Source organism: Kitasatospora griseola (assembly GCF_044999035.1).
GTDB classification, from domain to species: domain Bacteria; phylum Actinomycetota; class Actinomycetes; order Streptomycetales; family Streptomycetaceae; genus Kitasatospora; species Kitasatospora griseola.
The window spans coordinates 6080256-6137302 of sequence record NZ_CP173360.1; the positions used below are offsets into that span (position 1 = coordinate 6080256).

The window sequence follows — 57047 nt, forward strand, 5'->3', positions numbered from 1 at the left end:
CCTCGGTCAGCGGACCGGCCGCGGCGACCGTGCGGCCCTCGTTGCGGAAGAAGCCGTAGCCGCCGGCCGCCGGGCCGCCCGACTCGAAGGTCCAGCCGAACACCGCGCCGTAGAACAGCTCGGACTCGGCGAGGTCGGGGCTGCCGAGGTCGATCCAGTTCGGCGATCCGGTCCGGAAATCGGTGCTGACCATGGGCGCTCCAAGGAGGACGGGGTGGGCGGGCCACCGCCAGGCTGGCAGCTTCGGCCCGGCGGGGCGGGCCGACGCGCCGTCAGTCCTCGGGCAGCGGCAGCACCTCGGCCAGCTCGGCGACCGCCGCCGGCTCGCCCTGCACCGTCACCGCGGCCTTCGCGCCGCGTCCGAACAGGAACAGCACCAGCTCGCCGGGCTCGCCGGTCACCGTCACCACCGGCCGGTCGTGCCGACGGACCGTCACCTCCCGGCCGTCCGGGCGCACCAGCCGCAGTGACACCGGCGGGCGGGTCTCGCCGAACCGGGCCGCCATCGGCACCCGCCGCCACAGCGTCTCCGCCAGCTCGGGCGCCACCGGCTCCGGCTCGAACGGGACCGCCCGGCGGACGTCCTCCGCGTGCACGAAGTACTCCAGCAGGTTCGCCGCCTCGTCCACGCCGGGCAGGTTGAACGGCGACAGCGCGGGCGGGCCCGAGCGGAAGGACTTCACCAGCCGGTCGTACGGGCGCTGGGCGGTGCGGTCCTGCACCCGCCGGGTCCACCCGGCGAGCGGCCGGATCCTGATCCCGGCGGCCGCGTCCGGCCGGCCCTCCCGCACCACGAGGTGCGCCACCAGGTCCCTGGTCAGCCACCCCGCACACAAGGTCGGCCGGTCCGGGCCGGCCGCCGACAACAATCCGGAAAGACGGGCACGCTCGGCCCGCGCAAGGCTCGACATGCCGCACAGCCTACGCAGCGGTCAGGCCTTGAAGGTCAGGGCACAGGTGATGCCGCGCATGCCCTGCTGGTAGAACTCCACCGGCAGGCCGACCGAAGTGCCGTGCCGCGGGCCGCCGGTGGTGCGCGCCAGGGCCTGCCTGGTCGGCTCCTTGCACAGCTCGGTCATGCTGCGGAAGATCGCCGGCAGGTCGGCCAGCCCGTCCGGCAGGTCCGCGTTGGCGATCGACTCGGCGTCGTGCGGCTGGTCGCAGGGAACGGCCGTGGGCTGCTGCACGTTGCTCAGTCGCGGCACCTGGAAGCACGTCCCCGGGGTGAAGTACGGGTACGGAATCTCCTTGGACGGACTCGGTGAAGGTGCCGGGGACGGGCTGTGCGCGGGCGGCGGGGCGGCGACCGGGGGGTGCGGGTCGGGCCACAGCAGTACGGCGGCCACCGCCGCGAGAACGACCGCCACCACCGCGGTCAGGACGGTCTTCTGACGCCCGCTCATGCCAACCCCCTGTTTCCCCCCGCCATTGTGCTGGTCCGCAGGTGGCCGCGTCAGTCCTTTTCGGACATCTGTTTGCGAAGCCTTTGCCCACGGATCAGTAGGATGACCGGCTTGTTGCATAGGTCGCCGAGAGAGGGCAACTGCCATGGGGGACAGCGGGTTTCGGGTGGAACAGGGAGCACTTGACCGATATGTGTCACTGCTCGTGGAACAGTCCGAACAGCTGAGCAGGATCGCGTCGGCCACCGCCGCGATCACCATCTCGTCCGATGCTTTCGGACACCTGCCGAACGCCCAGCACCTGGCGTCGGCGTACCAGGAGCACGCGAGCGCGAACCGGGAGAACATCGGCGCCCTCGGCAGCGCCGTCAGCGGCACCTCCGAGGGGCTGGCGGGCGTCTCGCAGAACTACCAGGACCACGAGCAGTACGTGGTGCGCGTGATGGGCGGTGGCCAGTAATGCGGGGCGGGCGCAGCGGGGGCGGCGGAGGCCGGACCTCCACGGGCGGTTCGAGCAGCCACGGCGGCAGCACCGGCAACCACGGCGGCCAGACCGGCAGCACCGGCAACCACGGCGGCCAGACCGGCAGCACCGGCAACCACGGCGGACAGTCCGGCCCGCCGTCGCAGCCGCACGTGCCGCACCAGCAACAGCCGCACGTCCCGGCACAGCAGCCGCAGCCGCACGTCCCGGCACAGCCGCAGCAGCCCCCGCACAACGGCCAGCAGCAGCCGCCCCACAACGGCCAGCAGCCGCCGCAGCACCCGACCGACGACGGCGGGGACGGCGCGGACGGCGTCGGCCCGATCGACCCGCGGGAGAACTGGTTCAAGGGCAAGCTCAAGGACAGCGCCGGCACCGTCATCGACAGCGTGAGCCAGCGCGCCGGTGACTGGGCGGCCGACAAGCTGTTCGGCCCGAAGGACCCGGAGAACCCCGAGCCGGGCGGCGGCGCCGCGCCGTCGACCGAGCTGGACGGCGCCGGTGAGGGCGGCGGGGACGTCGCGGGTCCCGGCGGCATGCTCGGCCGGGTCGCCGGTCAGGTCGGCGCCGAGGCGGCGGGCGGCGGCTGGGGCGACACCGGCACCGGCCGGATCATGATCGGCCGGGGCTCGCTGCCGCCCGGCCTGTCCCTGGACGGCCCCAGCGACGCCTACGCCTGGGCGCACGCCCGGGTCGAGCAGGCGATGGCGAACCTCGACCCGGCGCAGCACCCCGACCGGGGCGGTCTGGGCGGGATGCTCGACGAGGCGGTCGAGTGGGCGCTGGAGCAGTCCGGCCTGCTGGGGATGCTGGAGAAGGTCACCGGCAACCTGGCCGAGCTGAACGCCGCCGCCGAGGAGTGGCAGGCGCAGGCGCACGCCGTCCAGTCGGTGGCGTCCGAGCTGCGCGGCGGCGCGGTGCCGCTCTCCCAGGGGTGGGCGGGCAGCGCCAGCGACGCGTTCGGCGGCCACATGGGCGAGGTCGCGGACGCGCTCGACCAGACCGCGAAGGGCATGGAGCAGACCGCCCAAATCATCAACTCGGCCGCGCAGGAGTGCGCGATGGCCGAGGGCATGATCATCGAGATCATCAGCGAGGCGATCGAGTCGCTGATCGAGTCGCTGGCCGCCGAGGCGGTGATCGCGGTGGTCACCATGGGCGTCGGCCTGATCGCGGACGCGCTGATCACCGAGGCGCAGATCGCCCGCTTCGTGGCGAAGGTCGCCAAGGTCTCCACCGAGCTGGCGCGCAAGCTGGAGGAGCTGCTGAAGGCGCTCAAGGAGCTGGGCAGCGCCGTGAAGGCCGTCCGCAACCTGGAGGGCATCAGCAAGGCACTGACCAAGGTCAAGGACGTGAAGACGGCGTTCAACGGCCTCCGCGAGCTGGAACAGGGCGAGGGGAAGATCGCCCAGGCCGCCCAGAAGCTCGACGCCAAGGCGAGCGAGTGGGCGGAGGGCAAGCTCCGGGAGGGGCTGGGGATCGAGGACGGCGACCCGGCGCAGCGCGGCGACGGCACGCTCAAGGGCAGCCTGAAGGCGGCCGGGCAGTCCTCCTGGGCGGTCGCCAAGGAGGGCCTGACAAGCGACGTCAACAAAGAGGCGGTCAAGCAGGAGCTCCTGCACGACGCCGGCCTCGCGCACGACCCGGCGCCGTACCGGGTGGACGAGTCGCGGATCGCGACCGCCTTCGGCTGACCGGCCCCGCCGGGGTGGCGGCGGGGCCGACCGGTACGGTCAGCGCCCCGCCGTCGCCGCGCGGAACGCCTCCCGCTCGTCCGAGTCCTGGAAGTCCAGGGCGATCCAGGAGCCGTCCGCGAACAGCAGGTCCTGGCGGGCGGCCCAGACGTCGTTCGGAGTGTCCGGGCGCAGCCACCAGCTGCCGAAGGGCAGTTCGTACAGCGGGACGGCCCGGTAGTGCTGGTTGTGCTGCAGGCTGGTCCAGCGGCTGAGGACCAGCAGCCGGCGGTCCGTCAGCAGCACCGTGAACCAGTCGTGGTCGGCGCGCAGCTTCTCGCCGGGCGTGGTGCGCACGGCCCGCCAGAACTGCCGTGCCGTCGAGCCGTCGCCGCCGCTCAGCGAGCCGCCGTGCAGCGGCCGGCGCAGCGCGCGGTACGCGCGCCGGGTCAGCGACAGGCCGTACGGGCGGCGCAGGTGCAGGTTCGGCACGAAGATCTCGACGAACCAGCGCGGCAGGAAGTACGTCCAGAATCCGCGCCAGAGCGCGGCGAAGAAGTTGTGGATCCAGGCCAGCGGGGCGTAGCTCGCCGCGCGGACGGTGTCCCGGTCCCACCAGAGCGGCGCCAGACGGTCCAGTTTCATCGCCCAGGCGCCGATCATCGGCTCGCCGGGGTGGAGGTGCTCGCCCGCCGTCCGCTGGAGCCGGTAGTCACCGAACGCGGCGGCGGGCAGTGGTTGCGACTGGTACTGGCTCACCTGGCAAATCCCCCAACATGCACAGCAGCTCTGCTTTTTGTCGGGGCTCAAACTACCGGGTCGGGCCACCCGCCCGGGCCGACCCGGGCGCCCTGCGAGAATGGGGGAATGTCGACCAACCCCGCCGCCCCCGGCAGCACCGCCCTGGACCCGGCGATCGCCGCCCGCCTCAAGCGCACCGCGGACGGCCTGCTGCCCGCCGTCGCCCAGCAGTACGACACCGGTGAGGTGCTGATGCTCGGCTGGATGGACGACGAGGCGCTGCACCGCACCCTGACCACCGGCCGCTGCACGTACTGGAGCCGCAGCCGCAACGAGTACTGGGTGAAGGGCGACACCTCGGGCCACTTCCAGCACGTCAAGCACGTCGCACTGGACTGCGACGGCGACACCCTGCTGGTCAAGGTCGACCAGGTCGGCGCGGCCTGCCACACCGGCGACCGGACCTGCTTCGACGCCGACGTGCTGCCGCTGTCCCGCTAGCCTGTCCCTGCTTCGACCGCCCACCTGCCCCTCTCATCCGATCGGTGCCCCATGGAACTTGAGGCTTTCCGCACGCTCGCCGCAGACACCCGGGTCATTCCCGTCACCCGCCGGCTCCTCGCGGACGGCCTCACCCCGATCGGCGTGTACCGCAGCCTGGCGGCCGAACGGCCCGGCACCTTCCTGCTGGAGTCCGCCGAGCAGGGCAGCTGGGCGCGGTACTCGTTCGTCGGGGTGCGCTCCGGCGCCGTCCTGACGGTCGGTCAGGACGGCGGCGCGCGCTGGCTGGGCGAGCCCCCGGTCGGCATCCCGACCACCGGCGACCCGCTGGAGGTGCTGCGCGCCACGCTGGCCGCCCTGCACACCCCCCGGCGCCCCGACGACGGCCTGCCGCCGCTCACCGGCGGCCTGGTCGGCTACCTCGGCTACGACGTGGTCCGCCGCCTGGAGAACCTGCCCGACCTCACCCCGGACGACCTGCAACTCCCCGAGCTGACCCTGCTGCTGGCCACCGACCTGGCGGTGCTCGACCACGCCGACGGCACCGTGCTGCTGATCGCCAACGCCGTCAACCACAACGACCTGGCCACCGGCGTGGACGAGGCGTACGCCGACGCGGTGGCCCGGCTGGACGCGATGGAGGCCGACCTGCGCCGCCCCGTCGACCCGGGCCTCGCCACCTGGACGCCGACCGAGGTGGCGGCGCACTCGCCGTTCGGCGGCGAGCCCTACCGCAAGGCGGTGGAGGTGGTGAAGGAGCGGATCCGGGCCGGCGAGGCGTTCCAGGTGGTGCCCTCGCAGCGCTTCGAGTCCCCGTGCGAGGCGTCCGCGCTGGACGTCTACCGGGTGCTGCGGACCACCAACCCCAGCCCGTACATGTACCTGTTCCGCTTCCCCGGCCCGGACGGCGGCGCGGAGGGCGGTTTCGACGTGGTCGGCTCCAGCCCGGAGGCGCTGGTCAAGGTCGCCGAGGGCGAGGCGATGGTGCACCCGATCGCCGGCACCCGGCACCGCGGCGCCACCGCGCTGGAGGACGCCGAGCTGGCCGCCGAGCTGCTCGCCGACCCGAAGGAGCGGGCCGAGCACCTGATGCTGGTCGACCTGGGCCGCAACGACCTGGGCCGGGTCTGCGCGCCGGGCTCGGTCGAGGTGGTGGAGTTCATGACGATCGAGCGCTACAGCCACGTCATGCACATCGTCTCGACCGTCACCGGCAAGGTCGCCGAGGACCGCAGCGCGCTCGACGTGCTCACCGCCTGCTTCCCGGCCGGCACGCTGTCCGGCGCGCCCAAGCCCCGCGCCATGCAGATCATCGAGGAGCTGGAGCCGACCCGCCGCGGCCTGTACGGCGGCTGCGTCGGCTACCTGGACTTCGCCGGCGACTCGGACACCGCGATCGCGATCCGCACCGCGGTGATCCGCGGCGGCACCGCGTACGTCCAGGCCGGGGCGGGCGTGGTCGCCGACTCCGACCCGCACGCCGAGGACACCGAGTGCCGCAACAAGGCCACCGCGGTGTTGCGGGCGGTCGCCGCCGCCAACACCCTGCGCTGACCGAACCCGCGGCGGGGCGCCGGCGTGCGGTCGCGGGCTGTGTCAGTTGGTGGTGGCCGGGCGGTGGTGAGGGGCGGTGGCGAGCTGCGGCGTGCGGTCGGGGACACTGGACGGGTGAGTGAGACCCCCGCTGCCCCCAAGTCCCGAGGCACCCTCGCGCTGATGCTGCTGCTGACCGCGCTCGGCGCCACGCTGGTGCTGACCGCCGTCGGCCGCACCTGGGCGGAGGGGGTGGCGCCCGGCACGGCCGGCGGCCGGATCGAGATCGCCGCCTCGGGCAGCAAGCTGACCGGCCTGCCGACCGGCATGGCGCTGGTGGCGATGGCCGCCGCCGTCGCGGTGTTCGCGGTGCGCGGCCGGGCCCGGATGCTGGTCGGCCTGCTGACGGTGCTGGCGGGCGTCGGCGCGGTCGCCGGGGCGGTCATCGGCCGCACCGACACCGCGGGCCTGCACGACCTGGCCGCCGCGCAGCTCGGACTGACCAGCGCGCACGCCGAGGGGATCACCCGCACCGGCTGGCCGTGGGTGGCGCTGGCGGGCGGGCTGCTGCTGCTCCTGGCCGGCGCCGTGACGGTCCGCTTCGGCCGGAACTGGCCCGCCATGGGCTCCCGTTACGAGGCGCCGACCGCCCGGCGGGCGCCCCGCCCGGCCGGGGACAGCCCCGCTGACCTGTGGAAGGCCCTGGACCGCGGCGAGGACCCCACCGGCTGAGTGTGCTCGGCACCACTGCGGCCCCCGCTTGGGGACGCCGTGTTCGGCCCGGCACAATGGGGGTGTCAACCCGTCGAGCGCCGCCCAGGATCGCCCGACCGGGGCCCCGGATAACAAGGAGCAGCATCAAGATGGCTTCAGCAGCGCACGGCCACACTCCCGCCGCGTGGACCGGCGTGGTCATTTCCTTCGTCGGTTTCTGCGTGGCCGGCGTGGCCATGATCATGCCGAACGTCGTGCTGACCATTGCGGGCCTCGCCGTGGTCCTGATCGGCGGTGTCGTCGGCAAGGCGATGTCGATGGCGGGCATGGGCAAGCAGCCCAGCAAGAACTACGCGCCGGCGTCCGCCGAGGAGCGCAGCGCGGTCACCGCGGCCTGACCGCGGGACACGGTACGAACGGCGGGCCGCGCGCCCGCCGTTCGGCGTTTTCCGGGGAGTTTTCCGTACCGGCCCGGGCACAATCGTGCCCGTGAACGCTCCCCCCGCCCCCGTCGCCGGCTCGGCCCCGCGCCGCCTGGTCCGCCCGCTGGCCGCGCTGGTCTCGGTGGCGATGCCCACCGCGTTCGTCGCCGCGGTCGACCCGAACACGCCCGGCCACTACCCGGTGTGCCCGGTGCTGCAGGCGACCGGCTGGTGGTGCCCCGGCTGCGGCGGCCTGCGCTGCGTGCACGCGCTGACCAGGGGCGACCTGCTGACCGCCGGCCACGACAACCTGCTGGTGACGCTGCTGGCGCTGACCGCCCTGGTGCTGTGGGTGCGCTGGACGGTGCGGGCGGTGCGCGGCCGCCCCGCCGGCTTCCGACTGACCGGCCGGCAGGCGGTGCTGCTGATGCTGGTCCTGGCGCTGTTCGCGGTGGTGCGCAACCTGCCGATCGGCGCCGGACTCGCGCCCCCGGCGGTCTAGAACCCCATCGACTCGCGCCCCCGGCGGTCCGGAACAGGCCTCGGGACGGGCCCTGAACGCGCGCCCGGCGGTCCGCCGATCGAGACGCGCGCCGGACGGATGCGGAGTGCGCCCCCCGGGCCCGATACCATCGAAAGGCCGGGGCCGTGCACCTGTGTCCCCGGCCACACCAGCGAAACATGATGGGGGCGCACGCGTGACTGTGCTCGACGAGATCATCGACGGGGTCCGGCAGGACCTCGCCGAGCGACAGGCCCGGACCTCCCTGGACGAGCTCAAGGAGCTCGCCGCGAAGGCGCCCGAGGCGAAGGACGGCGTGGCCGCGCTGCGCGGCGACGGCGTCCGGGTGATCTGCGAGGTCAAGCGCTCCAGCCCGTCCAAGGGCGCACTCGCGGCGATCGCCGACCCGGCCGCGCTGGCGGTCGACTACGCGGCCGGCGGGGCCGCCGCGATCAGCGTGCTCACCGAGCAGCGCCGCTTCGGCGGCTCGCTGGCCGACCTGGACGCGGTGCGCGCCGCGGTCGAGACCCCGATCCTGCGCAAGGACTTCATCGTCACCGCCTACCAGCTGTGGGAGGCCCGCGCGCACGGCGCGGACCTGGCGCTGCTGATCGTCGCCGCGCTGGAGCAGCCGGCACTGGTCTCGCTGATCGAGCGGGCCGAGTCGATCGGGCTGACCCCGCTGGTCGAGGTGCACGACGAGGAGGAGATCGCCCGCGCGGTGGACGCCGGCGCGAAGATCATCGGCGTCAACGCCCGCAACCTGAAGACCCTCCAGGTCGACCGGAACACCTTCGGCAACGTGGTGGACGCCATCCCGGCGCACATCGTCAAGGTCGCCGAGTCCGGGGTGCGCGGCCCGCACGACCTGATCACCTACGCCAACCAGGGCGCCGACGCGGTGCTGGTCGGCGAGTCCCTGGTGACCGGCCGCGACCCGCGCACCGCGGTCGCCGACCTGGTCGCCGCCGGCGCCCACCCGGCGCTGCGCAACAACGGGCGGGGCTGACCCACCGCCATGTCGATCGCAACCCGTCTCGCCCCCGGCTGCCGCCCGCGCGGCTGCCGCGCGCCCGCACGCCGGGTGCTGGGGCGGCGGGTGCGCTACGTGATCGGCTGCGAGCCCGGGCAGGTCCCCGGACGTCGATGGCGCGGAACCCGCGGCTGACCCTTCGCCGCCCGTTCCACTTTTCACGCCGTCACTTCCACTTCGAGGACGAGTCATGTCCGAGCTCAACCTTCCGGGTACCCAGGTCCCGGACAGCCGCGGTTACTTCGGCGCCTACGGCGGCCGCTTCATCCCGGAGGCGCTGGTCGCCGCCGTCGAGCAGGTCGCGGAGGAGTACGAGAAGGCCAAGGCCGACCCGGCGTTCGCCGCCGAACTCGACGCCCTGCTGAAGGACTACACCGGCCGGCCCAGCCCGCTGACCGACGTCCACCGGTTCTCCGCCGAGGCCGGCGGGGCGCGGGTCCTGCTCAAGCGCGAGGACCTGAACCACACCGGCTCGCACAAGATCAACAACGTGCTGGGCCAGGCGCTGCTGACCCGCCGGATGGGCAAGACCCGGATCATCGCCGAGACCGGCGCCGGCCAGCACGGCGTGGCCACCGCCACCGCCTGCGCGCTGTTCGGCTTCGACTGCACCATCTACATGGGCGAGGTCGACACCCAGCGGCAGGCCCTGAACGTCGCCCGGATGCGGATGCTGGGCGCCGAGGTGATCCCGGTGAAGTCCGGCAGCCGCACCCTGAAGGACGCCATCAACGAGGCGTTCCGCGACTGGGTCGCCAACGTCGACTCCACCCACTACCTGTTCGGCACCGTCGCCGGCCCGCACCCGTTCCCGATGATGGTGCGCGACTTCCACCGGGTCATCGGCATCGAGGCCCGGCAGCAGGTGCTCGACCGCACCGGGCGGCTGCCCGACGCGGTGGTCGCCTGCGTCGGCGGCGGCTCCAACGCGATGGGCATCTTCCACGAGTTCATCCCGGACGCGGGCGTGCGTTTGATCGGCTGCGAGGCGGCCGGCGACGGCGCCGACACCCCGAAGCACGCCGCCACCCTGACCAAGGGCGACCCGGGCGTGCTGCACGGCTCGCGCACCTACGTGCTGCAGGACGAGGACGGCCAGACCATCGAGTCGCACTCGATCTCGGCCGGCCTGGACTACCCGGGCGTCGGCCCCGAGCACGCCTGGCTGAAGGACACCGGCCGGGCCGAGTACCGCCCGGTCACCGACCGCGCCGCGATGGAGGCGCTGCGGCTGCTGTCCCGCACCGAGGGCATCATCCCGGCCATCGAGTCCGCGCACGCCCTGGCCGGCGCGCTCGAACTCGGCCGCGAGCTCGGCCCGGAGGCGACCATCCTGGTCTCGCTGTCCGGCCGTGGCGACAAGGACATGCACACCGCCGCCGAGTACTTCGGCCTCTACGACGACGCCGAGGGGACCAACTGACCATGGCCGACACCAAGCTCACCACCGCCCTCGCCGCCGCCAAGGCCGAGGGCCGGGCCGCCCTGATCGGCTACCTGCCGGCCGGCTTCCCGACCGTCGACGGCGGCATCGCCGCGATCAACGCGCTGATCGAGGGCGGCTGCGACGTCGTCGAGGTCGGCCTGCCGCACTCCGACCCGGTGCTGGACGGCGCGGTCATCCAGACCGCCGACGACATCGCGCTGCGCGGCGGCGTGAAGATCAAGGACGTGCTGCGCACCGTCGCCGAGGTCGCCGCCGCCCACCCGGCCGTGCCGGTGCTGGTGATGACGTACTGGAACCCGGTGGACCGCTACGGCGTCGCCCGGTTCGCCGCCGACCTGGCCGCGGCCGGGGGAGCGGGCTGCATCCTGCCCGACCTGCCGGTCGAGGAGTCGGTGGAGTGGCGCAAGGCCGCCGGGGAGCACGGCCTGGACACCGTGTTCGTGGTCGCCCCGTCCTCCAAGGACGCCCGCCTGGCCGAGGTCACCGCGGCCGGCTCCGGCTTCGTCTACGCCGCCGCCGTGATGGGTGTCACCGGCACCCGCTCCGCGGTCGGCAACCTGGCCGAGGACCTGGTGGCCCGGACCCGCGCCACCACGGCGCTGCCGGTCTGCGTCGGCCTGGGCGTCTCCAACGCCGACCAGGCCGCCGAGGTCGCCGCCTTCGCGGACGGCGTGATCGTCGGCTCCGCGTTCGTGAAGCGCCTGCTGGACGCGGCCGATCCGGCGGCCGGCACGGCCGCCGTCCGGGCGCTGGCCGCGGACCTGGCGACGGGTGTGCGCCGCAAGTAGCGCCCGAAGCCGAGGGCCCGGAGCCGTCCGGGGAGCAACAGCCGCTCCCCGGGCGGCTCTTCGGCGTTCTGGGGCCGCCACCTGATCGGGTGAACTGTCCGGGCCGCTCGGTGATCTTGTCGGGGCTCCGGCCGTTGAACCGGCTGACGGTGGGTCGGCGGAAGGGCGGGCGGATGGCGCGGGTGCAGAGGGCGGTCCTGCTGCGGGCGCTGGCGGCCGGTCTGGCGCTGGTCGCGGCGCTGGCCGGAAGCGGCGGCGTGGAACGGGAGTTGGCCCGCCGGGGCGCGGAGCGGGCGGTGGTGTGCCAGCAGTCGGAGGCGGGGTGCGGAGAGCCGGGACGATGATCTGCCGAACCGGACGTATGTCCGCATAACCTCACTCGTCCGGCGTAACTCGCGAATGTGGAGGAACCACCCGCCATCCCCTACGGTTCATCAGGCAGGAAACGGCGGAGCGTGCCCGAGGGGGAACTGATGGCCAGTCAGCAGGCCGAACACGACCGGGTGAGCGGGTTTCGCCGGGTGGTGGACGGTCCGGCGGCGGAGTGGTTCGGGCTGGCGGCGCGGCTGGGCCTGGCCGTGGTGTGGGGCTGGGCCGGTCTGGCGAAGGTCGCCGACCCGGCGGAGGCGGCGCAGGCCGTCCGGGCCTACGAGATCCTGCCCGAGTCGCTGGTGAAGCCGGTCGGCTGGGGGCTGCCGTTCCTGGAGCTGGCCCTGGCGGTGCTGCTGGTGCTGGGCCTCGGCACCCGGGTGGTCGCGGTGATCTCCGCGGCGCTGCTGCTGCTGTTCATCGCCGGCATCTCCTCCGTCTGGGCGCGCGGCATCTCGATCGACTGCGGCTGCTTCGGCGGCGGCGGCGCGGTGAGCGAGTCGCAGACCAAGTACGTCCAGGAGATCCTCCGCGACACCGGCTTCCTGCTGCTGTCCGCGTGGCTGATCTTCCGCCCCCGCACCAAGCTCTCGGTGGACGCCTGGCTGGCCGCCTGAGCACCCCGTCCCCGCTCCACCCCTCGAAGAGAACCGACCCCTGGACCCATGGCAGAGCACCTCATGAGCGACAAGAACCAAGAAGGCAAGCGCAGCGCCCGTGAGCGGATGCTGGAGGAACGGGCGGAGCAGGAGGCCCGGGCGAAGCGGAAGAAGAAGCTGGTGGTCGGCGGCGCGGTGGTCGCCGTGATCGCCGCCGCCGTGGTGGTCGGCGTGGTGGTGCAGAACCAGCGCTCCAAGCCGGAGACCCCGACCGCCGCCCCGGCGGGCACCATCGGCGACAAGAACCTGATCATCCCGGTCGGCGCCGCCAACGCCCCGTCCACCCTCACCGTGTACGAGGACCCGCGCTGCCCGGCCTGCGGCGCCTTCGAGCGCACCTTCTCGCCGACCATCGACCAGCTGGAGGACGCCGGCAAGGTCTTCGTCAACTACCACATCGTCTCGTTCATCGACCGCTCGCTGGGCGGCAACGGCTCCAAGTACGGCGCCAACGCGCTGGGCTGCGCGCAGAACGCCGGGCACTTCCGGGACTACCACGACGTGCTGTACCGCAACCAGCCCGGGGAGACCGAGGACACCTTCGGCACCAAGCAGACCCTGATCGACCTGGGCAAGCAGGTGCCGGGGCTGGACAACGCGGAGTTCCGGTCCTGCGTCGACACCAACAAGTTCGGCGGCTGGGTCTCCGCGGTCCAGCAGGACTTCGACAAGTCCGGCTTCAAGTCCACGCCGACGGTGCTGCTCAACGGCCAGCCGATCTACCCGAAGAAGGGCGACGAGCAGATCAGCACCGACAACCTGGTGAAGTGGGTGGACGAGGCCAACCAGGGCAAGCAGCTGGGCACCCCCGGCCCGCACGGGCAGAGCCCGGCGCCCACCTCGACCGCCGCCGAGCCCAACACCTCGCCCACGCCCTGACCGCCGGACGACCGACCGGGAGGTTTGATGCTTCCGTGACCCGCTCCGGTGCCGGTGCGAGGGGCGGGACACGGTAGCGTCGAGGGTGTCATGGATCTCGCATACATTCCGAGCCCGTCGCGGGGCGTCCTGTACCTCGGACCCATCCCGCTGCGCGCCTACGCCTTCTGCATCATCATCGGTGTCGTCGTGGCCGTGTGGCTCGGCAGCAAGCGCTGGGTCGCCCGCGGCGGCGGCCGGCACACGGTCGGCGACATCGCGGTCTGGGCGGTGCCGTTCGGTCTGGTCGGCGGCCGGCTGTACCACGTCATCACCGACAACCAGCTGTACTTCCGCGAGGGCAAGCACCCGCTCGACGCGCTGAAGATCTGGGAGGGCGGCCTCGGCATCTGGGGCGCCATCGCCTTCGGCGCGGTCGGCGCCTGGATCGGCGCCCGCCGCCGCGGCGTCCCGCTGCCCGCCTGGGCCGACGCGCTCGCCCCCGGCATCGCGCTCGCCCAGGCCATCGGCCGCTGGGGCAACTGGTTCAACCAGGAGCTGTACGGCAAGCCCACCACGCTGCCCTGGGGTCTGGAGATCGACAAGACCCTGCCGAACGGCGACGTGGTCACTGGCATCTACCACCCGACCTTCCTGTACGAGTCGCTCTGGTGCGTGCTGGTCGCGGTGCTGGTGATCTGGGCCGACAAGCGCTTCACCCTCGGCCACGGCCGGGCCTTCGCGCTGTACGTCGCGCTCTACACGCCCGGCCGGTTCTGGACCGAGTGGCTGCGGATCGACGAGGCGCACCGCTTCTTCGGCCTGCGGCTGAACGACTGGGTGGCGATCCTCGTCTTCATCGGCGCGGTGGTCTACCTGGTGGTCTCCGCCCGGCTGCGCCCCGGCCGCGAGGACCCGGACGAGATCGACCCGCAGGCCACCCGCGAGCGCGCCGAGGCCGCGGCTGCCGCGGCCGGCGCCGGGGACGTCCCGGCCGACGACACGCCGAAGGACGCCAAGGGCCCCGAGGACGCGAAGGACCCGAAGGACGCGAAGGACGCGAAGGACCCGAAGAGCGTCCAGGCCGCCGAGGACGCCGAAAAGTCCTCCTGAGCGCACCAGTTGACCCGCCACGGGGCCGCTCCGCCAGCACCGGCGGGGCGGCCCCAACTGCCTTTGGGCAGGCTTACTTTGCTGGAAACTCGCAGGTCAAAAGGCTAGTTTCGAAGGGCACGAGCAGCCTGTCCGGAACCCGGCCTGGGGGGTGTTCGCCGTGCCCGGAAGGGGAGCCGCCCGTATGAGCACCATCACCGTCGACCACCACACCGACAGCCCGCAGCCCCGGATACCCGCCGACGGCCACCACCGGGACGTCAACGGCGGCTGGCTGCGTCCGGCCGTGTTCGGCGCGGTGGACGGCCTGGTGTCCAACTTCGCGCTGATGACCGGCGTGGTCGGCGGGGCCGCCGAGCCGAGCACCGTGGTGCTGACCGGACTGGCCGGCCTGGCGGCCGGCGCGTTCTCCATGGCGGTGGGGGAGTACACCTCGGTGGCCTCCCAGCGCGAGCTGGTGGAGGCCGAGCTGGAGGCCGAGCGGATCGAGCTGCGGCGCAACCCGCACGGCGAGCTGGCCGAGCTGGCGCAGCTGTACGTGGCCAAGGGCGTCGAGCCGGAGCTGGCCATGGAGGTCGCCCGCCAGCTGTCCGCCGACCCGGACACCCTGCTCGCCGTGCACGCCCGCGAGGAGCTCGGCGTGGACCCGGAGGACCTGCCCTCGCCGCTGGTCGCGGCCGTCTCCTCGTTCGGCTGCTTCGCGCTGGGCGCACTGCTGCCCGTGCTGCCCTACCTGCTCGGCGCGACCGCGCTGTGGCCGGCCGCGCTGCTGGCCATGCTCGGCCTGTTCGTCTGCGGTGCGGCGGTGGCCCGGGTGACCGCCCGTACCTGGTGGTTCAGCGGCCTGCGCCAGCTCGCGCTGGGCGGCGCGGCGGCGGCCGTCACCTTCCTGCTGGGCCGACTGATCGGCGGGGCGATCGGCTGACCGGGCCTCCGGACGGGCCTGTACGAACACCCAGATCTCTGCATGACTATGCATTGCAGCGCGTGATGTTCCACACATGGGCACGGGCCGTCGCCTTGCCCTAGTCTCAACATCCGGTCGCCGACCCGCACAATCCCAACCGCGGTCGGCGTCCCGGTCGGAGAATCCCAGGTCGGCCCCCGGCGGGGTCGTTCCGGGGGCGTTTCGCCCCTGTTTCGACCCCCTCGGCCCCGGGCACACTGGTCTGGACGCGCGACGCTGCGCCTTCCCTCCATCCGCCCCGTGACCTGGGGTTGCGTCCGCGATATGGACGCAGGAATCCACTTCCCGGGACCACCGGCATCATGTAACCTGCACCGACCAATCGCATCAGGGCCAACGTCGTCCCTTTGCATCAAGCAACTGATCACGACGACGGGAGAGCCGATGCTGTCTGCATCCCTGCACTCCGGCCACGAGGACGACCCGGCCACCGGCGGCCCCTACGCCCTCGTTCCGGACGCGCGTCCCCAGGCCCAGGGTCTCTACGACCCGCGCAACGAGCACGACGCCTGCGGCGTCGGCTTCGTGGCCACGCTCACCGGCATCGCCGACCACAGGATCGTCGAGCAGGCGCTGACCGTGCTGCGCAACCTGGAGCACCGCGGCGCCACCGGCGCCGAGCCCGACTCCGGCGACGGCGCGGGCATCCTGACCCAGATCCCGGACGCGTTCCTGCGCGCCAACGTCGGCTTCGAGCTCCCCGCCGCCGGCTCCTACGCGGTCGGCACCGCCTTCCTGCCCCAGGACGACGAGGCGACCGAGGCCGCCGTCGCCCGGATCGGCGCGATCGCCGCCGAGGAGGGCCTGACCGTCCTCGGCTGGCGCGACGTCCCCACCGCCCCGGAGCTGCTGGGCGCCACCGCCCGCTCCGTCATGCCGCGCTTCCGGCAGTTCTTCGTCTCGCACGGCGAGCGGGCCGGCATCGAGCTGGACCGGATCGCGTTCGTGGTGCGCAAGCGCGCCGAGCGGGAGGCCGGGGTGTACTTCCCCTCGCTGTCCGCCCGCACCCTGGTCTACAAGGGCATGCTGACCACCGGGCAGCTGGAGCCGTTCTTCCCCGACCTGTCGGACCGGCTGTACGCCTCCGCGATCGGCCTGGTGCACTCGCGGTTCTCCACCAACACCTTCCCGAGCTGGCCGCTCGCCCACCCGTACCGCTTCGTCGCGCACAACGGCGAGATCAACACGGTCAAGGGCAACCGCAACTGGATGACCGCCCGGGAGTCGCAGCTCGCCACCGACCTGATCCCCGGCGACCTGAGCCGGATCTTCCCGGTCTGCACCCCGGACCACTCCGACTCGGCGTCCTTCGACGAGGTGCTGGAGCTGCTCCACCTCGGCGGCCGCTCGCTGCCGCACGCGGTGCTGATGATGATCCCGGAGGCGTGGGAGAACCACGCCACCATGGACCCGGCCCGCCGCGCGTTCTACCAGTACCACTCCAACCTGATGGAGCCCTGGGACGGACCGGCCTGCGTCACCTTCACCGACGGCACCCGGATCGGCGCCGTCCTGGACCGCAACGGCCTGCGCCCCGCCCGGTACTGGATCACCGAGGACGGCCTGGTGGTGCTCTCCTCCGAGGTCGGCGTGCTCGACATCGACCAGGACAAGGTCGCCAGGAAGGGCCGCCTGCAGCCCGGCCGGATGTTCCTGATCGACACCGCCGAGCACCGGATCGTCGAGGACGAGGAGATCAAGTCCGCCCTCGCCGCCGAGAACCCCTACGAGGAGTGGGTCGCCGCCGGGCAGATCCAGCTCGCCAAGCTCCCCGAGCGCGAGCACATCGCCCACACCCACGCCTCGGTGACGCGCCGTCAGCAGACCTTCGGCTACACCGAGGAGGAGCTGCGGGTCATCATCGCGCCGATGGCCAAGACCGGCGCCGAGGCGCTCGGCTCGATGGGCACCGACTCGCCGATCGCCGCGCTCAGCGAGAAGCCGCGGCTGCTGTTCGACTACTTCACCCAGCTGTTCGCCCAGGTCACCAACCCGCCGCTGGACGCCATCCGCGAAGAGCTGGTCACCTCGCTGCACAGCAACCTCGGCCCCGAGGGCAACCTGCTGGACGCCACCCCGGCGCACTGCCGCTCGGTCGGCATCACCTTCCCGGTGATCGACAACGACGAGCTGGCCAAGCTGATCCACGTCAACGCGGACGGCGACCAGCCCGGTCTGAAGGCCGTCACCCTCTCCGGCCTGTACAAGGTCGCCACCGGCGGCCAGGGCCTGGCCGCCCGGCTCGCCGAGATCGCCGCCGAGGCCGACGCGGCGATCGCCGACGGGGCCCGGATCATCCTGCTCTCCGACCGGCACTCGGACGCCGAGCACGCGCCGATCCCGTCGCTGCTGCTCACCTCGGCGATCCACCACCACCTGATCCGCACCAAGCAGCGCACCCAGGTGTCGCTGCTGGTCGAGGCCGGCGACGTCCGCGAGGTGCATCACGTCGCGCTGCTGATCGGCTACGGCGCCGGCGCGGTCAACCCCTACCTGGCGATGGAGTCCGTCGAGGACCTGGTCTCGCAGGGCGTCTTCGTGCAGGGCGCGGAGCCCGAGAAGGCGATCAAGAACCTGATCAAGGCGCTCGGCAAGGGCGTGCTGAAGGTGATGTCCAAGATGGGCATCTCCACCGTCGCCTCCTACCGCGGCGCGCAGGTCTTCGAGGCCATCGGCCTGTCCCAGGAGCTGGTGGACGCCTACTTCGCGGGCACCACCACCAAGCTCGGCGGCATCGGCCTGGACGAGATCGCCCGGGAGACCGCCGCCCGGCACGCCAAGGCGTACCCGGCGTCCGGCATCTCCGCCGCGCACCGCGCGCTGGAGATCGGCGGCGAGTACCAGTGGCGCCGCGAGGGCGAGCCGCACCTGTTCGACCCGGAGACGGTGTTCCGGCTCCAGCACTCCACCCGGACCAAGCGCTACGACGTCTTCAAGCAGTACACGGGCCGGGTGAACGCCCAGTCCGAGCGGCTGATGACGCTGCGCGGCCTGTTCCGGCTGGACGGCCTCGGCCGGGCCCCGATCTCCGTGGACGAGGTCGAGCCGGTCTCCGAGATCGTCAAGCGGTTCTCCACCGGCGCGATGTCCTACGGCTCCATCTCGATGGAGGCGCACGAGACCCTCGCGATCGCGATGAACCGCCTCGGCGGCAAGTCCAACACCGGCGAGGGCGGCGAGGACCCGGAGCGCCTGTACGACCCCGAGCGCCGCTCGGCGATCAAGCAGGTCGCCTCCGGCCGGTTCGGCGTCACCTCCGAGTACCTGGTCAACGCCGACGACATCCAGATCAAGATGGCCCAGGGCGCCAAGCCCGGCGAGGGCGGCCAGCTGCCCGGCCACAAGGTCTACCCGTGGGTGGCGAAGACCCGGCACTCCACTCCGGGCGTCGGCCTGATCTCCCCGCCGCCGCACCACGACATCTACTCCATCGAGGACCTGGCTCAGCTGATCCACGACCTCAAGAACGCCAACCCGGCCGCCCGCATCCACGTGAAGCTGGTCTCCGAGGTCGGCGTCGGCACGGTCGCGGCCGGCGTCTCCAAGGCGCACGCCGACGTGGTGCTGATCTCCGGCCACGACGGCGGCACCGGCGCCTCCCCGCTGACCTCGCTCAAGCACGCGGGCGGCCCCTGGGAGCTCGGCCTCGCCGAGACCCAGCAGACCCTGCTGCTCAACGGCCTGCGCGACCGCATCGTGGTGCAGACCGACGGCCAGCTGAAGACCGGCCGCGACGTGGTCATCGCCGCCCTGCTCGGCGCCGAGGAGTTCGGCTTCGCGACCGCCCCGCTGGTGGTCTCCGGCTGCATCATGATGCGGGTCTGCCACCTCGACACCTGCCCGGTCGGCGTCGCCACCCAGAACCCGGTGCTGCGCGAGCGGTTCACCGGCAAGCCCGAATTCGTGGTCAACTTCTTCGAGTTCATCGCCGAAGAGGTCCGCGAGATCCTCGCCGAGCTGGGCTTCCGCTCGATCGAGGAGGCCGTCGGCCACGCCGAGCACATCGACGCGCGGGCCGCGATCGACCACTGGAAGGCCGCCGGGCTCGACCTCGCCCCGCTGCTCCACGTCCCCGAACTGCCCGAGGGCGCGGCCCTGCACCGCACCACCGAGCAGGACCACGCCCTCGACAAGGCCCTCGACAACCAGCTGATCGAGCTGGCCGAGGACGCCCTGGAGCGCGGCGACGCCGTCCGCATCCAGCTGCCGATCCGCAACGTCAACCGCACCGTCGGCACCATGCTCGGCCACCGCGTCACCCAGAAGTACCGCGGCGAGGGCCTGCCCGAGGGCACCATCGACGTCACCTTCACCGGCTCGGCCGGCCAGTCGTTCGGCGCCTTCGTCCCCCGGGGCGTGACGCTGCGCCTGGAGGGCGACGCCAACGACTACGTCGGCAAGGGCCTGTCCGGCGGCGTGCTCGTGGTCCGCCCCGCCCGGGACGCCGCCGCGATCGGCGCCGACGCGCAGCACCACGTGATCGCCGGCAACACCATCGGCTACGGCGCCACCGCCGGCCGGATCCACCTGCGCGGCAAGGCCGGTGAGCGTTTTGCCGTCCGCAACTCCGGTGCCACCCTGGTGGTGGAGGGCGTGGGCGACCACGGCCTCGAGTACATGACCGGCGGCCGGGTCGTCATCCTCGGCGAGACCGGCCGCAACCTGGCGGCGGGCATGTCCGGCGGCATCGCCTACGTGCTGGACCTGCGCCCCGCCAACGTCAACAGCGGCATGGTGGGCATCGAGGCCCCGGGCGCCGCCGACCGCGAATGGCTGCGCGAGACCGTGCAGCAGCACTACGAGGAGACCGGCTCCACCGTCGCCGCCGAACTCCTCGCCGACTGGGGCAGCGGAGTCTCCCGCTTCTCCACGATCATGCCGACCGACTACAAGGCAGTGCTCGCCGCCAAGGACGCCGCTGAGCGCGATGGCCTCTCCGAGGCCGACACCACCGCGAAGATGATGGAGGCGGCACGTGGCTGACCCCAAGGGCTTCCTGACCACGCCCAAGCAGCTGGCGGAGCGCCGTCCGGTGGACGTGCGACTGCGCGACTGGAACGAGGTCTACGTCGAGCGCAGCCTCCTTCCGATCATCAGCAAGCAGGCCGGGCGCTGCATGGACTGCGGCATCCCGTTCTGCCACAACGGCTGCCCGCTCGGGAACCTCATCCCCGAGTGGAACGACCTCGCCTACCGGGACGACTTCGTCGGCGCCATCGAGCGCCTGCACGCCACCAACAACTTCCCGGAGTTCACCGGCCGCCTCTGCCCCGCCCCGTGCGAGTCGGCGTGCGTGCTCGGCATCAACCAGGACGCGGTGACCATCAAGAACGTCGAGGTCACCATCATCGACAAGGCCTGGGACCGGGGCGGCGTCACCCCGCAGGTCCCGGAGCGGCTGTCCGGCAAGACCGTCGCCGTGGTGGGCTCCGGCCCGTCCGGTCTGGCCGCCGCCCAGCAGCTCACCCGGGCCGGGCACACCGTCGTCGTGTACGAGCGCGCCGACCGGATCGGCGGACTGCTGCGCTACGGCATCCCCGAGTTCAAGATGGAGAAGCGCCACATCAACCGCCGCATCGAGCAGATGCGCGCCGAAGGCACCCGGTTCCGCACCGGCGTCGAGGTCGGCGTCGACCTCACCGGGCAGGACCTGCGCTCCCGCTTCGACGCCGTGGTGATCGCGGCCGGCGCCACCACCGCGCGTGATCTGCCCGTCCCCGGACGGGAGTTGAACGGCATCCACCAGGCGATGGAGTACCTGCCGCTGGCCAACAAGGTCCAGGAGGGCGACTACGTCGACTCCCCGATCTCGGCCAAGGGCAAGCACGTCGTGGTCATCGGCGGCGGCGACACCGGCGCCGACTGCGTCGGCACCGCGCACCGCCAGGGCGCGGCCTCCGTCACCCAGTTGGAGATCATGCCGCGGCCGTCGGAGGCCCGGCCGGCGGGCCAGCCGTGGCCGACCATGCCGATGACGTACAAGGTGACCTCCGCCCACGAGGAGGGCGGCGAGCGCGTGTACTCGGTCTCCACCACGCACTTCGCGGGCGACGAGGACGGGAACGTCCAGGAGCTGCACCTCGTCGAGGTCGCCTTCAAGGACGGCAAGTTCGAGCCCGTGCCCGGCAGCGAGAAGGTGATTCCCGCTCAGCTGGTCACCCTCGCCATGGGATTCACCGGCACCGACGTCAGGAACGGCCTGGTCGAGCAGCTCGGCGTCGACCTCGACGCCCGCGGAAACATCGCCCGCGACGGCAAGTTCGGCACCAACGTCTCCGGGGTGTACGTTTGCGGTGACGCCGGTCGCGGTCAGTCGTTGATCGTCTGGGCGATCGCGGAAGGCCGCTCGGCCGCCGCGGCGGTCGACAAGTACCTGGGTGGCAAGACACCGCTCCCCGCCCCGATCAAGCCGACCGACCGTCCCCTGGTGGTCTGACCACCTCCAAGAACGCCAGCCCCCCTCACGGGGGGTGCGGCCGACAAACACCGACCCGCCAGAGCCGCCGGGATCCGGTCGACGCCTGCCCCTTCCCCGACCAGGTACAGGGCAGGCGTCGTTGTTTTCGCAGGCAGGGAGAGCACGACCACTATGCGCTCGGCACCTTGTCCAGGAAGCCCACGACCGTCGCGATCCGTCCGTCCTCCGCGGCCGTGAGGACGTCGAAGCCGATGACCAGGGCCTCCTCCGCGCCCTCCGGGGCGAGTTCCCAGGTGAAGCGGGCGACGTTGTGGTGGGCGTCGACGGGGCCGGCGAGGCGGAAGGCGAGGCCGGCGAACTGGGACTGGACGGCGGCGAGGGTGGCGTCGAACTCGTCGTGGCCGCGGGTGGCGACCAGGGGGTCGGTGTAGGCGCCGTCGGTGGTCCAGGCGTCCTCGACGAGCTTGCGGCGGGCGGTCGGGTCGGTCTCGTTCCAGGCGGCGAGGTAGCGCTCGGCGAGGTTCTGCAGGTCCATGGTGTGCTCCGTTTCGCGTGGTGTCTTCCTTGCGGGACAAGAAGCTACGGAGCTTGCGCGGATGGCGAATCGGTCGCGCATAGGTAGGGTGCTGGGCATGCTGCTGTACGGACGGGGGTCGGAGCAGTCGGTCGTCGGCCGGCTGCTGGAGTCGGCGGGCGCGGGTCGGGCCGGGGTGCTGGTGCTGCGCGGGGAGCCGGGGGTGGGGAAGAGCGCCCTGCTGGCCGCCGCGGCGGAACTCGCCGCGGGGCAGGTGCTGCGGGCGACCGGGGTGGAGTCGGAGGCCCGGCTGCCGTACGCGGCGCTCAGTCAGCTGCTGGCCCCGGTGCTGGACCGCACGGCTGCCCTGCCGGGTCCTCAACGGGCCGCGCTGGAGCGGGTGTTGGGGCTGGCGGACGGCCCGGCCGGGGATCGGCTGCTGGTGGGGCTCGCGGTGCTGACGCTGCTGGGCGATCTCGCCGAGCGGGGCCCGTTGCTGTGCCTGGTGGACGACGTGCAGTGGGTGGACCGGGAGTCCGCGGAGGCGTTGCAGGTGGCGGCGCGCCGGCTGGGCGCGGAGGCGGTGGTGCTGCTGCTGGCGACCCGGGTGGACGGGCCGGAGCTGCCCGGGCTGCCGGAGTTGCGGGTGGAGCCGTTGGGCGAGGCGGCGGCCGCCGAGCTGTTGGCCGCCGTCGCGCCGGAACTCGCTGACGTCGAGCCGGTGTTGGCGGCGGCGCAGGGCAATCCGCTGGCCCTGGTGGAGCTCGCGGCGGGCGGCGCCGACGGGGTGCTGCCCCCGGCGGGGCGGCTGCGGGTGGCGTACCACGGGCAGGTGAGCCGGCTGCCGGGCGGTGCACAACGGTGGCTGCTGCTGGCGGCGTTGGAGGAGTCCGGTTCGCCGGAGGTGCTGCTGCGGGCGGCGGAGGAGTCCGGGTTGACGGCGGCGGATCTCGCGCCTGCCGAGCAACAGGGCCTGATCCGGGTCGAGTTGACTGCGAATCAGGTGGCGTTCCGGCACCCGTTGCTGCGGTCGGTGCTGGTGGACCGGGCGCCGCTGGTGGACCGGCTCGCCGCGCATGCGGCGCTGGCCCGGGCGTACGGGGAGCGGGAGCCGTTGCGGCGGGCGTGGCACCTGGCGTTGGCGGCGACCGGCCGGGACGCGGCGGTGGCGGAGGAGTTGGCGTCGGCGGCGGCCGGGGCGGCGTCGCGCGGCGGGCACACGGGGGCGTCGGCGGCGTTCGAGCGGGCCGCGCGGCTGAGCCCGGACCCGGCGCGGGCCCGGGAGTTGACGGTGGAGGCGGTGGAGGCGGCACTGGAGGCGGGCGAGGTCGGCCGGGCCGAGGCGCTGGCGGCCGCGGCGGACGGTCCGGGGCTGGACGCGGCGACCCGGGCGCACCTGCTGTTCGCCCGCGGGGTGGCGGAGTTCTGGCGGGGCGAGCACCGCTCCGCGCACCGGCGGCTGGGCGAGGCGGCGGGCCTGGTGGCGGAGTTCGCGCCCGGCCCGGCGGCCCGGGTGCTGGTGCAGGCCGTGCACGCGGCCTGGTACCTCGACGCGGCGGCGGTGCGCGGGACGCTGACGGCGCTGGGCGCAGTCGAGCTGCCGGCGGACGATCCGCTGGTGCCGGTGGTGCGGTACGTGACCGGGGCGCTGGGGGACGGGCCGGACGGGCCGGCGCTGGCGGAGGCCGAGCGGGCGGCGCGGGCCGCCGGCGCGGTGGCGCCGGTGGACCTGGCACTGGCGTGCGGGGCCGCCCTGCTGCCGGGCCGGGACGAGGAGGTGCTGGACCTCGCAGGCCGGCTGGTCCGGGAGGCCCGGGAGGGCGGCGCGTTCGGGACGCTGCCGACGCTGCTGTTCTTCCTGGCCGAGGCCGAGCTGTTCACCGGCCGCCCGGGCACCGCCGACGAGCACGCGGGGGAGGCGCTGCGGCTGGCCGAGGACTGCGGGCAGCCGCTGTGGACCGGGCAGTTGCACGGCTTCCTGGCGTACCTGGCGGCGGCCCGCGGCGAGGACGCCCGGTGCCGGGAGCACGCCGGGCTGGCGCGGGCCCGCGGCGCTTCCGGGGTGCCGTGGGCGCAGTGGGCGCTCGGCGTGCTGGAGTTGGGCGCGGGCCGGGCCGAGGACGCGTTCGGGCAGCTGACGGCGCTGGCCGGCGGCGGGCAGAACTTCCAGGTGTCGGCCGTCCGTTCGGTGCCGGACCTGGTGGAGGCGGCGGTGCGGCTGCGCCGGCCGGAGGCGGTCGCCGAGCCGCTGGCCCGGTTCGAGCGGTGGGCGGACCGCAGCGGGCTGCCGTGGGCCCGGGCGCTGGTGCACCGCTGCCACGCGCTGCTGGCGCCGGAGGAGCTGGCGGAGGAGTGCTACCTGGCGGCGCTGGCCCGGCACGCCGAGCAGCCCCGTCCGTGGGAGCAGGCCCGCACCGAGCTGCTGTACGGCGAGTGGCTGCGCCGGGGCCGGCGCAGGTCGGAGGCCCGGGTGCCGCTGCGCTCGGCCGAGCAGACGCTGCGTCAACTGGGCGCGCTGCCGTGGGCGGAGCGGGCCCGGCTGGAGCTGGACGCCACCGGCGCGCCCGCCGCGCGCGGCCCGGCCGGGGCGGTGGCGGGCCTGACCCCGCAGGAGTCGCAGATCGTCCGGCTGGCCGCGCATGGCCTGTCCAACCGGGACATCGCCGCCCAACTGTTCCTGAGCGCCCGCACCGTGGGCCACCACCTGTACAAGGCGTACCCGAAGCTCGGGGTGAGTTCGCGCACCGATCTCGCCCAGGTGTTGCCGACGCTGTCCTGAGTGACGCCGCAGCACAACTGTGCAACGGCTTGGCCAAATGCCGGAAGCCCCTCGCGGAGTGTCGTCGGGCAGTGGCAGACTGCATCCCACAGGGTCCAACTGGTGGTTCGGGGCGGAGGTTTGCATGACGGGCCTGCAGACGGGCAGCGGTGCGACCGCGCGTCGCATCCAGTTGGGCGCCCAGTTGCGCCGCCTGCGCGAGGCCCGAGGCGTGACCCGGGAGGATGCGGGCTACTCGATCCGCGCCTCCGAGTCGAAGATCAGCCGGATGGAGCTCGGCCGGGTCGGCTTCAAGCAGCGCGACGTGGCGGACCTGCTGACGCTGTACGGCGTGGAGGACGAGCACTCCCGGGCGGCGCTGCTCGGCCTGGTCGTCGAGACCAACACCCCGGCCTGGTGGCACGGCTACGGGGACGTCATCCCCGGCTGGTTCCAGACGTACCTCAACCTGGAGGACGCGGCGAACCTGGTGCGCAGCTACGAGGTGCAGTTCGTGCCCGGGCTGCTCCAGACGCCCGAGTACGTGCACGCGGTGATGCGGGCGGGCAGCCCGACGGTGCCGGACGAGGAGATCGCCCGGCGGGCGGCCGTCCGGCTGCGCCGCCAGGAGCGCTACCTGGCGGCGGACACCACCGCCCGGCTGGAGCTGATCGTCGACGAGACGGCGCTGCGCCGCCCGTGCGGTGGGCCCGAGGTGATGCGCGGTCAGCTGGCCCGGCTGGCCGAGCTGTCGCTGCGGGAGACCATCAGCCTGCGGGTGCTGCCGCTGGGCATGGGCGCGCTGGCCGCGGACAGCGGGGCGTTCACCGTGCTGTGCTTCCCCGAGCCGGACCTGTCGGACGTGGTGTACGTCGAGCAGTTCACCACCGCGCTGTACCTGGACAAGCCGAGCGAGGTCGCCGAGTACACGGCCGCGCTGGACCGGGTGTCGGCGGCGGCACTGTCCGAGGAAGAGACCCGGGTGCTTCTGGCGGAGATCCTCCAAGAGAGCTAGTCCGCACCTAAGATGATGATCCGTCAGTAGGTGATCGTCAGCACCGAGAGGGATCCGATGTCCTTGATCGCGGAACTCGCCCAGCAGTACATCGACGGCCAGTGGCGGCCGGGAACCGGCTCCTGGGACATCGTGGACCTCGATCCCTTCAGCGGGGAGAAGCTGGCCTCCTTCACCGTGGCCACCGCCGAGGAGATCGACCAGGCCTACCGCGCCGCCGAGCGGGCCCAGCCCGCCTGGGCCGCCACCAGTGCGTACGACCGCCGACTGGTGTTCGAACGGGCGCTGCAGGTGGTCGAGGCCCGCGAGGCCGAGATCCTCGACGTGCTGACCGTCGAGCTCGGCGGCACCCTGATGAAGTCCGCGTTCGAACTCTCGCTGGTCAAGGACATGCTGCGGGAGTCGATGTCGCTGGCACTGAGCGCCGAGGGCCGGATCCTGCCCTCGCCGGTGCCCGGCAAGGAGAACCGCCTCTACCGGCTGCCGGTCGGCGTGGTCGGCGTGATCAGCCCGTTCAACGCCCCGATCTTCCTGTCGCTGAAGGCCGTCGCGCCCGCGCTCGCCCTCGGCAACGCGGTCGTCCTCAAGCCCCACCAGGACGCACCGGTGGCCGGCGGCACCCTGATCGCCAAGATCTTCGAGGAGGCCGGGCTGCCCGCCGGCCTGCTCAACGTCGTCCTCACCGACATCGCCGAGATCGGCGACGCGTTCATCGAGCACCCCGTGCCCAAGGTGATCGCCTTCACCGGCTCCGACACCGTCGGCCGGCACGTCGCCACCGTCGCCGCGAGCCACCTCAAGCGGACCGTCCTCGAACTCGGCGGCAACAGCGCCCTCGTGGTGCTCGACGACGCCGACGTCGACTACGCGGTGGGCGCCGCCGTGGCCAGCCGCTTCGTCCACCAGGGCCAGATCTGCATGGCCGCCAACCGGATCCTGGTCGACCGCAGCCTGTTCGTCGAGTTCAGCGAGAAGTTCACCGCGAAGGTCGCTTCGCTGCGGGCCGGCGACCCCGGCGACCCGGAGACCCAGCTCGGCCCCCTGATCAACACCGCCCAGGCCGAGTCCGTCACCGCCGAGGTCGACCAGGCGATAGCCGCCGGCGCCCGCCCGCTGCTGCACGGCGCCACCGTTGGCACCCTGGTGAAGCCCACCGTCCTCACCGACATCCCGGTCGGCGCCCCGATCCTGCACCGCGAGATCTTCGGCCCCGTCGCCCTGCTGATCCCCTTCGACGGCGAGGACGAGGCCGTCCGGATCACCAACGACACGCCTTTCGGCCTGTCCGGGGCCGTCCACACCGCGAACATCGAACGCGGCGTGCGATTCGCCCAGCGCATCGACACCGGCATGATGCACGTCAACGACGGCACCATCGCCGACGAACCGATCGTCCCGTTCGGCGGCCAGAAGAACTCCGGCCTCGGCCGCCTCAACGGCGAGAGCAGCGTGGACGCGTTCACCACCGTCAAGTGGATCTCGATCCAGCACGGGCGCTCGCGCTTCCCGTTCTGATGAGGGGTTGGCGGGGCGCGAACCGACAGGGGGTCCGGGGGTAGCCTCAGCGCCCCTGTCGGTGCAACCCCTGGTTTAGGGCCCGCTCATCGCCCGAGCCGGAAGGCTTCCAGCTCCGTGCCGTACCAGCGGTCGGTGCGGCCGAGCGGGGTCATGCCCAGGCGGTGGCAGACTGCCGCCGAGCGGGTGTTGTCCGGGCGGACGAGGGCGTACAGCTCTGTCAGGCCGTCGGCGAAAGCGCGGTCGCGGATCGCGGTCGCGGCCTCCGTCGCGTAGCCGTGGCCCCAGCTGTCCGGGTGGAAGTGCCAGCCGATCTCGATCTCGCCGGCGCCGTCCGGGATCGGGATCAGCAGCAGTGTCCCGGCGATCACGCCGGTCTCACGGACCTCGACCGCCCAGACGCCGTGCCGGCCGTCCGGTGTGCAGCGGGAGCGGAAGCGGGCGATCAGGTCGTCCGCCTCGGCGGGCTCGGCGAGGGCGCGGGGCTCGGCGCCGAGCCAACGGGCCACCTCCCACCGGGAGTAGAGGTCGAAGGCGCGGTCGCGGTCGGCGGGTTCCCAGGGGCGCAGGGTGAGGCGCTCGGTGGTCGGCATGCGGTCAGGCTACTGCGGCGCCGGGGTCTGCGGGCGGCCGTCGGCGAGGCCGAGGACGGCGCGGGTGCCGAGCGGGCGGGAGAGACGGAACTCGACCGGGGTGGAGAGCAGGGCGGCGTTGCAGGGGCGGCCGGACTCGGCCGGGGTGGTGCGGCCGATCAGGACGACGGCCCGGTCGGTCTCGTGGACCTCGCCGGGCCGGACGGTGCCGCAACTGCCCTGCGGGACGAAGGCGGTGAGCACCAGACCGTCCGCGGAGACCGAGCGCAGCGTGGTGGCGCCGGTGACGGGGGCGGGCGTGGTGGGGGCCGGCGCCTGGGAGAGCACGGCGGGGTAGCGGAACGGCCGGTCGTAGCCGGTGACGGTGAACTCCCAGACCGGGATGACGGCCTGGCCCCGGCTGGTGGCCACGGTGGTGGTGCCGGGTCGGACGGCGGTGACGGTCAGTCGGGTGTCGCAGTCGGCGGCGCAGGCGCTGCGGCGCTGGGTCAGTGAGTCGAAGACGGCCTTCGCGGAGCGCTGCGGCAGGGCCAGTCGGGAACCGTCCGCGAACACCACCTCGGTGGTGCCGGAGACGGACACCGGCAGGGTGGTCGCCAGGCCGACGTGGCCGGCCAGGTAGGCGGCCTTGTCCGCGCCGTTGTGGAACGCCCCCTCGGGCAGCCACTCGGTGGCGTCCTGGAGGGGGAAGTAGCCGTGCTCCCAGGCCTGTTGGGCGGCCGATCCGGGCCAGGCGGCCGTCACCTCGGCGGCCCGCCGGGCGGCCTCGCCGGTGGCGGTGCGCACCTCCGGTCCGGCCGTGATCAGGCTCGGCCCGATCGCCGTGCTCTTCGGAGCCGTGCTGCTCGCGCACCCGCCGAGCAGCAGAACCAGCGCCGCCGCCACCGCAATTCGTCCACGCATCTCCGTGATCCCCCTCGAAGCCCGTTCACAGGACGCGAGTTGGACGGGGTAGCCGGCGATCCGGTTCCGCGGGAAACGGCCGGGGCCGTCCGGACGCGGTCCGAACGGCCCCGGCGCGAGCGGGAGTCAGAAGACCGGCACGCCGGCCCGGACCAGGCGCCAGCCGGACTGGCCGTAGAAGTCGGCCGGGTCGATGACGCCCTTGGCCTTCACCCAGGCGATCATGGTGTTGCGGATCTCGTCCGAGTTCGCCCAGAGCTGCTGCGCCTTGGCGACGTGCGGGAAGTTGCCGCCGCCGTTGGCGCGGTAGTTGTTGACGGCGAGCACGAACTGCGCGGTCGGGTCGACCGGCTTGCCCTGGTACGACAGGTTGACGATGCGGCTGCCGACCGGCTGCGCGATGTCGATGTCGTAGCTGACGCCGTAGAGGGAGTCGTAGTTGTAGTCGGGCGTGTTGTTGGCCTGGTTGGTGAGGGTGTCCAGGTTGATCGGCGCGCCCGGGGCGACCTGGGCGTAGTACTTGGCGGAGTACTCCAGGTAGTCCTTGATCTGGGCGCCCGTCAGCAGGCGGGCCTCCAGGGTGTTCTCGTAGATGTACAGGCCGGCCGCGTCGCGCAGCTTGACCTGGCCGGACGGGATGACCGCGGTGCGGTTGAACGGCGCGGCCTGGGCCAGCACCGGCAGGTTCGCGTACTGGCCGCCGGCCAGCGCGGTGCGGACGGCGTCGGCCTGGACGCGGCCGATCAGGTCGATGATCGGGGTGTCCTTGAACCGGGACTCGGCGATGGAGAGGGTCTCCTTGCAGGTGCCGATGACCTGGTTGACGTAGGCGACGACCTTCTTGTGCTGGGCGTCCACCAGCTTGACGATCTTCGGGTCCTCGGCGACCGTGTTGGAGTTCAGCAGGCGCGAGGTGACGCCGGTGACGGTCCACTGGCCGCGGGCGAACTCGACCTCGAAGTCGAAGCAGGTCAGGCGCTCGCCCCAGCACAGCGGCTCGGACAGCACGACGTTCTTGCCGGTCTGGGTGTTGACCACGATCCGCTGCGCGATCTCCTTGTGGGCGTGGCCCACCAGCACCGCGTCGATGCCGGGAACGGTGGCGGCCATCGCGGCGCCCGCGTTCTCCGCGTAGGGCAGCTGGTCGCCCCAGGAGGACGGGTCGTCGACGCCGGTGTGCGCGGAGACCACGACCACGTCGGCGCCGGCGGCGCGCAGCTTCGGCACCCACTTGGCGGCGACCTCGGGGATGCCCGGGAAGGTCAGCTGTCCCTGGACGTTGGCCTTGTCCCAGATCGCGATGCCGGGGTTGGTCAGGCCGAGGATGCCGACCCGGATCGGACGGCCGTGGCCGAGGTGCAGCTCGCGGATCACGTACGGCGGGAAGGCCGGCTTCTCGTTCTTGGCGTTCAGCGCGTTGGCGCCGAGCAGCGGGAAGTCCAGCTGGTCCTGGTAGGCGCGCAGCAGCGGGATGCCGTAGTTGAACTCGTGGTTGCCGAGCGCGGCGGCGTCGTAGCCGATGGCGTTCATCGCGGCGGCCATCGGGTGGACCGGGGCCTTCTTGCCGGTGATCGGCTCGACCCGGGCGTAGTAGTAGGACAGCTGGGTGCCCTGGATGGTGTCGCCGGCGTCGATCAGCAGGGTGCGGCCGTGGCCCTTCTCGGCACGGACCTGCTCGACCAGGGTGGAGATCTTGGCCAGGCCGACGTCGTTGTGGCTCTTGTCGTCGAACTCGGAGTCGGTGAAGTACTCCCAGTTGAAGACGTGGCCGTGCAGGTCGGTGGTGCCCATCACGGTGAAGCTCGCCTTGAACGGGACGGGGCCCCGGCCGCGGGACTCGCCCTGGTTCTGGTCCGCCGCGGCGGCGGGGGTGGCCGTGGCGGCGGTCAGGCCGCCGGCCAGGGCGGCCCCGGCCGCGGTGGCGGCGGAGCGGGTGACGAAGTCACGGCGGTTCAGGGCCATCAAGGTCTCCAAGTCGAGCGGTACGGGCCGTCGGGCGGCATCGGCGACAGGGCAGCTGACACCCCGCCACCTGCCGTGACGCGCGTAGAAAAACGCGTGTGGCAGTCTGCCGTCTTCTGGCCTCCGGTACCAGCCCCGAGAGCTGTCCAACAGGTGAGATCTGGGCAACTCTCCCGTGACACCGGCCCGCCCGGCAGCACACCAGTGCGTCAACCGGAGTCGATCGTGCTCACCCCGTACGCCACCGTCGCGACTGTGTCGGTCCGTTCATCAAATCTTTCGCCAACTGCCATGGGACGACTGGCCGGAAGCGTGCTGTTACGGCCGGGTAATACCTAGGCTTCTGAGGTATGCGCCGAGCAAAAATCGTTTGTACTCTCGGGCCTGCCGCGGACTCGTACGACCAGATCAAGGCCCTGGTCGACGCCGGTATGGACATCGCCCGACTGAACCTCAGCCACGGCTCCCACGCGGAGCACGAGGATCGCTACCACCGGGTCCGCAAGGCCTCGGACGAGTCGGGCCGCAGCGTCGGGGTGCTCGCCGACCTCCAGGGCCCGAAGATCCGGCTGAGCACCTTCGCCGACGGCCCCGTGCTGCTGGAACGCGGCGACGAGTTCACCATCACCACCGAGGACGTCCCGGGCGACCGGGAGATCTGCGGCACCACCTACCAGGGCCTGGCCGCCGACGTGTCGCGCGGTGAACGGATCCTGGTCGACGACGGCCGGGTCTGCCTGGAGGTCACCCACGTCGAGGGCCCCCGGGTGCACTGCATCGTCATCGAAGGGGGCCTGGTCTCCGACCACAAGGGCCTCAACCTGCCCGGAGTCGCCGTCTCCGTGCCCGCGCTCTCCGACAAGGACGTCGAAGACCTGCGCTGGGCACTGCGGACCGGCGCCGACCTGATCGCGCTGTCGTTCGTGCGCAGCGCCAAGGACGTCGAGGGGGTGCACCGGATCATGGCGGAGGAGGGCCGTCGGATTCCGGTCATCGCCAAGATCGAGAAGCCGCAGGCGGTGGAGAACCTGGACTCCATCGTGGACGCCTTCGACGGCCTGATGGTCGCCCGCGGCGACCTGGGCGTCGAACTCCCGCTGGAGCAGGTGCCGATCGTCCAGAAGCGGGCGATCAAGCTGGCCAAGCGGAACGCCAAGCCGGTGATCGTCGCCACCCAGATGCTGGACTCGATGATCAACGCCTCCCGGCCGACCCGCGCCGAGGCGTCCGACGTCGCCAACGCGGTGCTCGACGGCACCGACGCGGTGATGCTGTCCGGCGAGACCTCGGTCGGCAAGTACCCGGTGGAGACGGTCCGGACGATGGCCCGGATCGTCGAGGCCGCCGAGACCGACATCCTGGCCGGCGGGCTGCCGCCGCTCACCGAGAAGAGCAAGCCCCGCACCCAGGGCGGAGCGGTGGCCCGGGCCGCCGCCGAGATCGGCGACTTCCTGGACGCCAAGTACCTGATCGCGTTCACCCAGAGCGGCGACACCGCCCGCCGGCTGACCCGCTACCGCTCGCCGATCCCGGTCCTGGCGTTCACCTACGAGCCCGCCGTGCGCAGCCAACTGGCCCTCACCTGGGGCGTGGAGACCTTCCTCGGCCCGTTCGTCACCACCACCGACGAGATGGTCGCCCAGGTCGACGCCCAGCTGCTGAGCCTCGGCCGCTGCAAGCGCGGCGACATCGTGGTGATCACCGCGGGCTCCCCGCCCGGGCTGGCCGGCTCCACCAACCTGGTGCGCGTGCACCACGTCGGCGAGCTGGACAACTGACGGATGCGAGGGCCGCCCGGCACCGGGCGGCCCTTCGCCCGTCACACCGTCAGGACGATCTTGCCGCGCAGGTGGCCGTGCTCGCTGAGCCGGTGCGCCTCGGCGGCCTCCGCCAGCGGCAGCACCCGGTGGATCGGCAGCACCAGCGTGCCCGCCTGGTGCAGCGCCAGCGCCGCCGCGTACGCGCCCGGGTGGTACGGCTCGGCCTCGGCGCCGCCGGTGAAGCGGACGCCGTGCTGCTGGCCCGCCAGCGGCGAGGTGATCGTCAGCACCCGGTCGGCGCTGCCGGTCAGCTCGATCGACACCGCCAGCTCGTCGGCCTTCCCGGACGCGTCCAGCGCCCGGTCCACCCCGCCCGGGGCGGCCGCCCGCACCCGCTCCGCCAGGCCCTCGCCGTACGCCACCGGGATCGCGCCCAGCTCCCGCAGGTAGGCGTGGTTGCCCTCGCTCGCGGTGCCCACCACCGTGATGCCGCGCGCCCGGGCGAACTGCAGCAGCAGCGTGCCGACCCCGCCCGCCGCGCCGTGCACCAGCAGGGTCTCGCCCGGCCGCACGCCCAGCACCCCGAGCACCCGCTCCGCGGTCTCCGCCGCCGTCGGGATCGCCGCCGCCTCCTCCCAGCTCAGCCCGGACGGCTTGGCCGCCAGCAACTCGACGTCCACCAGGGCGTGTTCGGCGTAGCCGCCGCCCATCACCGCGCCGAACACCTGGTCGCCGACAGCGAACTCGGCGACCTCCGCGCCGACCGCCTCCACCGTGCCCGCCAACTCGTAACCGGGCACCGAGGGGAAGACGACCGGGAAGAACCCGTCCAGCGCGCCGCTGCGCAGCTTGTGGTCCAGCGGGTTGACGCCCACCGCGCGGACCGCGACCCGCACCTGACGGGGCCCCGGCTCGGGCAGGTCGAGATCGATCGGGCCCAGCACGTCCGGGTCGCCGTAGTGCGCGAAAGCAATGGCCTTGGTCATGGCAATGTCCTTGGATTCATGGGGAGTTGATTCTTTCCGACGGGTTCCATCCTGCGCCCCGGGCGGCGGCCGCCCGGCCGGTCTTTCGGACGGTTCCACCTGGCCGAAAAGCCAGGACGGCCGGATCCGGACCGCCGCGCTGGGTTTGCCGGGGCATTCGACCGTCCCTGTGGTCGCTCGCAGTGCGTGTTCGAACTCGGGGAGTGATCGATGGAGATCCGATGGCGAAACTCGCATGGCGCCCCCTCGCGTTCGCCGCGGCTCTGGCCGAACTGCCGGAGATCGACTTGGCGTTCATCGAGGCCAAGGCCTCCCGCGTCACCAGGGACGGCTTCGGCGAGCAGGGCTTCACCCGTACCCTGAACGGCGTGCACGACGTGGCTGTCGGCGAGCTCGTCTGCCGGCTCGGCTACGGTTCCAAGGACGTCTGCGACATCCGCACCACGCACACGGGCAACGCCACCTGGGTCACCAACGGCACAGCCGTCTTCGGCAGCACCGGCGCCCCGCAGAACGGCGGCCCCGTCGCCCGGACCGGCGACAGCGGCGGCCCCGTGATCACCGTCAACGACCCCGTCACCCGACAGCTGAACGGCATGGTCGTCGCCGGGTTCGGCTGCACGGTCGTCGGCGACGAACAGGTCTGCAACGTGCTGGTCGGCTGGGTGGACGTGTTCGACGTCTTCGACAAGTCCGCCCTGCGGCTCACGGACCGACCCACGGCCCGCCTTTCGGACAGGTCGACCCGGCCGAAAGGCCAGGGTCGGTACCCGTGGCCCGAACTAGGCTGGCGGGTATGGACGAGACCGCCCCCTGGGCCCGCCCGCAGGACGCGCTGGCCCGCGCCGTCGAGGTGCTTCGCGAACCCCGGCCCGGCCTGCTGCCGAAGCTGTCCGAGGTGCTCGAACCGCTGGTCCCGCACCTGGCCGCCGCCCAACTCAGCGGCGTCTGCGCGTACTCCCCGGCGAACACGGTCGGGCCGCGGGAGCTGACGGAGGCCTTCGGCAGCCTGGTGATCTCCCGGCTCGGCGAGCGCGCGCTGGCCGAGGCCGGGCCCGGCCGACCCTGGCAGGGGGAGGCCGAACTTGCCGGAGCGGAGCGGCCGTTGCTGGTGGTCACCACCACGCCGGGGGCCGGGAAGGGCGCCGTGCTGGTGCTGATCCGGTCGGACGGGGCGCCGCTGACGACGGACGTGCTGGAGATCCTGCAGCAGCTGTGGGACCTGGTGGTCACCCACTCCGACCACCGCGCCACCGACGCCGCCCCCGCGCAGGCCGCCGTCTCCCGGGTCTCCGCGAACGCCCGCGCCTGGGCGATCGCCAAGTCCACCGGCACCCACAGCGCCGCGCTGACCGCGATCCTCGCCCCGCTGCGCTCCGCCGACCTGGACGACGCCGCCGCCCGCCGCGCGGCCACCGAACTCGCCGTCACCGCCCTGCTCGACCTGCGCCGCTCCGCCGACCTGGACCGCGTCCTCAGCGAGGAGCCCGCCGACGCCGCGTTCGCCCGGCTGGCCCGCGAACTGCGGCCGCTGCTGCGCCACACCCGGGTCCGCCTCGACGTCGCGCCCCCGGCCGACGGCGCCCGCTCCGTCCCCGCCGACCTGGCGCACACCGCCAGGGACGCCGTCCGGGCCGCCGTGCTGGTGATGCTGGACCAGGAGAAGCCCGGGCGGCTGCACGTCAGTTGGCAGTTCACCGCTGATTCGGTGCTGCGCGCGGTGGTGCGCGGCGACGGCCTCGGCGCGCTGGCGGCCGACGCGCTGGGCGTGCACCGCACCGCGGAGCGGATCGCCGCGCTGGGCGGGCGCAGCACCGTCGAGGCGGTGCCCGGTTGGGGCGCCACCATCACCGTGGACCTGCCGCTCGCGCTGCCCGAACCCGCTTCGGTCGGCGACCCCCTGGACGGCCTCCAGCCGCGCGAACGGGAGGTGCTGGACCAGCTGGCCCGGGGCCGCCGCAACCGGGACATCGCCGCCGCGCTGCACATCAGCGAGTCCACGGTGAAGTTCCACGTCGCCAACATCCTGGCCAAGCTCGGCGTCGCCTCCCGGGGCGAGGCGGCCGCCCTCGCCCACCGGGCCGGCCCGTCCGCCGGACTGCACCTGGCGTCCTGAGCCGGATCCCTCGGCAGCCGGGCGGGGAAACGACTCGCGCCGCCGTGGTGGTGGTCACCGCGGCGGCGCACAGCCAAGGTCGGTGACCTTGGAATTGAAGAGAAAGTGCCCCGAGTGGGATTCGAACCCACACCGGACGGTGTTTGAGACCGTTGCCTCTGCCGATTGGGCTATCGGGGCCCAGCGGTTCGAAGGTCAAACCCCCCACCGTGGTGAACCAAACATACCGTGTCTGGGTAGGCTCGTGCATGCAGCACCCCGCCGGACCGAGGAGCCCCGTGAGCACCGCCGACGAGCAGCCCCAGCCGCTTGAGACCGACTCGCCCCAGATCACCCGAATCGTCATCGCCGAGGACGAGGCACTGATTCGCCTCGATCTCAAGGAGATGCTGGAGGAGGAGGGCTACACCGTCGTCGGTGAGGCCGGTGACGGCGAGACCGCGGTACGGCTGGTCGAGGAGCTCAAGCCCGACCTGGCCATCCTGGACGTCAAGATGCCGGTGCTGGACGGCCTGTCCGCCGCCGAGCGGATCCACGAGCAGCACCTCGCCCCGGTGCTGATGCTCACCGCGTTCTCGCAGCGCGAACTGGTCGACCGGGCCCGCGACGCCGGTGCGATGGCCTACATCGTCAAGCCGTTCAGCAAGAGCGACCTGGTGCCCGCGATCGAGATGGCGGTCTCCCGCTACACCGAGATGCGCACCCTGGAGCAGGAGATCGCGGATCTCTCGCAGCGCCTGGAGACCCGCAAGCTGGTCGACCGGGCGAAGAGCGTGCTGCAGACCAAGTTCGGGCTGAACGAGCCCGCCGCGTTCCGCTGGATCCAGAAGACCTCGATGGACCGCCGGATGACCATGGCCGCCGTCGCCGAGGCCGTGATCGAGGAGGGCGCCGCCCAGGACCGCAAGAAGGCCGAGGCGGCCGAGGGCTGACCGCCCCCGAGCGCACGAGTGCCCCCGCCGGACTTCCGACGGGGGCACTCGCCGTACCGACGGTCCGTCAGTCCTCGCCCAGGTACGCGCGGCGCACCGTGTCGTCGCGCAGCAGCTCCGCGCCCGTGCCGGAGAGCGTGATCTCGCCGGTCGTCATCACGTACGCGCGGTCCGAGAGCGAGAGCGCGGCCTGCGCGTTCTGCTCCACCAGCAGGATGGTGGTGCCCGAGGCGCGCAGCTCCACCACGGTCGCCATGATCTTCTGCATCATCAGCGGCGACAGGCCCATCGAGGGCTCGTCCAGCAGCAGCAGCTTCGGGTTGGACATCAGCGCCCGGCCCATCGCCAGCATCTGCTGCTCGCCGCCGGACAGCGTGCCCGCGGCCTGCTTCCGGCGCTCGGCGAGGATCGGGAACAGCGTGCAGGCCCGTTCCACGTCCCGGGCGATGCCCGCCTGGTCGCGCCGCAGGAACGCGCCCAGCAGCAGGTTCTCCTCGATGGTCATCCGCGGGAAGATGTGCCGGCCCTCGGGGGAGTGCGCCAGGCCCAGCGCGACGATCCGGTGCGCGGGCACCGTGTCGATCGGCTCGCCCTCGAACAGGATCCGACCCGCGGTCGGCCGGAGCAGGCCGGACACGGTGCGCAGGGTGGTGGTCTTGCCCGCGCCGTTGGTGCCGATCAGGGTGGTGACCTCGCCCTGTTCGACGGTGAAGCTGATGCCCTTGACGGCCTCGATCTTGCCGTAGGCGACGCGAAGGTCCTCGACCTCCAGCAGAGCGGTCACTGGTCGGCCTCCGTAGTGGTGGTGGTTCCTTCGAGCGGCTCGCCCAGGTAGGCGGTGACCACCCGCTCGTCGTTCTGGACGGTCTCCCGGTCGCCCTCGACGATCTTCTGGCCCTGCACCAGCACCGCGGTGCGGTCGCACAGGTTGAAGATGAACTTCATGTCGTGCTCGATCACCAGCACCGCGATCCCGAGGTCCCGGATCGCGAACACCAGTTCCTCGGCGGACCGGGTCTCCTGCGGGTTCATGCCCGCGGTCGGCTCGTCCAGCAGCAGCAGGCCCGGCTCGGAGGCCAGCGCCCGGGCGATCTCCAGCTTGCGCTGCTCGCCGTAGGGCAGGTTGCGGGCCAGGTGGTCGGCCTTCCCGGACAGGCCGCAGAACTCCAGGAGCTCCATGGCCCGTTCACGGCTCTCGGCCTCGGCCCGCCGGTACCCCGGACCGCGGAGGATCGCCGAGAACAGGCCCTCCTCGGTGCGGGTGTGCCGGCCCACCAGGACGTTCTCCAGCACCGTCATGTTGGAGAACAGCCGGATGTTCTGGAAGGTCCGGGCGATGCCGGCCTGGGTGACCAGGTGCGGCTTGGGCGGCAGCACCTGGCCCTTGTACCTGACGACGCCCGAGGTCGGGACGTACAGCCCGGTCAGGCAGTTGAAGAAGGTGGTCTTGCCGGCGCCGTTCGGGCCGATCAGACCGACGATCTCGCCCTGGCGGACCGTCAGGTTGACCTGGTTGACGGCGGTCAGGCCGCCGAAGCGCATCACCACGTCGGTGGCTTCCAGGACCGTCTCGGCGAGCGGTGCGGCGGGCGCGGTGTCGGTGGTCATGGTGCTCACGCCCCTGCCTTCGAGAGTGCGTCGTCGGTCGGGCCGCCCTGCGCGGGCAGCTCGGCCTCGTGGAACTCCAACTTCCGGCGGCGGTTGGCGATCAGCCCCTCGGGGCGGAAGCGCATCAGCAGGATCAGGGCGACGCCGAACGCCAGCAGCTGGTAGGACTGCAGGAACTGGAGCTTCGCCGGGATCAGGAACAGCAGCGCCGCGCCGACCAGCGGTCCGCTGATGGTGCCCATGCCGCCGAGGATCACCGCGGCCAGCAGGAACGCCGAGTTCGGCGGGACCGGCCCGGCGAACTGGTACTGGTCGGGGGAGACCGCGCCCGCCACGTGCGCCTGCACCGCGCCGGCCAGGCCGGCCAGGGTGGCGCCCAGCGCGAAGGCGATCAGCTTCACCCGGAAGCCGTTGATGCCCATTGCCTCGGCCGCCGTCTCGTCCTCGCGGATCGCCACCCAGGCGCGGCCGATCCGGGAGTTGGCGACCCGGCCGAACACCACCACGACGATCGCGGTGACCACCAGCATCAGCAGCAGGTAGTTGCCGAACTTTCCGAGCTGGACGAAGCCGAAGTCGTGCGGCTGGCCGAAGTCGAAGCCGAACAGGTTGACGTCGGGGATCGCCGCCACGCCGTTCGGGCCGTTGGTCAGGCTCGGGCCGGAGCGGCCGTCCAGGTTGTTCATGGCGATCCGGAAGATCTCACCGAAGCCGAGCGTGACGATCGCCAGGTAGTCGCCGCGCAGCCGCAGCGTCGGGGCGCCGATCACCACGCCGAACACCAGCGCGGCCAGCGCGCCGATCAGCACCGCGAGCGGGAACGGCAGGTGCAGGCCGCGGAACACCGAGTACGGCGAGCCGGAGACCAGCGCGGCCGCGTACGCGCCGACGCCGAGGAAGGCGACGTAGCCGAGGTCCAGCAGACCGGCCAGGCCGACCACCACGTTCAGGCCGAGCGCCACCGTGGCGAAGATCAGGATGTTCGCCCCGATCAGCACGTACGTCTCGCTGCTCTGGGTGAACGGGAACGCGCCCGCGGCGGCGAACGCCGCGCCGGTGGTCACCGCGCGGTGGCGGGTGGTCAGTTCGCTCAGCCGGGCGACCGTGCCGCCGGCCAGCAGCGCGGCGGTGGCGAAGACCGCGAGCAGCAGGAAGCCGATGAACAGCTCGCCGTACTCGGTGGAGATGCCGAACTCGACCACGCCCAGGCCGAGCGCGAACACCGCGGTGATCACCAGGATCTCCGCCCAGGACGGCAGCACGCGGGCGGCGGGCAGCGGGCGTTCGATCCGGCCGATCCGCAGCCAGGCGTCCAGCAGCTGCCAGAGCCGGAAGCCGAGGATCACGACCGGCACGGCGACGAAGAACCACAGGTTCTCGGTGAAGAGCGGCCGGACGCCGGGCGGGACGGCGTTCAGCGCCCAGCCCTGGCCGAAGCCGACCCGCAGCACCACCGCGACACCGGCGACCAGGTACCACCACGGGGCGACGGGGTTCTGCTTGACGGTGCGGCGGCGGTCCAGCGGCAGGCCGAGCGCGCCGACCACGGCGAGCAGCGAGCCGACCGCGGCGACCCAGCCGCCCGGGTCGAGGTTGACCAGGCCGTCCAGCTGGACGGTGATCGCGATCACCGAGTACCAGCACACCGCGAGGGTGCCGAGGGCGGCGAACAGCACGCCGTTGTGGCTGCCGGACGGGCTCAGCCAGCGCAGGCCCTTCAGCCCGTGCGCGGCGAGCGCCAGCAGCGCGGTCAGCAGGCCGCCGACCAGCGCCAGCCACTGCAGGCCGGCCGGGGAGCCGTAGTAGGTGAGGTCGCCCGGGAACTGGTCGGTCCAGGTCCAGGACATCGCCGCGGACGCGGCGGCCAGCACCCCGCCGGCCACCGCCGCGGCGAGCGCCGCGGTGCCGGGAAGCCGGAGGACGGGCGTGGTCTCGTGCGAGGCCGCGAATTTCTGGGACGAAGTGGTCATCTGCTCACGCCCGATCCGCGACGCGCTCGCCGAGCAGGCCCTGTGGCCTCACCAGCAGCACGACGATCAGCAGGACGAACGCCCACACGTTGGCCCAGGCGCCGCCGCCGAGCTGGTGCATGCCGGGGACGTTCTGGATGTACGCGGTGGCCAGCGATTCGGCGACGCCGAGGACCAGCCCGCCGAGCATCGCGCCGTAGATGTTGCCGATGCCGCCCAGGACGGCGGCGGTGAAGGCCTTCAGACCGGCCAGGAAGCCCATCATGAAGTCGACCTGGCCGTACCTCAGGCCGTGCGCCACGGCCGCGACCGCGGCGAAGGCCGCGCCCAGGGCGAAGGCGATCACGATGATCCGGTCGGTGTTGATGCCCATCAGCTTCGCGGTGTCCGGGTCCTGCGCGGTGGCCTGCATGGCCCGGCCGGTGCGGGTGAAGCGCACGAACGAGGCCAGGATCAGCATGCACAGCGGCGCGGCGGCCAGCAGGAACAGGTCGTTGCGCTGGAGGTGGAACAGGCCGAGGTCGACGGTGTCACCCGCGAACTGCGGGAAGGAGATGGCCTTCTTGGCTCCCGGGTAGAACGCCCAGACCACCTGCTGCAGCGCGATGGACAGGCCGATCGCGGTGATCAGCGGGGCCAGCCGGGGCGCGGTCCGCAGCGGGCGGTAGGCGAACCGTTCGGCCGCGGTGGCGGTGAGCACGGAGGCGATCACGCCGCCCAGGATCATGACCGGCAGGGCCAGCCAGAGCGAAGTGCCGTGCGGCAGCGCGGCGTAGGCGGTCAGGGCCCCGAAGCCGCCGATCATGAAGATCTCGCCATGGGCGAAGTTGATGAGTTGGACGATGCCGTAGACCATCGTGTACCCGATGGCGATCAGGCCGTACATCAGGCCGAGCATCAGTCCGTTGGCCAGGTTTTGCGGCAGTTCGTGCACCGCGGGCCTCCGTGGATAGGGGGGTATGAGGAGGCGGGGGGCACTTGTGGCGCCCCCCGCCGGACATCGGCTGGTGCAGGTGCGGGATCAGCCGTTGTAGGTACCGCTCTTGACCGCCTTCCACTCGCCGCCCTTGACGCTGTAGACGGTGAGCTGCTTGTTCGTGGTGTCGCCGTACTGGTCGAAGGAGACCTGGCCGGTGACGCCGGAGAAGTTCACCTTGGCCATCTCGGCCAGCACCTTGGTGCGCAGGTCGCTCGGCACCTTGCCGCCGTTGTGCTCCACCGCGGCCTTGACGGCCTCGATGATCGACCACGCGGCGTCGTACGAGTAGCCGCCGTACGCGGAGTACGCGTCCTTGTAGCCGGCCGCGGTGTAGTCGGCGACGAAGGTCTTGGCGGAGGACAGCTCCTCCACCGGGGCGCCGACCGAGGTGGCCAGGTCGCCGTCGCTGTTGTTGTTGGAGAGCTTGATGAACTCGGGGTCGTAGATGCCGTCGCCGCCCATCAGCGGGACCTTCGCGCCGGCCTTCTTGATCTGGTCGGTGAGCGGGCCGGCCTCCGGGTACTCGCCGCCGTAGTACACCGAGTCGGCGCCCGAGGAGGCGACCTTGGTGGCGACCGCGGAGAAGTCCTTGTCGTCCGGGTTGATGTGGTCGGAGCCGGCCACGGTGCCGCCGAGCTTCTTGAACTCCTCCTGGAAGATGGCCGCCAGGCCCGCGCCGTAGGTCTTCTTGTCGTCGATGACGTAGACCTTGGTCTTCTTCGCCTCGTTGAACAGGTACTGGGCGGCGTACTTGCCCTGCACCACGTCGGTGGTGGCGGTGCGGAAGTACGAGGCGTACGGGCGGGTGAACTTGCTGCTGCCCCAGTCCGGGCCGAGCGACAGCTCGGGGCTGGTGTTGGCCGGGGAGACCTGGGTCAGCTTGGCGTCGTTGAAGACCTTCTGCATGGTCTGCGAGACGCTGGAGTTCAGCGGGCCGACCACGCCGACGACGTCCTTCATGTCGACCAGGGCGGTGGCGTTCTGCTTGCCGGAGGTCGGGTTGGCCTGGTCGTCCTTGGCCTCGATGGAGAAGGTGACGCCCGGAACCAGGTTGTCCTTGTTGGCCTTCTTGGTGGCCAGGTCGGCCGAGTTCTTGATGCCCAGGCCCAGCGCGGACAGCTTGCCGCTGATCGGGGCGTCCACGCCGATGACCACCTTGGTGGTGCCGCCCGCGTTGTCCGAGCCGGTCTTGGCACCGCGCGAGCCGCAGGCCGAGAGGGTGAGCGCTCCGGTAACTGCAATGGTCACGACAAGAAGTGAGCTCTTTCGCACGACGGGGGTCTCCTTCTGGACGGAAGACACGCGCACAGGGCTGGCGGTGCCGGAACGCGTCGACCGGGCCCGAAAATCGGACGGGCGGTGACTGGGCGTGACTCTAGACCGCGTGTGGCGGTGCGGTCAGTGGGGCGGGTGAGGCTGTGATTCTCTTGTTATGACCACGCCGGAAGTTGATCTCAGTGCGTGGGAGAAAACCGCAGGTGGAGCCCGCTGTTCCGGGCTCCGGCCGGTGGCGCGGGCGGTCGGGGCGCCCAACTCCCCAGGCAGGGTTGGAAGATCCGCTTATCGGACAGGTTTGTCCGAGCTGCTCGGGCTGGTCGTGGGTGTTCGATTATCGGGAGTGTCGCAGGTCGCGTGCAGTGCCGCGGAGAGGTCCCGGGCGTAGGAATCGCCCAGAATCTGACTTGTCGTCTCCAATGCGCGCGTGTTACGCAGCGTGACATCGAGGAAGGGCAGGCCGGCGTCCGCCGGAGCCGCCGAGCAGTCCGTCACCTTCAGGCCGACCCGCAGCGACACCGTCTGCCCCGGTGGCACCGTCTGCGGCAGCCATCCCCCCACCACCACCGACAGTCCGCGGTAGCCCTGGCTCACCCCCAGGACGTCCACCGGGCCGGTGCCGGCGTTGTGCACCGTCAGGGACAGCGCGAACGACTCCTGCCCGACCGGCAGCTTGCCGCCGTACTGGAACCGGGTGGACTGCGAGGGGAGCGGCAGCTCCGGCGGCGGCGAGTTGGCCGCGGCCGCCGTGCGCTCCATCGCGTGACGCGCCGTCAGGAACAGTGCCAGCGCCAGCAGTAGCAGGACCAGGACCGCCTTCAGGCGTCTGCTCAGCAGCCGCGGCGGTTCGTCGACGTACAGTCGGAGTGGTGTCCAGGTGCCCTCGCCCGGCTCCACCGGGCCGAGAAACCCCTTCGGCTCGCCCGGCGGCGGTTCTGCGGACATGGCGGCGCCCCCTCGTCCAGCCGAGAATTCCCGTGTCGGGAAAAGGCCAAACCCAGGGGGCGCGTCGGGAGTTGAGGCTTTTTTACGGCCTCGCGGCGCTACAGGTCGCGCAGCATGCAGGTCAGTCGGCAGCTGGTGATCCGGCGGCCGGTGTCGTCCGTCACCGCGATCTCGTAGGTCGCCGCGGTGCGGCCCTTGAACACCGCCGTCGCCACGCCCGTCACCAGGCCGGAGGTGGCCGAGCGGTGGTGGGTGGCGTTCAGGTCCACGCCCACCGCGTAGCGGCCCGGGCCGGCGTGCAGCATCGCGCCGATCGACCCCAGCGTCTCGGCCAGCGCGGCCGACGCCCCGCCGTGCAGGAGTCCGTACGGCTGCTGGTTGCCCTCCACCGGCATGGTGCCCACCACCCGGTCCGGGGAGGCCTCGACGATGGTGATGCCCAGCTTCTCGCCCAGCAGGCCACCCGAGAAGGTCTCCGGGTTCACCCCCAGCTTCGCGAAGTGGTCCAGCACGTCCTGGGGCACGTTCAGTACGGGCGCCGCGTCGGTCATGGTGCTCCTGTTCGGGGTTCACTTCGTTGTGCGCGTCGATCGTACGACTGTCTACCCGTCGGTAGGGAGGTGCTCCGCGCCGCGCCGGGAGATGTCGGCCCCGGGCCATAGGATCGGGGACGGCAGTGCAACCGGGCAGGAACGGGATGTGACGTGGCGACACAGGGTGCAGGCAAGAGTGCGGCCGGGCGGCCCCGGCTGATGCTGCTGGACGGGCATTCGATGGCCTACCGGGCCTTCTTCGCCCTGCCGGTGGAGAACTTCTCCACCACCACCGGCCAGCACACCAACGCGGTGTACGGCTTCACCTCGATGCTGGTCAACACCGTCCGGGACGAGGCGCCCACGCACCTCGCGGTCGCCTTCGACATCTCCCGGCAGACCTTCCGCGCCGCCGAGTTCCCCGAGTACAAGGCCAACCGCGCCAAGACTCCCGACGAGTTCCGCAGCCAGATCCCGCTTATCGGCGAACTCCTCGACGCGATGCGGATCCCCCGGCTCACCGCCGAGGGCTTCGAGGCCGACGACATCATCGCCACCCTCGCCACCGCCGCCGCGGCCGAGGGCTTCGAGGTGCTCATCGTCACCGGCGACCGGGATTCGCTCCAGCTGGTCAACGAGCACGTCACCGTGCTCTACCCCACCAAGGGCGTCTCGGAGTTGACGCGCTACACCCCGGAGAAGGTCGCCGAGAAGTACGGCGTGCGCCCCGACCAGTACCCGGACCTCGCGGCGCTGCGCGGCGACCCGTCCGACAACCTGCCCGGCATCCCCGGCGTCGGCGAGAAGACCGCCGCGAAGTGGGTCAACCAGTTCGGCTCCTTCGAGGAACTGGTCGAGCGGGCCGACGAGGTCAAGGGCAAGATCGGCGAGAAGCTGCGCGAGCACCTCGATTCCGTCAAGCGCAACCGGGTGCTCACCGAGCTCGTCCGGGACGTCGAACTCCCGCTCGGCGTCCCCCAGTTGGAGCGCACGCCGTTCGACCGGGAGGAAATCGCCCGGCTGATGGAGGCGCTGGAGTTCCGCAACCCCAACTTCCGCGACCGGGTGGCCGGCATCGACCCGGCCGGTGCCGAGACCGCCGCCGCCGCCGACATCCCCACCGGCCCCGCCGTCGAGGGCGACCTGCTCACCGTCCCCGGTGCGCTCGCCGCCTGGCTGGAGGAGCACACCGGCAAGGGCGAACGCACCGCGATCGCCGCCGACTACGAGTGGGCCCTCGGCGCCGGCCAGGTCAAGCAGGTCGCGCTCGCCACCGGCACCGCCGCCGCCTGGTTCGACCCCGCCGCCCTGGAGGAGGACGACGACCGGGCGTTCACCGCCTGGCTCGCCGACCCCGCGCGCCCCAAGGCCCTGCACATCGCCAAGCAGGTCGTGCGCGCCTTCGCCGAGCAGGGCTGGCAGTTCGCCGGCGTCAGCGCCGACACCGCGCTCGCCGCCTACCTGGAGAAGCCCGGTCGCCGCACCTTCACCCTCGACGTCCTCGCCGAGGAGTACCTGTCCCGCTCGCTGGCCCCCGCCGCCCAGGCCGAGACCGGCCAGCTCAGCTTCGACGCCGACGAGCCCGACCCGACGGCCGGCGCCCAGGCCCAGATGACCGAGGCCCGCGCCGTCCACGACCTCGCCGAACTCTTCGACACCAGGCTCGCCGAGGTCGGCGCCGACAAGCTGTTCCACGACATGGAACTGCCCATCGCCGCGCTGCTCGCCCGGATGGAGCGCTACGGCATCGCCGCCGACCGCGGCTGGCTGCAGGGCCTGGAGGCCCAGTTCGCCGCCGAGATCCAGCGCTGTGTCGAGGAGGCGCACGCCGCCGCCGGGCGCGAGTTCAACCTCGGCTCGCCCAAGCAGCTCCAGGAAGTCCTGTTCGGCGACCTCAACCTGCCCAAGACCAAGAAGATCAAGACCGGCTACACCACCGACGCCGACGCCCTCACCTGGCTCGCCACCCAGACCGACAACGAACTGCCGGTCATCCTGCTCCGCCACCGCGACCAGGCCAAGCTGCGCACCACCGTCGAGGGCCTGCTCAAGACGGTCTCCCCGCAGGGCCGCATCCACACCACCTTCAACCAGATGGTCGCAGCCACCGGCCGGCTCTCGTCCCAGGACCCGAACCTGCAGAACATCCCGGTCCGCACCGAGGAGGGCCGCGCCATCCGCCGCGCCTTCGTGGTCGGCGAGGGCTACGAGTCGCTGCTCACCGCCGACTACTCGCAGATCGAACTGCGCATCATGGCGCACCTGTCCGAGGACGAGGCCCTGATCGAGGCCTTCGCCTCCGGCGAGGACCTGCACACCACCGTCGCCTCCCAGGTCTTCGCGGTCGCCCGCGACCAGGTCGACGCCGAGATGCGCCGCAAGATCAAGGCCATGTCCTACGGCCTCGCCTACGGCCTGTCCGCGTACGGCCTCTCCCAGCAGCTCGGCATCAAGCCCGCCGAGGCCCAGGGCCTGATGGACACCTACTTCGAGCGCTTCGGCGGCGTCCGCGACTACCTGCACAACGTGGTCGAGGAGGCCCGCGCCGTCGGCTACACCGAGACCCTGCTCGGCCGCCGCCGCTACCTGCCCGACCTCACCAGCGACAACCGCCAGCGCCGGGAAATGGCCGAGCGGATGGCCCTCAACGCCCCCATCCAGGGCTCCGCCGCCGACATCGTCAAGATCGCCATGCTCCGCGTCGACGAGGCCCTGCGCGCCGCCGACCTGAAGTCCCGCATGCTGCTCCAGGTCCACGACGAAATCGTCCTCGAACTCGCCCCCGGCGAGCGCAAGCAGGTCGAAGCCCTGGTCCGCGAGCAGATGGCCGACGCCTACCCCCTCCGCGCCCCGCTCGACGTCTCGGTCGGCGTCGGCACCGACTGGGAGGCGGCCGCGCACTAGTCGACCGGCCCCGGGCGTGGTCCACCGGCCCCGGGCGGCAGTCCCCGCGAACGGCTAAATCGTTTGCGGGCCTCCGCCCGGGGCTCGGAGACTGGCCGAATGACTGATCAACTCTCCACTTCCGCCGCCACGTTCGCCGACAAGCCGACGCTGGAGGGGGAGCGGATCATCCTTCGGCCGGTGCGGCCGGAGGAGGATCTGCCGATGCTCCGGGTGATGCTTCAGGACCTGGAGGTGCTCAAGTACACCTCGAACGTGTACACCCCCGCGGCGCCCGAGTGGGACGAGGCGATGGAGAAGCGCGTCGTCGAGTGGTACTCCACCCGCAACGAGCAGGCCGACCGGCTCGACCTGATCATCGTCGACCGGTCCACCGGCCGCGGCGTCGGCGAGGTCGTCCTCAACGAGTGGGAGGAGGCCAACCGCTCCTGCAACCTCCGGATCTGCATCGGCCCCGACGGCCGTGACCGCGGCTTCGGCACCGAGGCCGTCCGGCTCACCACCGACCACGCCATCCGCGCCCTCGGCCTCAACCGGGTCTCGTTGGGCGTGTACGGCTTCAACGCCCGCGGCCGGCGCGCGTACGAGAAGGCCGGGTTCAAGGTCGAGGGCGTCCGCCGACAGGTGCTGCGGTACGGCGACGAGTGGATCGACGACATCGACATGGCCGCCCTCGCCGAGGACTGGGTGTAGCGCCGACCGGTAGGCTCCGCGCGCCCGTTCGGCAGGTGGGCGAGAGGTGGGGCGGGATGAAGGTGCCGCAGGGCGGAAGAGCGCGGGCGGGGATCGTACTGGCCGCAGCCGCGGTGGTGGCCGGCGGCACGCTGTGGGCAGCGCACCCGGGCCCCGCCCCGCAACCGGCCACCCCGCCCCAGGCCGCGCCGGTGGTCGCCGAGACGCCGAGCGAGAGCGCCTCGCCCTCGCCCACCGAGTCACCGGCCCCCGCCGAGACCGCGACGCTGACGCCGACCGAGGAGCCGGAGACCACGGCCGCCGCCACGCCCCGGTCGACAGCGACCGGGGCGAAGCCGAAGGCGACGCGGACGCCGATCACCGAGGTGACGCCCGGGACGCATCCCAACAGCGACGACACCAGGCCGACGCGGAACCCGGACTGCCACTACGACCGGTCGGGCCGGCTGATGGCATGCGGGCCGATCCTGTCGCTCGGTCCGGTCGCGCCGAACCCGCACACCTCGCCGTCCTCGCTCCCTGCTGGCTGACCCGACACGACGTCACTTGCGCGGGTTGGCCCGGCGGGTGGGTTCGGCCGTGGTCGGGTCCTCCGGCCACGGGTGGCGGGGGTAGCGGCCGCGCAGGTCGGCACGGACGGCGCGGTAGCCCTCGCGCCAGAACGCGGCCAGGTCGCCGGTGACGGCGGCCGGGCGGCCTGCGGGGGAGAGCAGGTGGACGGTGAGCGGGGCCCGGCCGTCGGCCAGCGCCGGGGCGGCGTCCCAGCCGAACAGCTCCTGGAGCTTGACGGCGAGGACCGGGCGGTCGCCCGAGTAGTCGACCCGGATCCGGCTGCCGCTCGGCACCGTGATCCGCTCCGGGGCGAGCTCCTCCAGCCGGCCGGCCTGGCCGCTCGCCCACGGCAGCAGGCGCTGCAGCGCGGCGGCGGTGTCGATCCGCTCCAGGTCGGCGCGGCGACGGGCCCGGGACAGCTCCGGCTCCAGCCACTGCTCGGCGGAGGTCAGCAGCGCGGCGTCGCTCACGTCCGGCCACACCCCGCCGAGGGTGCGGTGCAGGAACGCCAGCCGTTCGCGCAGCCCCGCCGCGGCCGGCGGCCAGGACAGCAGCGCGCCGACGCCCTCGCGTTCGAGACCGGTCAGCAGCGCCTCGCGCACCAGCGCCGGATCGGGCGCCGTCAGCGGCGCCGCGGCGAGCTCGACCGCACCGAGGGTCTCCACCCGACGGGCCGTCACCTCCCGCTGCCGGGTCGACCAGCCGACCTCCTCCCGCCCGTCCAGCAACGGCCCGCCCGCCCGGCGGGCCGTCGCCTCGTCGATCGCCACCGCCCGCAGCACCCGCGCCGACGGCGACCCGGCGGGCCGGTCGGCCACCGCGATCGCCAGCCACCCGCCGGCCGGCAGCCGCGAGCCGCCCTGCACCTGGGCCGCCGTCCCGGAGGCCATCAGGTACGCGCCCTCGCCGCCCTCACCGCCCCCGCGGGCCTTGGCGAGCCGCTCCGGGTACGCCAGGCCGACCACCAGCCCGACGGCCGCATTCGGCTCCGCGGATTCACCTGACGATCTGTCGATCTGCTGTTCCAGTCGGCGGGTCTCGTCCTTCCAACGGCGCGCGTACGGGTCGTTGCCCTGCCTGACGGTGCGCCAGATGTGGGCCAGGTCGTCGCCGAGCGCGCGCGGCGGCTCCTCGGAGAGCAGCGCGACCAGCTCGGCCGCGCGCCGGGAGCCCACCGCCGCGGCGCCGTCCAGCAGCGCGCGGGCCAGCCGGGGGTGCAGGCCGGTACGGGCGATCGCCCGGCCGCGGTCGGTGGGGCGGCCGTCGGCGTCCACCGCGTCCAGCGCGCGAAGCGTGGTGCGGGCGGCGGCCATCGCCCCGGCGGGCGGCGGGTCGGGGAGAGCGAGGCCGGTGGCGTCCGGGTCGCCCCAGCAGGCGGCCTGGAGGGCGAACGACGTCAGGTCGGCGAGCGCGATCTCGGGCGTCGGGAAGCGCGCCGCGCGGGCGTCCTCCACCTCCGCCCAGCACCGGTACACCGTGCCGGGAGCCTCCCGCCCGGCCCGGCCGGCCCGCTGCCGGGCGGCGGCCAGCGAGGTGCGGACGGTGACCAGCCCCGACAGGCCGCGGGCGTGGTCGGTGCGCGGCTCCCGGGTCAGCCCGGAGTCGACCACCACCCGCACGCCCGGCACCGTCAGCGAGGACTCGGCGACCGAGGTGGCCAGCACCACCCGCCTCCGCTGCCCGGCCGCCAGCGCCGCGTCCTGCACCGCCTGCGGCGCCTGCCCGTGCAGCTGCAGCACCTCGACGCCGTCCAACTGCCCGGCCACCCGGGCGATCTCGCCCACGCCCGGCAGGAAGCACAGCACGTCCCCGTCCCGCTCGGCGAGCGCCCGGCGGACCGTCGCCGCGACGTGCTCCAGCAGCGCCGGGTCGACCCGCGTCCCGTGCGGCGGCCGGACGGTGCCCGGCGGCGGTGCCCACACCGCCTCCACCGGGTGCGACACGCCCTCGGCGGCCACCACCGGCGCGCCGTCCAGCAGTTCGGCCCAGGCGTCGGTGTCGGCGGTGGCCGAGGCCAGCAGCAGCCGCAGCTCCGGGCGGAGCGCCGCCCGGACGTCCAGCAGGAACGCCAGCGCGGTGTCCGCGTCCAGGTGCCGCTCGTGGCACTCGTCGAGCACCACGGTGTCCACGCCCGGCAGCTCGGGGTCGCGCTGCAGACGTTGCAGCAGGACGCCGGTGGTGACCACCTCGACCCGGGTGTCCGGGCCGACCCGGCGCTCGCCGCGAACCGTGAACCCGACCCGGCCGCCGACCTGCTCGCCCAGCAGCCAGGCCATCCGGCGGGCGGCGGCCCGCACCGCCAGCCGCCGCGGCTCGGCGACCAGCACCCGGCGCGGCGGACCGGGGAAAGCATCCAGCAGGCCCGCCAGGGCCAGCGGCACCAGGGTGGTCTTTCCGGTGCCGGGCGGAGCGGACAGCACCGCCGCGCCGTGCCCCTCCAACGCCTCGGCCAACCCGGGCAGCGCAGTGCGGACCGGCAGTTCGAGCCCCCCGGTGCGCACCGTCAGCCGTCCCGGCGGGCGACGAAGATCGCCGTCCCGGGGATGTGCCGGCCGCGCAGCGGGCTCCAGCCGCCCCACTCCTGCTCCAGCTCCTCCGGCCACTCCGGCTCGATCAGGTCGAGCAGCACGAATCCGGCCCCGACCAGCTCCCGCACCCGGTCGCCCAGCGTCCGGTGGTGCTCGACGTACGTCGCCACGCCCTGCTCGTCCTGCTCCACGTACGGCGTCCGGTCGAAGTACGACGACGACGCCGTCAGGCCCTCCTCGCCCGGCTCGTCCGGGAACGCCCAGCGGATCGGGTGCGTCACCGAGAACACCCACCGCCCGCCCGGCCGCAGCACCCGGTGCACCTCGCGCATCAGCCGCGAGGTGTCCGCGCTGAACGGCACCGCGCCGTACGCCGAACACGCGTGGTCGAACGAGCCGTCCGCGAACGGCAGCGTGGCCGCGTCCGCCTGCACCACCGCGACCGGCTCCAGGCCGCGGCCCAGATCGATCCGCCGCGAGTGCTGCAACTGCCGGTACGAGATGTCCAGCGCCACCGGCCGGGCGCCCTGCGCCACCAGCCAGCGCGAGCACTGCGCCGCGCCCGAACCGATCTCCAGCACATCCGCGCCCTTCAGCGCCGCCGGCTCACCGAGCAGCCGCACCTCGGCCTCGTCCACCCCCTCCGGACACCAGGTGAACCGGTCGTCCCCCAGGAACTCCCCGTGCTCGTCCTGGTAGTCGTCCGCGTTCCGGTCCCACCAGTGCCGACTCGCCCGGCTCGACTCCACCTCCCCGGCCTCCCGCCGGAGCGCCTCGTCGCCGTCGTCGTCGTCCGGCTCGGCGTCGGTGCGGTAGGCGCTCGGGACGTCGTACTCGGCGGGGTCGTAGTCGCGGGACGCGTCGGGGCCGGGGGTGGTGGAGTGGGTCATGGAATCCGTCACGTAAGGTATGGGATGCGGAAGCGCCACTGCCGCGGAGTCGGTCCCGTACGGGACCGGGTCGGGCCGTGGCATCCGGGGTAGGGCCGGTGTTCGAGCCGCCGCGAGGTGTGCCTTCGGAGGATATGGCCTGATCCGTCCCGGCCTCTACCGGTCTTGCCGCCTTCGGCATTGACCGTGTCCGGGTGTCCCCGTATGCTACAAGTTGCGCTGCGGGCCTGCGCGCCTCGGACGGAGCAGGTCGCGCTCGCATCTGTCGAAGACCCCAACGGTCGTCAGACGGGCATCGGGATTCCGGTTGATGGAATCGATTCGGTGGCCGTTTTCCGGCCTGTACGGCTTTCGGTGGGAGCGATCAGGGCCCTCCGCGTGGCATTACTACGACTTCATGTCCGTACCGGAGCCCTTTTCCTAATGACGAGCCCCACCGACACCTCTGTCAGCACCACCCCGCAGGTTGCGGTCAACGACATCGGCGACGCCGAGGCCTTCCTCGCCGCCATCGACGAGACCATCAAGTACTTCAACGACGGCGACATCGTTGAGGGCGTCATCGTGAAGGTCGACCGTGACGAGGTGCTCCTCGACATCGGTTACAAGACCGAGGGTGTCATCCCGTCCCGCGAGCTCTCGATCAAGCACGACGTCGACCCCCACGAGGTTGTCGCTGTCGGCGACAACATCGAGGCCCTGGTTCTCCAGAAGGAGGACAAGGAGGGTCGCCTGATCCTGTCCAAGAAGCGTGCGCAGTACGAGCGCGCCTGGGGCACGATCGAGAAGATCAAGGAAGAGGACGGCATCGTCACCGGTACCGTCATCGAGGTCGTCAAGGGTGGTCTCATCCTCGACATCGGCCTCCGCGGCTTCCTCCCGGCCTCGCTGGTCGAGATGCGTCGCGTCCGCGACCTCCAGCCCTACGTGGGCAAGGAGCTCGAGGCGAAGATCATCGAGCTGGACAAGAACCGCAACAACGTGGTCCTGTCCCGCCGTGCCTGGCTCGAGCAGACCCAGAGCGAGGTTCGCCAGACGTTCCTCACCACCCTGCAGAAGGGTCAGGTCCGCTCCGGCGTCGTCTCCTCGATCGTCAACTTCGGTGCGTTCGTCGACCTCGGCGGCGTCGACGGTCTGGTGCACGTCTCCGAGCTGTCCTGGAAGCACATCGACCACCCGAACGAGGTTGTCGAGGTCGGCCAGGAGGTCACCGTCGAGGTTCTCGACGTTGACATGGACCGCGAGCGCGTCTCCCTGTCGCTGAAGGCGACCCAGGAGGACCCGTGGCAGCAGTTCGCCCGCACGCACCAGATCTCCCAGGTCGTGCCGGGTAAGGTCACCAAGCTGGTTCCGTTCGGTGCGTTCGTCCGCGTGGACGAGGGCATCGAGGGCCTGGTCCACATCTCCGAGCTGGCCGAGCGCCACGTCGAGATCCCGGAGCAGGTCGTCCAGGTCGGCGACGAGATCTTCGTCAAGGTCATCGACATCGACCTCGAGCGTCGTCGCATCAGCCTCTCGCTGAAGCAGGCCAACGAGTCCCTCGGTGCCGACCCGGCGTCGGTCGAGTTCGACCCGACCCTGTACGGCATGGCCGCGTCCTACGACGACCAGGGCAACTACATCTACCCGGAGGGCTTCGACCCCGAGGCGAACGACTGGCTGCCCGGCTTCGAGAAGCAGCGCGAGGAGTGGGAGCGGCAGTACGCCGAGGCCCAGGCCCGCTTCGAGCAGCACCAGGCCCAGGTCATCAAGTCCCGCGAGGCGGACGCGGCTGCTGCCGCCGAGGCCGGCGAGGAGGCCCCGGTGTCCGGTGGCGGCTCGTACTCCTCCAGCAGCGACGAGGGCTCCGGCGCGCTTGCCTCGGACGAGGCGCTGGCTGCTCTGCGCGAGAAGCTGGCCGGCGGCCAGAGCTGAATCGCTCTCGCTGAGTAGTTGACTCACGCAGGGACCCCCTGCCCAGGCTTTCCTGGGCGGGGGGTCCCTGTTTTTGTGCCCGCGCGCCAGTGGAGGACGCTGCGCGGGGCTGGGTGGGGCTTGCTGTTTTTGCGCCCACCCGCCCACCCGGGTACCCGCCAGGGGAGGGTGCGCTGCGCGAGGGTTGGCGTGAGGTGTGCTGCACGGGAGGTTGGGCTGGGCGTGCTGTTTTGCGTCCGCACGTGCACTCGCCAGGGGAGGGTGCGCTGCGCGCGGGCCAGGCGAGGCTTGTTGTTTTGCGCCCGTCCGGGCACCTGCCAGGGGGGCGCTGCGTGGGGGTTGGCGTGCCGTGCGCTGTGCGCGGCTGGGTGGGGCCTGATGTTCTTGCGCCGGCGGCCGAGTGCCCGGTGGCGGGCAGGGGCACGCTGCGTGGCGTGAGCTGGAGGCTGTGCATGGTGGGGCGAACCGGGCCGTCGGCGGTGGCCTGCTGCGCGCGGCCCGAGCTGTTGGCTTCGCCCGGCCGCCATCGGCAGGATGCCGAGTCGCTTGGCTGCCCAGTTGCTCGTGCGGCGCTCAGTCCCATGCGGGTGCCCGCAGGCGAGACGGCCGTATTGGGCGGCGGAGGTCGTGGCGAGTTCGGGTGCCAGGCTGCGCCCGCCCAGGCGGGAAGGGCCCGCTTCGGCTCGCTGAGGCGCCCAGTTGCTCGCCCTCGGGGCCGGCGGCCGCCTGGTGGGTCCGCTCAGCCGTGCAGCTGCTCGCGCTTCCGGTCACGGGTGCGAGGTGGGCTACCGGCCGAGCTCGCCCGGACGGGGCGCCGGACGTCGCCCGAGCTGTCTGCTTCGCGCAGTGTCCCGTCAGCCGCGCTGCACCTCGCGCAGCGCTCCCGCCTCCTCGTCTCGGTCCGAGGTATTGCGCGTCCTTCTGTGGAGCTTAAGTGGCGTTTATGTGAAGGGAATTGTGAGATGAGGCTCATCGTCCGGCTATAGGACGTTCGGGGCGTGACGCATACCTTGGGGTGAGTTGTCCGAAAGGCTCCCGGCATGCGCAGCTCTCGCTCCACCGCAGCAGAGGTCCAGGTTTTCCAGGTTCACGGTCGGTTGGCCGGGCTTGGGCGAGTGTGTTTTCGGTATCGGCGTTGGGTGTTGGGGTTCTGGGCAGTGGTGCTCGCGGTGGGGGTGCTGATCGGCGGGCGGGTGTTCGAGGGGTCGGTGGCGGGCACGGGGGGCGGGGGGTCGGAATCGGCGCGGGGTGTGGCGATCGTGCAGGCGGCGGATCCGGTGCAGGGCACGGTGACGGCGGTGGTGGACGGGGCGCCGGTGGGGAGCGAGGGGGTCAAGGCGGCTGTTCAGCGGGCGAGTTCCGAGGTGGCGAAGCTGCCGGGGGTGGTCTCGGTGGCGGACACGTACTCGACCGGGGGACAGCTGAGCGCGGGTGACGGCCGGGCGTCGCTGGTGAACGTGCGGATCGCGGACGGGGCGTCGGCGAAGCAGCTCAAGGCCGTGACGGACCGGCTGGAGCAGATCACCGCGGACGGGGCGCACACGGTGGTGGGCGGGGATCCGGTGCTGCAGCAGGAGGTGAAGGACCAGACGGCGCGGGACACCCGGTTCGGGGAGATCGTGACGCTGCCGCTCACTCTGATCGTGATGGTGCTGGTGTTCGGCGGGCTGGCCGCGGCGGGCCTGCCGGGGATCGGGGCGGTGGCCTCGGTGGGCGGGGCGTTGCTGGCGATGTTCGGGTTCAGCCGGATCATGGACATCGACACCAGCGTGCTGCCGATCGCGACGGTGCTGGGGCTGGGGCTGTCGATCGACTACGCGTTGCTGATGGTGAACCGGTTCCGCGAGGAACGCGGCCTGGGCGCGACGATCGCGCAGGCCGTGGAGCGGACGTCCGCGACGGCCGGTCGGACGGTGGCGTTCTCGGGGCTGACGGTGGCGGTGGCGCTGAGTGGCCTGTTCGTGTTCACCAGCCCGGTGTTCCGGGCGGTCGCGGCGGCCGGCGTGAGCGTGGTGGTGATCGCGGTGGCGGCGGCGCTGACGCTGGTGCCGGCGCTGCTGGGGTTCATGGGGCGGCGGATCAAGGCGCCGAGCACGCCCGTCCCGGACGAGGGGTTCTTCTCGCGGACGGTGCGCCGGGTGCAGCGGCGGGCGGTGCCGGTGATGCTGGCGTGCGTGGCGCTGCTGCTCGCGGCGGGGGCTCCGTTCCTGGGTTCGCACTTCCGCATCTCGGGCGCCGATGTACTGCCGAAGAGTTTCGCGTCCCGGCAGGTCGCCGAGGCCGTGCAGGAACGTTTCCCGGCGCAGGCTCCGGCCCCGGTGCAGGTGGTGGTCGAGGGGACGCCGCAGCAGGCGCAGCACTACGCGGACAGCGTGGTGGCGTCGCTGCCGGGCGTGTCCGGGGTACGGGCCGTCACTCCCGTGTCGGACGGGGTGCAGACCGTGGACGTGCTGGTGAAGGGCGACCCGCAGGGGGCGGAGGCCAAGCGGGTGGTCGGTGAGCTGCGCGAGCACCGGGGCGGCCTGGAGACGTACGTGACGGGGGACGCGGCGTCGCTGGTGGACTTCCAGCACGAACTCGGCTCGCGCGGGCCGTGGGCGGTCGGGCTGGTCGCGGCGGGGACGCTGGTGCTGCTGTTCATGATGACCGGGTCGGTGGTGCTGCCGGTGAAGGCACTGCTGATGAACGTGCTCTCGTTGGGCGCGTCGCTGGGGGCGCTGACGCTGGTGTTCCAGCACGGGTACTTCAGCGGGCTGCTCGGGTTCACCCCGACCGGCGGCCTGGAGACGGTGATCCCCGTGCTGGTGTTCGCCTTCGCGTTCGGGCTGTCGATGGACTACGAGGTGTTCCTGCTGTCCCGGATCAAGGAGCTGCACGACCAGGGCCACGGCTGTCTGCGGTCGGTGGAGCTGGGGCTGCAGCGCAGCGGTCGGATCATCACTTCGGCCGGGCTGCTGATGGTGATCGTGTTCGCCGGGTTCGCCTTCGGGCAGATGCTCATGGTCAAGCAGATGGGCATCGCGCTGGCCGTCGCCGTCGCCGTGGACGCCACCCTGGTGCGCACCCTGCTGGTGCCCGCCACCATGTCGCTGTTCGGCCGGCTCAACTGGTGGGCGCCCGCCCCGCTGCGCCGCCTGCACCGTCGCATCGGCCTGAGCGAGCACGTCGAACTGCCGCCGCTGCGTCCGGCGGAGCTGCCCGTGCCGCGACTGCCGAAGGAGCCGGGACTGGTGGGCGCGCCCTAGGACCGTCGGCGTCGGGCGCCCGGCAGGATCGGCCGGACAGGTCCTAGGGTGGCGGTATGCGACTGACGAAGTTCGGCCATGCCTGCGTCCGGATCGAGCACGCGGAAGGGGCGGTGCTGATCGATCCCGGCATGTTCACCGGCCCCGAGGCGGTGCGGGACGTGCGCGCCCTGCTGATCACCCACGAGCACGTCGACCACTTCACCGAACCGCAGGTGCGGGCCGCCGTCGAGGCGAACCCGGGTCTGCGGGTGTACACCAACCGTTCGGTGGCCCGGCAGCTGGAGGGCATCGGGGCGCGGGTGACGGTGGTCGGCGAGGGCGACGCGTTC

The 57047-nt window shown here is 72.4% G+C and carries 49 protein-coding genes and 1 tRNA gene (2 of these 50 cut by a window edge); 31 read left to right on the forward strand and 19 right to left on the reverse strand.

Features of this window, described 5'->3' with window-relative positions; all coding sequences use genetic code 11:
* The 3 genes from ACI1MP_RS27630 to ACI1MP_RS27640 form a co-directional block, all read right to left on the reverse strand.
* A protein-coding gene (locus ACI1MP_RS27630; protein ID WP_380340027.1) for a VOC family protein crosses the window boundary here: on the reverse strand, nt 1-193 show its beginning. It extends 587 nt beyond the left edge of the window; only the first 193 of its 780 coding nucleotides appear in the window; it begins with the start codon at nt 191-193; the stop codon falls past the left edge of the window.
* Between the two features lie 79 nt (nt 194-272).
* Nucleotides 273-911, reverse strand: a complete 639-nt coding sequence (locus ACI1MP_RS27635; protein ID WP_380340024.1) for a TIGR03085 family metal-binding protein — start codon at nt 909-911, stop codon at nt 273-275.
* A gap of 21 nt (nt 912-932) precedes the next feature.
* On the reverse strand, nt 933-1403 hold the full coding sequence (locus tag ACI1MP_RS27640; protein WP_380340021.1) for a septum formation family protein: 471 nt from the start codon (nt 1401-1403) through the stop codon (nt 933-935).
* A gap of 193 nt (nt 1404-1596) precedes the next feature.
* Between ACI1MP_RS27640 and ACI1MP_RS27645 the strand changes: the two genes are divergently transcribed.
* Together ACI1MP_RS27645 and ACI1MP_RS27650 are read left to right on the forward strand one after the other, a co-directional pair.
* Nucleotides 1597-1863, forward strand: coding sequence for a hypothetical protein (locus tag ACI1MP_RS27645; protein WP_043913429.1), 267 nt, complete (start codon nt 1597-1599; stop codon nt 1861-1863).
* Complete coding sequence (locus tag ACI1MP_RS27650) at nt 1863-3581, forward strand: WXG100 family type VII secretion target (protein ID WP_404869709.1); 1719 nt, start codon at nt 1863-1865, stop codon at nt 3579-3581. The genes ACI1MP_RS27645 and ACI1MP_RS27650 overlap by 1 nt, the downstream gene beginning before the upstream one ends.
* 39 nt (nt 3582-3620) lie before the next feature.
* Here ACI1MP_RS27650 and ACI1MP_RS27655 read toward each other — a convergent pair whose 3' ends face one another.
* Nucleotides 3621-4319: a hypothetical protein gene (locus ACI1MP_RS27655; protein ID WP_380340015.1), complete on the reverse strand. Its 699-nt coding sequence runs from the start codon at nt 4317-4319 to the stop codon at nt 3621-3623.
* Between the two features lie 108 nt (nt 4320-4427).
* Here ACI1MP_RS27655 and hisI point away from each other — a divergent pair, with 108 nt between their 5' ends.
* The 16 genes from hisI (at nt 4428) to ACI1MP_RS27735 (ending at nt 21643) form a co-directional block, all read left to right on the forward strand.
* Nucleotides 4428-4802 (forward strand): phosphoribosyl-AMP cyclohydrolase, encoded by a 375-nt coding sequence (hisI, locus tag ACI1MP_RS27660; RefSeq protein WP_100586982.1) that lies wholly within the window; start codon nt 4428-4430, stop codon nt 4800-4802.
* 51 nt (nt 4803-4853) lie between these two features.
* The gene (locus tag ACI1MP_RS27665; RefSeq protein ID WP_100586981.1) at nt 4854-6356 is read left to right on the forward strand and encodes an anthranilate synthase component I; all 1503 of its coding nucleotides are present in this window, start codon (nt 4854-4856) and stop codon (nt 6354-6356) included.
* A 162-nt stretch (nt 6357-6518) separates the two neighbouring features.
* Nucleotides 6519-7067: a TIGR02234 family membrane protein gene (locus ACI1MP_RS27670; RefSeq protein WP_388000386.1), complete on the forward strand. Its 549-nt coding sequence runs from the start codon at nt 6519-6521 to the stop codon at nt 7065-7067.
* A gap of 131 nt (nt 7068-7198) precedes the next feature.
* Complete coding sequence (locus ACI1MP_RS27675) at nt 7199-7447, forward strand: HGxxPAAW family protein (protein WP_100586979.1); 249 nt, start codon at nt 7199-7201, stop codon at nt 7445-7447.
* A gap of 91 nt (nt 7448-7538) precedes the next feature.
* Entirely contained in the window at nt 7539-7973 is a 435-nt protein-coding gene (locus ACI1MP_RS27680; protein WP_380340011.1) for a DUF2752 domain-containing protein, read from the forward strand.
* 196 nt (nt 7974-8169) lie between these two features.
* Nucleotides 8170-8982, forward strand: coding sequence for an indole-3-glycerol phosphate synthase TrpC (gene trpC, locus ACI1MP_RS27685; protein ID WP_043913417.1), 813 nt, complete (start codon nt 8170-8172; stop codon nt 8980-8982).
* A gap of 9 nt (nt 8983-8991) precedes the next feature.
* The gene (gene trpM, locus ACI1MP_RS27690; protein ID WP_167349402.1) at nt 8992-9141 is read left to right on the forward strand and encodes a tryptophan biosynthesis modulator TrpM; all 150 of its coding nucleotides are present in this window, start codon (nt 8992-8994) and stop codon (nt 9139-9141) included.
* 55 nt (nt 9142-9196) lie between these two features.
* Nucleotides 9197-10429: a tryptophan synthase subunit beta gene (gene trpB / locus ACI1MP_RS27695; RefSeq protein WP_100586977.1), complete on the forward strand. Its 1233-nt coding sequence runs from the start codon at nt 9197-9199 to the stop codon at nt 10427-10429.
* Nucleotides 10430-10431: 2 nt separating this feature from the next.
* Entirely contained in the window at nt 10432-11241 is an 810-nt protein-coding gene (trpA, locus tag ACI1MP_RS27700) for a tryptophan synthase subunit alpha (protein ID WP_380340006.1), read from the forward strand.
* Between the two features lie 173 nt (nt 11242-11414).
* Nucleotides 11415-11585, forward strand: coding sequence for a hypothetical protein (locus tag ACI1MP_RS27705; RefSeq protein WP_189271329.1), 171 nt, complete (start codon nt 11415-11417; stop codon nt 11583-11585).
* Between the two features lie 129 nt (nt 11586-11714).
* Nucleotides 11715-12227 (forward strand): MauE/DoxX family redox-associated membrane protein, encoded by a 513-nt coding sequence (locus ACI1MP_RS27710; RefSeq protein WP_380340003.1) that lies wholly within the window; start codon nt 11715-11717, stop codon nt 12225-12227.
* Nucleotides 12228-12275: 48 nt separating this feature from the next.
* Nucleotides 12276-13148 (forward strand): DsbA family protein, encoded by an 873-nt coding sequence (locus ACI1MP_RS27715; RefSeq protein ID WP_380340000.1) that lies wholly within the window; start codon nt 12276-12278, stop codon nt 13146-13148.
* A 90-nt stretch (nt 13149-13238) separates the two neighbouring features.
* On the forward strand, nt 13239-14240 hold the full coding sequence (gene lgt / locus ACI1MP_RS27720) for a prolipoprotein diacylglyceryl transferase (RefSeq protein WP_380339997.1): 1002 nt from the start codon (nt 13239-13241) through the stop codon (nt 14238-14240).
* 184 nt (nt 14241-14424) lie between these two features.
* On the forward strand, nt 14425-15165 hold the full coding sequence (locus ACI1MP_RS27725; RefSeq protein WP_043913408.1) for a VIT1/CCC1 transporter family protein: 741 nt from the start codon (nt 14425-14427) through the stop codon (nt 15163-15165).
* Between the two features lie 426 nt (nt 15166-15591).
* A complete protein-coding gene (gene gltB, locus ACI1MP_RS27730; protein ID WP_404869710.1) occupies nt 15592-20190 on the forward strand; it encodes a glutamate synthase large subunit in 4599 nt (1532 codons plus the stop codon).
* Nucleotides 20183-21643 carry a glutamate synthase subunit beta gene (locus ACI1MP_RS27735; RefSeq protein ID WP_404869711.1) on the forward strand — a complete coding sequence of 487 codons (1461 nt, stop codon included), beginning with the start codon at nt 20183-20185 and terminating at the stop codon, nt 21641-21643. The genes gltB and ACI1MP_RS27735 overlap by 8 nt, the downstream gene beginning before the upstream one ends.
* Before the next feature lie 151 nt (nt 21644-21794).
* Here ACI1MP_RS27735 and ACI1MP_RS27740 read toward each other — a convergent pair whose 3' ends face one another.
* Nucleotides 21795-22160 (reverse strand): nuclear transport factor 2 family protein, encoded by a 366-nt coding sequence (locus ACI1MP_RS27740; RefSeq protein ID WP_380339988.1) that lies wholly within the window; start codon nt 22158-22160, stop codon nt 21795-21797.
* Nucleotides 22161-22221: 61 nt separating this feature from the next.
* Between ACI1MP_RS27740 and ACI1MP_RS27745 the strand changes: the two genes are divergently transcribed.
* From ACI1MP_RS27745 to ACI1MP_RS27755, 3 genes are all read left to right on the forward strand, one after another.
* Nucleotides 22222-24918, forward strand: a complete 2697-nt coding sequence (locus ACI1MP_RS27745) for an AAA family ATPase (RefSeq protein WP_404869712.1) — start codon at nt 22222-22224, stop codon at nt 24916-24918.
* A 124-nt stretch (nt 24919-25042) separates the two neighbouring features.
* A complete protein-coding gene (locus ACI1MP_RS27750) occupies nt 25043-25912 on the forward strand; it encodes a helix-turn-helix transcriptional regulator (RefSeq protein ID WP_100586969.1) in 870 nt (289 codons plus the stop codon).
* 57 nt (nt 25913-25969) lie between these two features.
* Complete coding sequence (locus ACI1MP_RS27755) at nt 25970-27427, forward strand: aldehyde dehydrogenase family protein (RefSeq protein ID WP_404869713.1); 1458 nt, start codon at nt 25970-25972, stop codon at nt 27425-27427.
* Between the two features lie 86 nt (nt 27428-27513).
* Here ACI1MP_RS27755 and ACI1MP_RS27760 read toward each other — a convergent pair whose 3' ends face one another.
* From ACI1MP_RS27760 to ACI1MP_RS27770, 3 genes are all read right to left on the reverse strand, one after another.
* On the reverse strand, nt 27514-28020 hold the full coding sequence (locus tag ACI1MP_RS27760) for a GNAT family N-acetyltransferase (protein ID WP_100586967.1): 507 nt from the start codon (nt 28018-28020) through the stop codon (nt 27514-27516).
* A gap of 9 nt (nt 28021-28029) precedes the next feature.
* Nucleotides 28030-28923 carry a hypothetical protein gene (locus ACI1MP_RS27765; RefSeq protein WP_404869714.1) on the reverse strand — a complete coding sequence of 298 codons (894 nt, stop codon included), beginning with the start codon at nt 28921-28923 and terminating at the stop codon, nt 28030-28032.
* A 126-nt stretch (nt 28924-29049) separates the two neighbouring features.
* On the reverse strand, nt 29050-30885 hold the full coding sequence (locus tag ACI1MP_RS27770; protein WP_380339974.1) for a bifunctional metallophosphatase/5'-nucleotidase: 1836 nt from the start codon (nt 30883-30885) through the stop codon (nt 29050-29052).
* Between the two features lie 350 nt (nt 30886-31235).
* Here ACI1MP_RS27770 and pyk point away from each other — a divergent pair, with 350 nt between their 5' ends.
* Complete coding sequence (gene pyk, locus ACI1MP_RS27775) at nt 31236-32663, forward strand: pyruvate kinase (protein WP_100586964.1); 1428 nt, start codon at nt 31236-31238, stop codon at nt 32661-32663.
* Between the two features lie 41 nt (nt 32664-32704).
* Here the strand turns inward: pyk and ACI1MP_RS27780 are convergent, their stop codons facing one another.
* Nucleotides 32705-33631: an NADP-dependent oxidoreductase gene (locus ACI1MP_RS27780; protein ID WP_380339970.1), complete on the reverse strand. Its 927-nt coding sequence runs from the start codon at nt 33629-33631 to the stop codon at nt 32705-32707.
* 221 nt (nt 33632-33852) lie between these two features.
* Between ACI1MP_RS27780 and ACI1MP_RS27785 the strand changes: the two genes are divergently transcribed.
* Both ACI1MP_RS27785 and ACI1MP_RS27790 read left to right on the forward strand, forming a co-directional pair.
* Nucleotides 33853-34623, forward strand: coding sequence for a hypothetical protein (locus tag ACI1MP_RS27785; protein WP_380339968.1), 771 nt, complete (start codon nt 33853-33855; stop codon nt 34621-34623).
* Nucleotides 34521-35747: a LuxR C-terminal-related transcriptional regulator gene (locus ACI1MP_RS27790; RefSeq protein WP_404870837.1), complete on the forward strand. Its 1227-nt coding sequence runs from the start codon at nt 34521-34523 to the stop codon at nt 35745-35747. The genes ACI1MP_RS27785 and ACI1MP_RS27790 overlap by 103 nt, the downstream gene beginning before the upstream one ends.
* A gap of 106 nt (nt 35748-35853) precedes the next feature.
* On the opposite strand, the gene ACI1MP_RS27795 is transcribed toward ACI1MP_RS27790, so the two are convergent.
* Nucleotides 35854-35927, reverse strand: a tRNA-Leu gene (locus ACI1MP_RS27795).
* 68 nt (nt 35928-35995) lie between these two features.
* Between ACI1MP_RS27795 and ACI1MP_RS27800 the strand changes: the two genes are divergently transcribed.
* On the forward strand, nt 35996-36679 hold the full coding sequence (locus ACI1MP_RS27800; RefSeq protein ID WP_043913385.1) for a response regulator: 684 nt from the start codon (nt 35996-35998) through the stop codon (nt 36677-36679).
* Nucleotides 36680-36746: 67 nt separating this feature from the next.
* On the opposite strand, the gene ACI1MP_RS27805 is transcribed toward ACI1MP_RS27800, so the two are convergent.
* The 7 genes from ACI1MP_RS27805 to ACI1MP_RS27835 all read right to left on the reverse strand — a co-directional run bounded on the left by ACI1MP_RS27805 (nt 36747) and on the right by ACI1MP_RS27835 (nt 44007).
* Nucleotides 36747-37463 carry an ABC transporter ATP-binding protein gene (locus ACI1MP_RS27805; RefSeq protein ID WP_100586960.1) on the reverse strand — a complete coding sequence of 239 codons (717 nt, stop codon included), beginning with the start codon at nt 37461-37463 and terminating at the stop codon, nt 36747-36749.
* Nucleotides 37460-38287: an ABC transporter ATP-binding protein gene (locus ACI1MP_RS27810; protein ID WP_404869715.1), complete on the reverse strand. Its 828-nt coding sequence runs from the start codon at nt 38285-38287 to the stop codon at nt 37460-37462. Before ACI1MP_RS27810 ends, ACI1MP_RS27805 begins: the two co-directional genes overlap by 4 nt.
* 5 nt (nt 38288-38292) lie before the next feature.
* Nucleotides 38293-40257 carry a branched-chain amino acid ABC transporter permease gene (locus tag ACI1MP_RS27815; protein ID WP_380339964.1) on the reverse strand — a complete coding sequence of 655 codons (1965 nt, stop codon included), beginning with the start codon at nt 40255-40257 and terminating at the stop codon, nt 38293-38295.
* A 4-nt stretch (nt 40258-40261) separates the two neighbouring features.
* The gene (locus tag ACI1MP_RS27820) at nt 40262-41191 is read right to left on the reverse strand and encodes a branched-chain amino acid ABC transporter permease (RefSeq protein ID WP_043913379.1); all 930 of its coding nucleotides are present in this window, start codon (nt 41189-41191) and stop codon (nt 40262-40264) included.
* Between the two features lie 87 nt (nt 41192-41278).
* The gene (locus tag ACI1MP_RS27825) at nt 41279-42508 is read right to left on the reverse strand and encodes a branched-chain amino acid ABC transporter substrate-binding protein (RefSeq protein WP_043913377.1); all 1230 of its coding nucleotides are present in this window, start codon (nt 42506-42508) and stop codon (nt 41279-41281) included.
* Nucleotides 42509-42796: 288 nt separating this feature from the next.
* Nucleotides 42797-43456: a hypothetical protein gene (locus ACI1MP_RS27830; protein ID WP_404869716.1), complete on the reverse strand. Its 660-nt coding sequence runs from the start codon at nt 43454-43456 to the stop codon at nt 42797-42799.
* A 98-nt stretch (nt 43457-43554) separates the two neighbouring features.
* Nucleotides 43555-44007: a PaaI family thioesterase gene (locus ACI1MP_RS27835; RefSeq protein WP_043913376.1), complete on the reverse strand. Its 453-nt coding sequence runs from the start codon at nt 44005-44007 to the stop codon at nt 43555-43557.
* Nucleotides 44008-44208: 201 nt separating this feature from the next.
* On the opposite strand from ACI1MP_RS27835, the gene polA reads away from it, so the two are divergent.
* The 3 genes from polA to ACI1MP_RS27850 all read left to right on the forward strand — a co-directional run bounded on the left by polA (nt 44209) and on the right by ACI1MP_RS27850 (nt 48116).
* Nucleotides 44209-46893 (forward strand): DNA polymerase I, encoded by a 2685-nt coding sequence (polA, locus tag ACI1MP_RS27840; protein ID WP_404870838.1) that lies wholly within the window; start codon nt 44209-44211, stop codon nt 46891-46893.
* A 99-nt stretch (nt 46894-46992) separates the two neighbouring features.
* Complete coding sequence (locus ACI1MP_RS27845) at nt 46993-47586, forward strand: GNAT family N-acetyltransferase (protein WP_404869717.1); 594 nt, start codon at nt 46993-46995, stop codon at nt 47584-47586.
* Between the two features lie 56 nt (nt 47587-47642).
* Entirely contained in the window at nt 47643-48116 is a 474-nt protein-coding gene (locus tag ACI1MP_RS27850) for a hypothetical protein (protein WP_380339955.1), read from the forward strand.
* Between the two features lie 12 nt (nt 48117-48128).
* Here the strand turns inward: ACI1MP_RS27850 and hrpB are convergent, their stop codons facing one another.
* Together hrpB and ACI1MP_RS27860 are read right to left on the reverse strand one after the other, a co-directional pair.
* Nucleotides 48129-50639, reverse strand: coding sequence for an ATP-dependent helicase HrpB (hrpB, locus tag ACI1MP_RS27855; RefSeq protein WP_404869718.1), 2511 nt, complete (start codon nt 50637-50639; stop codon nt 48129-48131).
* Nucleotides 50640-50641: 2 nt separating this feature from the next.
* On the reverse strand, nt 50642-51556 hold the full coding sequence (locus ACI1MP_RS27860; protein ID WP_380340154.1) for a class I SAM-dependent methyltransferase: 915 nt from the start codon (nt 51554-51556) through the stop codon (nt 50642-50644).
* Nucleotides 51557-51979: 423 nt separating this feature from the next.
* On the opposite strand from ACI1MP_RS27860, the gene rpsA reads away from it, so the two are divergent.
* The 3 genes from rpsA to ACI1MP_RS27875 all read left to right on the forward strand — a co-directional run.
* Nucleotides 51980-53470, forward strand: a complete 1491-nt coding sequence (rpsA, locus tag ACI1MP_RS27865; RefSeq protein ID WP_043913368.1) for a 30S ribosomal protein S1 — start codon at nt 51980-51982, stop codon at nt 53468-53470.
* A 1139-nt stretch (nt 53471-54609) separates the two neighbouring features.
* A complete protein-coding gene (locus ACI1MP_RS27870; RefSeq protein WP_404869719.1) occupies nt 54610-56715 on the forward strand; it encodes an MMPL family transporter in 2106 nt (701 codons plus the stop codon).
* Nucleotides 56716-56771: 56 nt separating this feature from the next.
* On the forward strand, nt 56772-57047 hold the 5' portion of the coding sequence (locus tag ACI1MP_RS27875) for an MBL fold metallo-hydrolase (protein ID WP_100586950.1). Its footprint extends 369 nt past the window's final position; 276 of the gene's 645 nt are visible here — the first part of the coding sequence; it begins with the start codon at nt 56772-56774; the stop codon falls past the right edge of the window.

Coding starts and splice junctions, on each gene's coding strand:
- ACI1MP_RS27635 (WP_380340024.1), bottom strand. CDS start 911: ATGTCGAGCCTTGCGCGGGCCGAGCGTGCCCGTCTTTCCGGATTGTTG.
- ACI1MP_RS27640 (WP_380340021.1), bottom strand. CDS start 1,403: ATGAGCGGGCGTCAGAAGACCGTCCTGACCGCGGTGGTGGCGGTCGTT.
- ACI1MP_RS27650 (WP_404869709.1), top strand. CDS start 1,863: ATGCGGGGCGGGCGCAGCGGGGGCGGCGGAGGCCGGACCTCCACGGGC.
- hisI (WP_100586982.1), top strand. CDS start 4,428: ATGTCGACCAACCCCGCCGCCCCCGGCAGCACCGCCCTGGACCCGGCG.
- ACI1MP_RS27665 (WP_100586981.1), top strand. CDS start 4,854: ATGGAACTTGAGGCTTTCCGCACGCTCGCCGCAGACACCCGGGTCATT.
- ACI1MP_RS27670 (WP_388000386.1), top strand. CDS start 6,519: ATGCTGCTGCTGACCGCGCTCGGCGCCACGCTGGTGCTGACCGCCGTC.
- ACI1MP_RS27675 (WP_100586979.1), top strand. CDS start 7,199: ATGGCTTCAGCAGCGCACGGCCACACTCCCGCCGCGTGGACCGGCGTG.
- trpM (WP_167349402.1), top strand. CDS start 8,992: ATGTCGATCGCAACCCGTCTCGCCCCCGGCTGCCGCCCGCGCGGCTGC.
- trpB (WP_100586977.1), top strand. CDS start 9,197: ATGTCCGAGCTCAACCTTCCGGGTACCCAGGTCCCGGACAGCCGCGGT.
- trpA (WP_380340006.1), top strand. CDS start 10,432: ATGGCCGACACCAAGCTCACCACCGCCCTCGCCGCCGCCAAGGCCGAG.
- ACI1MP_RS27705 (WP_189271329.1), top strand. CDS start 11,415: ATGGCGCGGGTGCAGAGGGCGGTCCTGCTGCGGGCGCTGGCGGCCGGT.
- ACI1MP_RS27710 (WP_380340003.1), top strand. CDS start 11,715: ATGGCCAGTCAGCAGGCCGAACACGACCGGGTGAGCGGGTTTCGCCGG.
- ACI1MP_RS27715 (WP_380340000.1), top strand. CDS start 12,276: ATGGCAGAGCACCTCATGAGCGACAAGAACCAAGAAGGCAAGCGCAGC.
- lgt (WP_380339997.1), top strand. CDS start 13,239: ATGGATCTCGCATACATTCCGAGCCCGTCGCGGGGCGTCCTGTACCTC.
- ACI1MP_RS27725 (WP_043913408.1), top strand. CDS start 14,425: ATGAGCACCATCACCGTCGACCACCACACCGACAGCCCGCAGCCCCGG.
- gltB (WP_404869710.1), top strand. CDS start 15,592: ATGCTGTCTGCATCCCTGCACTCCGGCCACGAGGACGACCCGGCCACC.
- ACI1MP_RS27740 (WP_380339988.1), bottom strand. CDS start 22,160: ATGGACCTGCAGAACCTCGCCGAGCGCTACCTCGCCGCCTGGAACGAG.
- ACI1MP_RS27745 (WP_404869712.1), top strand. CDS start 22,222: ATGGCGAATCGGTCGCGCATAGGTAGGGTGCTGGGCATGCTGCTGTAC.
- ACI1MP_RS27750 (WP_100586969.1), top strand. CDS start 25,043: ATGACGGGCCTGCAGACGGGCAGCGGTGCGACCGCGCGTCGCATCCAG.
- ACI1MP_RS27755 (WP_404869713.1), top strand. CDS start 25,970: ATGTCCTTGATCGCGGAACTCGCCCAGCAGTACATCGACGGCCAGTGG.
- ACI1MP_RS27760 (WP_100586967.1), bottom strand. CDS start 28,020: ATGCCGACCACCGAGCGCCTCACCCTGCGCCCCTGGGAACCCGCCGAC.
- ACI1MP_RS27765 (WP_404869714.1), bottom strand. CDS start 28,923: ATGCGTGGACGAATTGCGGTGGCGGCGGCGCTGGTTCTGCTGCTCGGC.
- ACI1MP_RS27770 (WP_380339974.1), bottom strand. CDS start 30,885: ATGGCCCTGAACCGCCGTGACTTCGTCACCCGCTCCGCCGCCACCGCG.
- pyk (WP_100586964.1), top strand. CDS start 31,236: ATGCGCCGAGCAAAAATCGTTTGTACTCTCGGGCCTGCCGCGGACTCG.
- ACI1MP_RS27780 (WP_380339970.1), bottom strand. CDS start 33,631: ATGACCAAGGCCATTGCTTTCGCGCACTACGGCGACCCGGACGTGCTG.
- ACI1MP_RS27785 (WP_380339968.1), top strand. CDS start 33,853: ATGGCGAAACTCGCATGGCGCCCCCTCGCGTTCGCCGCGGCTCTGGCC.
- ACI1MP_RS27800 (WP_043913385.1), top strand. CDS start 35,996: ATGCAGCACCCCGCCGGACCGAGGAGCCCCGTGAGCACCGCCGACGAG.
- ACI1MP_RS27810 (WP_404869715.1), bottom strand. CDS start 38,287: ATGACCACCGACACCGCGCCCGCCGCACCGCTCGCCGAGACGGTCCTG.
- ACI1MP_RS27815 (WP_380339964.1), bottom strand. CDS start 40,257: ATGACCACTTCGTCCCAGAAATTCGCGGCCTCGCACGAGACCACGCCC.
- ACI1MP_RS27830 (WP_404869716.1), bottom strand. CDS start 43,456: ATGTCCGCAGAACCGCCGCCGGGCGAGCCGAAGGGGTTTCTCGGCCCG.
- ACI1MP_RS27835 (WP_043913376.1), bottom strand. CDS start 44,007: ATGACCGACGCGGCGCCCGTACTGAACGTGCCCCAGGACGTGCTGGAC.
- polA (WP_404870838.1), top strand. CDS start 44,209: ATGCTGCTGGACGGGCATTCGATGGCCTACCGGGCCTTCTTCGCCCTG.
- ACI1MP_RS27845 (WP_404869717.1), top strand. CDS start 46,993: ATGACTGATCAACTCTCCACTTCCGCCGCCACGTTCGCCGACAAGCCG.
- ACI1MP_RS27850 (WP_380339955.1), top strand. CDS start 47,643: ATGAAGGTGCCGCAGGGCGGAAGAGCGCGGGCGGGGATCGTACTGGCC.
- ACI1MP_RS27860 (WP_380340154.1), bottom strand. CDS start 51,556: ATGACCCACTCCACCACCCCCGGCCCCGACGCGTCCCGCGACTACGAC.
- rpsA (WP_043913368.1), top strand. CDS start 51,980: ATGACGAGCCCCACCGACACCTCTGTCAGCACCACCCCGCAGGTTGCG.